The organism is Gemmatimonadaceae bacterium (genome assembly GCA_019637445.1).
Taxonomy (GTDB): domain Bacteria; phylum Gemmatimonadota; class Gemmatimonadetes; order Gemmatimonadales; family Gemmatimonadaceae; genus Pseudogemmatithrix.
In genome coordinates this window covers 1,671,050-1,728,720 of the sequence record JAHBVS010000001.1, presented here as the reverse complement: position 1 = coordinate 1,728,720, position 57,671 = coordinate 1,671,050, and the positions used below count along the sequence as shown (strand labels likewise).

Below are 57,671 nucleotides of genomic sequence, written 5' to 3'. Positions count from 1 at the left end.
CGAGACGGGCTTCGATGCCGCCGAACGGACGGGAATGCCCTTCGTGCAGTCACGTCTGTCAATGGGTTGGGGCGAGCAGGACGCCGGCGGTGAGTTCGGTGTCGGCTACCACATGGGTTCGATGCAGGACAGCGCGCAGACGAACCACCCGAGCAACGCCATCACGGTGGACTTCCTGGTCCCGCTGCCCCTGAACCTCGAGATCCGCGGCGAGGCCTTCGGTGGCCAGATGCTGCACGGACTCGGCGGCGGTGGCATCGGGCAGAACTTCGGCGTGGACTCGATCACGCCGGTGCGCAGCGTGGGCGGCTGGGTGCAGATCAACCACCGCCTCTCGCAGCGCCTGCTCTGGGGCATCGGCTACGGCTTCGACGACCCGAACGACGATGACCTGCCGGCGGTGAACGTGAAGTTCAAGAACGTGACGCAGGAGGCGCACGTCCATTGGCGTCCGGCGGGCCCGCTGCTCTTCGGCCTTGAGTACCGCAGCGTCAAGACTTCATATGATGCGAGTAACTACGGCAACACGCATATCAATCTTGCGTTTGGGTTTGAGTTCTAGGACTTAACTGCAACGGCAATTCACCACGGAGACACGGAGAACTACAGCGCACGCGATGTGTTCCGAGTCTTCTTCCAGCCGATTTCAAAGGGGGCTCGGCGGACAGATCTGTCCGCCGAGCCCCCTTTGAAGTTGCAGTGAGGAGCATACCCCGAGACTGGAACCGCGTCCCGACAACCTCCGTGTCTCCGTGTCTCCGTGGTAAACGGCAGTTATCGAACTGAGCCTCGGGCCGAAGCAATGACAAGCCGCACTGGAATCCCCCCGTTGCTGGTCTTCAACGCCTCGGTGAACCGCAGCCCCGTGTGACCCTCGAGCGCCCGGTCCGCCGAGAGCAGGGCCACGCGCCAGCCGGCGCCGCGCGCGCGGACGACTTGGCCGAGTCGCGAGTAGAGATCGCGCAGCGGAGCCTTTTCGCCCACACGCAGCCCGTATGGCGGATTCGAGACGAGCAGGCCCCGCTCGGTCGGCAGCTCAAGGTCAGAGAGCGCGCGGCGCGTGAAACGCACATCGTCAGCCACGCCCGCGCGGACAGCGTTTGACTCGGCGGCGGTGATCGCGCCTTCGTCGCGGTCGCTACCCTCAATTGGCGCCGGCGCGCGCGGCAGGATCCGCGACTCGGCCTCGGCGCGTTCGCTCAGCCACACGGACGCATCGCCTTCGGGCCACGCCTCGGCCGCGAACGGACGCCCAAGGCCGGGCGCGATTCGCCGCGCCAGCATCGCCGCCTCGATTGGCAGCGTGCCCGATCCACAGAATGGATCGACCAAGGCCTGCGACGCGTCGTAGCGCGCCCCCGCGAGCATTGCAGCGGCCAGTGTCTCGCGAAGCGGCGCACGCGCCACCGCCTGTCGGTAGCCGCGCCGATGCAGTAGCGGCCCTGAACTATCCGCGCTGATCGTGCAGCGGTCGTGCTCGAAGCGCACAAGGAATCGCTGCGACACTGTCTGCGCCGCGGCCTCGGCAGGCGGCGCATCCATCTCGACCGGAAGCACCGACTCCGCATCGCCGTCATCGTCCACGCCTTCGGATGCACGCGCGCCCTTCACCCCTCGCGTGATGGCGTCGGCAACACGCTCGGCGATCGCGTCCGTGTGGTAGAGCCGCGACTTGCGCGCCGTCACGCGGAGGTCAAATGCCGCGCCCTCAGGCAGCATCCGTGCCCACTCCACCTTGCGCGCCGCGCGCTCGAGCTCGTGAAAGGCCGTCGCCTTGAATGCGGCCAAGCGCACCACGATGCGCGAGGCCAGCCGCGTGTTGAGATTCGCGCGTGCGAGGCCGCCCAGATCGCAGCGAAAGGCCACACCACCCGGATTGGCCTCGGCGTCGACGAATCCAAGCGCCTGTAGTTCGGCGGCCAGCAACGACTCGAGGCCCGGAGCGACAATCGCCCAGGCCTCGTAGGTCAGCGTCTTGGAAGCAGCGGGTCTCGGCACCCCGCAAATCTATGCCGCCGCGACCTCGCCACCGGCCGCTGCCGCGCGCCTCCGACTATCGCGCCAGCGCCAGCCCATCAGCACGAGATAGATAAGGATGTAGATCGCCGGCTCACGGATATCGAGCTTCACCGCCATCCAGAAGTGCACCAGTCCGAGTGCGGCCACCACATACACCAGGCGATGCAGCTTGCGCCACGACTTGCCGAGCCGCGCAATCATCTTCTTGGTGCTGGTCAGTGCCAGCGGGAGCATCAGCAACAACGCCGTCATGCCAATCGTGATGAACGGCCGCTTCAGCAGGTCCTCCACCACCGTGTCCCAGCCCACGAGGTCATCGATGATCAACTGCACGTCGATGATGGCCCAGACCGAGAGATGCAGCACGCCGTACGTGAAGGCGTAGAGTCCAAGTGTGCGGCGATGCTTGGCGAGCCAGTTCCAGTGCGTCACCCGCCGCAGCGGCGTGATGGCCAGCGTGAGCAAGAGGAAGCGCAGCGTCCACTCCCCATATGCGTGCTCGGCGGCCTTGATCGGATCCGAGCCCAGGAAGCGCGTGCCGCGCGCGAAGTCGGAGTAGATCGCCCAGGCGAACCACAGCGCGGGAACGGCGGCCGCGACAATCAGCAGCGCGCCAAAGCCACGCGGTTGGCGCTCAATCCCGCCGAGTGCGGCCATCGCTGGCTAGTAGTTGCGGCGGAGATCCATCCCCGCGTACAGCGACGCCACCTGATCGGCGTAGCCGTTGAACATCAGCGTGGGCCGGCGGCGGAACTCGCCGATGCGGCGCTCTGTGGCCTGGCTCCAGCGCGGATGGTCGACCTCGGGATTCACGTTGGCGTAGAAGCCGTACTCGCTGGCGATCGCCTTCATCCAGGCCGAGCGCGGCATCTCTTCCACGAAGCGCATCCGCACGATGCTCTTGATGCCCTTGAAGCCATACTTCCACGGCACGACGAGACGCAGCGGTGCGCCATTCTGGTTCGGCAGGTTGCGTCCGTACACGCCCGTGGCAAGCAGCGTGAGCGGGTGCCGCGCTTCATCGAGGCGCAGGCCTTCCTTGTACGGCCAGTCGAGGATTGGATAGCGCTGACCCGGCATCTGCGCCGGATCCATCAGTGTCGTGAACTCCACGAACTTCGCGGACGCCCGCGGCTGCGCGCGATCGATCACGTCCTTGAGTGGAATCCCGCGCCACGGGATCACCATCGACCAGGCCTCGACGCAGCGCATCCGATAGATGCGGTCCTCCATCTTGGACGGCTTGAGGAAGTCCTCGAGCGCGTAGTCGCCAGGCTTCTCGCAGAGTCCGTCCACCTTCACGGTCCAGGGGCGGGCGCGGAAGGCCTGCGCGTTGGCCGCCGGATCTTCCTTGCCAGTCCCGAACTCGTAGAAGTTGTTGTAGCCCGTAACGTCCGCGAAGGGCGTGGGCTCGTCGTTGGGTTGCAGTCCGTACGGCGTGCCCAACGAGCCCTGGCCCTGCTGGCCCGCCTGGCGGGCGTCGAGACCGCCTGTGCCGGCCGCCGGCGGCATGGGTTCGCCATCCGCGCTGAGCACCTTGGCACCCGCAAGCCCGACCCCGACGACGCCGGCGGCCACGAGAAACTTGCGACGATTCAAGTACGCCGATTCCGGCGTCATCTCGCTGGAAGTAATCTTGGGATCGGCCATACTAGAATGTAGGCAGGGAGCCGAAGTGAGGTTCCCGAGTGGCTTGCCTCGCAGGACCCCCACCTCCACACAGGCTCCCCATGGCTGCCCAGCCGCAGAGCTACAGGACCCACGCCCGCTGGTTCCCGATGTACCACTTCTTCGCCAGCCCCGTCACGGGCCTGTACGCGCTGCACTCGCTGCTCTACCTCACGCAGCACTTCAGCTGGTGGCATCTCGCCGAGTCGCTGTTTGCCTGCGCGCTCTTCGCCGGCGTGCTGTCGTCGCGGATCATGGCGGTCACGGTGCAAAACCGACTGGTCCGCCTCGAGATGCGACTGCGCCTGAAGGAAGTCCTGCCCGCTGCGATGCACGCACGCATCCCCGAGCTTCGCGTGAAGCAGCTGATCGCGCTCCGCTTCGCGTCGGATGCCGAGCTGCCGGGACTGGTCGAGCGCACGCTGAAGGGCGAGTTCGCCACGCACCGCGACATCAAGCGCGCCATCACGGACTGGCAGCCGGACTACCTGCGCGTCTGACGCGCATCCACGCTCAACCCAACAGGCTCTTGTGCCAGGTGTCAGCCGCGCGCGCCTCGAAGCGTGCGCGGTAGTCGCCCACGTTTGTGACGGTGAGGTCGAACACCGACGTCTCCGCGCCGACGTCGCCGTCCTGCGCCATCACAGCGAAGTCGGCTCGCGCCACGCAGTGGACCATTCCACCGGCGTCGCGGAAGTGCACGAGCCCGCCACCAACCATCGTGGTGCCAATCCCCTTCTCCACGTCCTGCAGCACCCGGAACAACCCGTCGATCGAACAGCCCGACGCGTCGGAAGCGCGTTCGTCCACACCGATCACGAGAAAGTGTTCGTCGCGGAACTCACGGGCGCAGACCAAGGGATTCCCGTGCGCCTTCCACTGCTTGAGGTAGCGGTCCACGGCGCTGAGCAGGCGCGGGCCGTCCACGTCATCGAGCGGCGCGCGGGCGCCGAAGACCCAGCAGCGGGCGTCGTCGGGGAGGGAGGAGAATTCGGTCAGGGGCATGGCTGCAATCTATCGCCGCGTGCGGGCCTGCCCGGTTCAGGCATCCTCGGGGCGGCCGAACAATAGCTGCACGAAGGGGCGGTCCTCAGCCGTCGTCACCACGTACACGTGGTCGCCAGCCGCGAGCGAGGTGTGGCCCTTGGGCACGATGATGTTCTCGCCGCGCAAGACCAGGGTTACCGCGCTGTTGGCTGGAAACGGGATCTCGCTCAGAGGCACTCCAGTCACGTCCAAGGCATCATCGACGAAGAAGCTCACCAGCTGGCCGTTCAGCCTCTGCGTCGAGGAAATCTCGAGGACCGCTGGCGGTGCGGGCGGGTCGTCGCCCTCAAGCCGCAGGCGGCGCAGGGCTATCGGGACCGTTCCGCCCGTGATGAGCACACTCACCACCACGACGAAGAACACGATGTCGAACAACCGCTCGCCTTCGGGCATCCCGTTCAGCACGGGATAGGTGGCAAGGATGATCGGCACCGCGCCGCGCAAGCCGCCCCAGCCGATGAACAACTGCTCGTTCCACGGAAACCTGAACGGCAGCAGGGAGACGCCGACGGCCACGGGTCGCGCGACGAACATCAACACCAAGGCGAGCGCGAGGCCGATCGGCGCGACGTCCACCAGCCGGGAGGGAAACACGAGCAGCCCGAGCAGCAGGAACATCCCAATCTGGCTGAGCCAAGCCAGCGCGTCGTGTACGCGACTAACGCTGGCTCGGTAGGGAAGATCGGCGTTCCCCACCACCAGGGCCGCGACATACGCCGCAAGGAATCCACTGCCGCCCAGCAAGGTTGTGATGCCAAAGGCCAGAAATGCCGTGGCCACCGTGAGCGCGGGATACAGTCCACTCGCGCGCAGGTGCACGCGCGAGAGGACAAGCACGCCGAGCTGGCCACCAATCCATCCGCCCACGGCGCCGACCAGGAGCTGCAGCACGACTTGGCCAACGAGCGCGCCCCACGCTGGTGCCTGCGACGGCGCCGTGATGGCGGTCGTCAGCGAAAGCGTCAGCAGTACGGCCAGCGGATCGTTGAGGCCGGACTCCAGCTCGAGTGTTGCCCCGAGACGGCGTTTGAGGGCGAGTCCGCTGCCGCGCAGGACGCTGAACACGGCGGCGGCGTCCGTGGACGAGACGATGGCGCCGACGAGCAACGCTGCCAGCAGCGGCATGCCCATCAGGTGCGCTGCGAGTCCCACCACTCCAGCGGTGACGACGATGCCTAGCGTGGCGAGGACGACTGCCGGGCCCCAGTACTGCCGGACGGCCCGCAGTGGCGTGTTGAGCCCGCCGTCAAAGAGGATGAGTACCAGCGCAATCGTGCCCGCCCGGAAGGCCAGCGCGTAGTCGTCGAACGCGATGCCGAGCACGCCCTCGGAACCAGCCAGCATGCCGACCAGCAGGAAGACCAAGGCGGCCGGAATGCCGGTGTACTCGCTCGCGCGACTGGAGACCACGCTGGCGCCAAGCAGCAGCCCCAGCAGGGCAAGCACGAGGGCCGTCGCGTTGGGTTCCGGCAGCATCGCTGCAATATGGACGCGCGCAGCGCCGGCGCGCGCCGGGCGCGGTCAGAGCAGACCGAGCTCGAACCGCAAGGCGCTCGACAGCGTCGGATGCTCAAATGCGAACCCTGCCCGCGTGAGCACGGTCGGCTGCGCTCGCTGACTCGCCAGGATCGTCCCACGGGCCATCTCGCCGAAGACGGCTCCAAGCGCGAACTCCGGCACCGGGATCAACGCCGGCCGGCCCAGCACCCGCGCCAGTGTCGAGGTGAAAGTCGCATTCGTGGCCGCTTCTGGCGCCACAAGGTTCACCGGTCCCGACAGTGAGTCGTGCATCAACGCAAACTGCACCGCGCCCACCCAGTCCTCGCGGCTGATCCAACTCATCCACTGCTTGCCGCTGCCGAGCTTGCCGCCTACGCCGGCCTGGAACGGCAGCAACATCTTGCCCAGCGCGCCACCGCCGGGGTTCAGCACCACGCCAGTGCGCAGGAACACGGTGCGGATGCCCGCGTCCCGCGCCCGTGCCGCCGCGGCCTCCCACTCCCGCCCAACGCCCGCGAGGAAGTCGTCGCCGAACGCGCTCGACTCGTCCAGCACTTCGTCCCCGCGGTCACCGTACACACCAACCGCGGATGCGCTGAGCAGCACCGATGGCCGCGGTGAGGCCTTGGCCATAGCCTCGGCGATCAAGCGCGTGCCCTGCACCCGACTCTCGCGAATCGCACGCCGCCGCTCCGGTGTCCAGCGCTCGGCGATACTCGCCCCGGCCAGATGAATCACGGCGTCCACACCGTCGAGCGCACGCGGGTCCAGTTCGCCGCGCGCCGGATCCCAAAGGAAATCGCTATCCGCCCTGCGACCGATGCGCCGCACCTCGTGTCCGCCGGTCGTGAGGAAGGGCACGAGCGCATCGCCGAGAAACCCGCTGGCCCCGGTGATCGCGATTCGCAGCGGCCCGCGCGACGCGAACGCGGCGTGGCGCTCAAGGTCCATTCGCGTGAGCGCGTGCCGCCAACGCAGCAACCGCTCGAGCCGATCGCGCGTGAAGTGACCGGCCACGATCTCTCCGAAGGGCGGCGCCGGCAGCGCAAACTCAATCCGGTCGTCCAGCACGCTCGTGCCATCCGGTTGCGCGTCCATCAGATGCCGATGCTGCCAGCGCGCGAACGGGCCTGATCGCTGCACATCGCTGAACTCGCGCCCGGCGACGTAGCCGACGTGCTCGACCTCCCAGGTCGTGCTCAGCGGACCAACCGGCACTGACAGCGTCACACGCGAGCCGTCCTCAATGCCGCCCGTTCGCGAGCGCACGGTCGCCGGCATGAACGCTGGCGTGAGCCGCTCGAAGGCGCCCGGCCGCTCGTGCCAGGCAAACAAGTCGGCCGCCGACACCGGCATCGCCGAACGCAGCTGCACTGCAGTGCCGCCATCCGGCGACGCCGCGACTACCACTCCTGTGTGTCCACCACCTTCCACAGATACCACGACGCCACCGTGCGATAGGGCGCCCAACGGGCACCGATCTTGGCCAGTCGTTCCGGTGTGGGATGTTTGCGCAGCCCGTACAGCCGCTTCACCGCCGTCTGCACGCCGAGGTCCAGCGTCGGCAATACATCGGGCCGTCCCAACCGGAACATCAAGAACATCTGCGCGGTCCACTCGCCCACCCCGCGCACCTTCGTCAAAACTTCGATCGCTTCTGCATCGTCGAGCCGCTCAATATCAGCCAGCGGCACACGGCCCTCGCGCACGTCGGAGGCGAGCCCGCGCAGATACTCCGCCTTGCGGTCCGACAACCCGACACCACGCAACGCACGATGTTTCGTCGCCAACACCTCGTCGGGCGACGGCTCGCGGCCGCCAAAGAGCGCGAGATAGCGCCCGTGGATCGTCGCCGCGGCCTTGCCGCTGAGTTGCTGGTACACAATGGAACGCGAGACGTGGGAAAAATGTGTCCCAGTGCGGCTGCGGCTCAGCGTGCAGGGACCGGAGCGGCGAATCCAGTCGCCGAGCACGGGATCGACGTCCGTGAGATGCGCGATGGCGCGCGCGTGGCGTGGCGGCATTGCCCGAAGTTACCTTCGTCCTCGCCATGGCCACCATCCTCTACGTGGACGACGAGCCCGCCGTCGGCACGCTCCTCGACCACGCCATCCGACGCGCCGGACACGAGGCCGTCGGCGCGACATCGGTGGCCGAGGCGCTCCAGGTCATCGCACGTGGTGGGGTGGACCTTATCCTCTCCGACCACCAGATGCCGGGCCTCACCGGCCTCGACCTGCTCGACGTGCTGCAGCAGGACGGCTACGACATCCCGCTGATCATCCTCACGGGCTACGCGAGCATCGAGCAGGCGGTCTCGGCCATCAAGAAGGGCGCGCTCGACTACATCACCAAGCCGGTAGACGCGCAGCAGCTGGAGCTGGCCATCGACCAGGCACTGGCCGTCGTCAAGCTCCAGCGCGAGAACGCCACGCTGCGCGAGGAGGTCAGCGCGCTCCGGCAGCGTCACGCCATCGTAGGAGAGAGCCCGAGCATCCAGCGCGCACTCAACGAAGTCGCGATGGCTGCGCCCACCCGCGCGTCGGTGTTGCTGCTGGGCGAGAGCGGCACGGGCAAGGAACTCTTCGCGCGCGCCATCCACGAGCAAAGCGATCGCCGCAGCCGTCCGTTCATCCAGATCAACTGCGCGGCGATGCCCGAGAACCTGATCGAGAGCGCGCTGTTCGGGCACGAGAAGGGCGCCTTCACGGGCGCCATCAAGCGCGTGGAGGGCGCCTTCGAACGCGCGCACCACGGCACGCTGCTGCTCGACGAGATCTCCGAGATGCGCCTCGACCTGCAGGCCAAGCTGTTGCGCGTGCTGCAGGAGATGGAGTTCGAACGCGTCGGCGGCACCGCCAAGGTGCGTGTGGACGTGCGGATCATTGCGACCAGCAATCGCGACCTCGCGGTGGAAGCCGCCGAGGGACGGTTTCGGCAGGACCTGTTCTTCCGTCTCAGTGTCATTCCCATCCAGATCCCGCCGCTGCGCGATCGCGCCGATGACATCCCACGCCTCGCCACGCGCTTCGCGATGCACGCAGCCGAGGAGTATCAGCGCCCCGTCACCGGCATCGCGCAGGACGCGATGGACTGGCTGCGCGCGCAGCCCTGGCCCGGGAACGTCCGCGAACTGCAGCACACGGTGGAGCGAGCAGTAATTCTTGCGCACGAGCCGATACTGCCCTTGCACCGCTTCCTCGGCGGCGCCCGCGCGACACCGGCCGTCTCGATGCCGCGCGTGGAAATGGACGATGGTGCGGTGGTCCTCCACTCGCTGCGCATTGCCGACGCCGAGGACGCGCTGATCCAGACAGCCCTGGCCCGCACCGAGGGAAACCGCACGCACGCTGCCGAACTGCTCGGCATCTCGCTGCGGACCCTTCGGAGCCGGCTCAACGCACCCAGCAAGTAGCGGAAATTCATTCCGCTGCGGCCGCGGCATTTCTTGCCGATAGGCAAGCTTGACCGAGCTAGCGCGAGACAGACGGATTTGTAAGTTGTTGTCTGTCAACGTGTTAAAGCTGACGCTGCGGCGGCACGATTCCTGACTAGGCCTAGGACGGAAACCTCACCCCGTCCGAACGCCTCAATGCCGACTGCTACCGCACCCTCTCGGGCCTCGCGCGCCATCGATGCGCGGAACGAACTCGTCCAGGCCCACGTCGGCCTCGTGCATTTCCTGGCCCGCCGACTTCATAGTTCGCTCGCGGACGAGGCGGAGCTCGATGAACTCGTCAGCGCCGGTCTCGTGGGCCTTATGCGCGCGGCGGAGTCGTTCGACCGCAGCCGTGGGCTCGCCTTCACGACCTACGCCACCCCGCGCGTGCGCGGCGCGATGCTCGATGAACTGCGTCGCCTCGATCGCGTCCCCCGCAGCGTGCGTGCGCGTGCCCGGCAGATGCAGGCGGTGCACAACATGCTGGCCCACCGACTCGGCCGCCAACCCGATAGCGAGGAGATGGCAGCAGCGCTCGGCGTCGACGTGGAGACCTACTTCGGGTGGGAAGACGATGTGCGCGGCGGCACTATGCTCACGCTCGACGACCACGGCAGTGAGGCATCCAGCGCCGGCTCGGCGCTGCGCGATCGCATCCCGGTTCCTGATTTCGACCTCGACGTCGAACTCGACCGCGAAATCGAACGCGAGCGCGTGCGCGATGCGCTGGAGTCGCTGAGCGTCGACGAGCAGCGCGTGCTGGCGCTTTCGTACTTCGAGGAACTCACGCTGCAGGAGATCGCGCCCCTGCTCGGCATCACGGAGTCCGGTGCCAGCCGGATGCGCACACGCGCGCTGCGCCGCCTCCGCGAAGCGCTTGGCGCCCGCCTGGCCGCATAACGCGTCGACCGGCAGCTCCAGCTCGGCAGTATTCGCCGCCCGGCAACAATTGCCGGGCGGCGCTGTTTTGCAAGTGCTTACAGCATAATGTCTTAGCGAGAACTAAAGCGGGACCGCTGAATGCCGATATGGAGACTCGAGACAGTATCCGAGCCCCGTATCCGCACTCGACTCCCGCTCCTCGCCATCGCGGCCATCAGTGGCCTCGTACTCGCGCCCGCCTCGGCACACGCCCAAGGCAACGCGCAGCACACGGTGCGCGTGAACGCCCGCGTCGAGATTCCGACGCTGCTACTGATGAAGCCCGTCACGGCGGCGGTCGCCAGTTGGGAAGGCTCGAGCTACACCGAGTATCAGATCCGTGTGCAGGTCGCCACGAACGCACACTGGGAACTGTTCGCCGAGAGCCTGCCCGAAGGCGTGACCCTGCTCGCAGAGGACGGCTATTACCGGGACGGCGCTGGTGTCGTCTCCGAGCGCGGTGCGCCGACCAACTGGAGCGAGCGGCTGGTGCGCGTGCGGGTCGCCTACGGCGCGCCCGACAGCTGGGAGATGCAGCTGCGATTGTCGCTACGCGAGGCCAGGTAGCGAGAGCACCAAATCCGCGTGCGTGTCGGAGACGCGCTCGCAGCGCAGGGCCCCGCCTTCGCTGGTCGCCGCGCGCGACAGTGCCTCGAACTCCGCGGAAGCTGAAATCACCTCCGCCGAGTTCTGCGCCGTCACCGTCACCTCGGCACTGGCAGCCGGCGCCGCGAAGGTGACGAAATATTCGCCCTTGGCCGTGCCCGCGCCCGCCGCCAACAGCAACAACACGCCGAAGCGCAGGTGATCCGCCGCCCAGAGATTCACCGGCGGGACATCGCCGGCCTCTTCCGTCAGCGTGATCGTCCAGTTCCGCGCGACCGCGTGATGGGCCAGCACGTCCACCGTTCCTTGCAGCACGTCGCCCAACCGCACCGGCTCGCGTGAAGGGGCACGCCGCACGGTCATCGCGCGGAACTTGAGCATCAGCGCGCGGAGCCGCGCGACCTCATCGCGCAGCTGCGTCAGCGCCTCGTCGGCTTCCATCAGGTCGTTCTCCTGCAACTGCACGATGCCACCCAGCGCCGCGATCCGGTTGTTTGCCGTGTGGACCAGGCCGTGTAGCAGTTCGTCGTGCACGTTGGCCCAGTCCTCGGCGCGCACGGCCGACTGCAGCGGAAACTCGGAGATGCTCACGCGACCTCCGAGTCGGCACGCCCGTTCTCCGTCGCACGGCGCACAATGCCCGCCGCGTCCGGCCCGCCGACGAACAGCCACTCGGTATTGGTCAGGTGTCCGACCTCACCAACCAGCACACCCTTGAGGTCGTGGATACCGATCTTGGCCCCGACGTAGCGCGCCGATGGCACCGCGAGCGCCGCGACCTCGCCGCAGCGCTCGGCCAGCAGGTCGCGAATCGCCTCGACCGTGAAGAAGCCCTCATCGGAGAACGACAGCACGACGTGTCGCGCGCGCAGGCCAAGCACGACCTCGCGCAGCGCCTGCCAAGCCTCGCCGCGCAGGTTGAACGCCGAGCGCGTGGTCCGCGCGTCGGCGCGCTTCCGGGCGATGCCATAGGTCGACGGCTCGTCACCGCGGACCAGGGTCTCCCAGACGTGGTAGTTCCGGTAGTAACTGTGCTGGTTGTACGGCGGATCGAGGTAGGCCACATCGTAAGTGTCGACACCTCGAATCGCCTCCCGAGCGTCGGCACGCATCGCGCGACCGGGCCCCTCGATCAATTGCGGCACACGCAGCGTGAGCGGGCTGTGGCTGCGCGCCGACCACTGCTTGAGGTAAGCCATCTGGATGCCGGTGGTCGAATCCACGCGGTCCGCCGCTTCAAGCAACGCCGTGAGCAGGATGGCGCGCGTGCCGGCGTTCACCTGCATCGCCTCGATGCGCGCGCGGATGGCATCGACGCGCATCCCGTTCTGCGGCTGCAGGTAGCGCGCCTCCTCGCAGAAGGTGCGCGTGAAGTAGCCGCGCTGGCCCGGCAGTGCATTCAGTTCGGCGATCATTCCCGCGAGCGCCAATTCGTCCACCGCCGCCGCGTCGGTGGCGATGTAGGTGGTCGCCAGCAGCTCGGAGTAGCTGGCCAGGTCATTGGCCGTGACGAAGTACCCGGCGCGCTTGAGGCCCTGCGCCACGCGCGTCGTCCCCGTGAAGAGGTCGAGCACCGTGTGCGCGCGGGGAATGGCCTGCACCAGCCGCAGGATCTGCGGCACCAGCCGGCGCTTGGACCCGATGTACTTGATCACGCAGCCAAGCTAGGGTGGCGGACCGCCGCCAGCCAGCACAGCCAGTAGATTCTCCAGTGGCCCGAGCCCTGCGACGGCCTGCGCGCTCACCCGCGCACCCCGCATCACCCCTTTTTGCTTCTCGGAGCACGCATGCGGATCACCAAAGTGGGCGTCGTCGGAGCCGGCGCGATGGGAGCGGGTATCGCCGCCCTCGCCGCCTCCGCAGGACTCCCTGTCGTCCTGCTCGACATCCCCGGGCACGACGACCCCCAGCACCCGGACCGTTCCAGACCCGCACGCGACGGACTCGAACGCGCCCGCAAGGCCAAGCCCGCCGCGTTCATGGACGCGAAGGCTGCCGCCCGCATCATCACGGGCAACACGGCCGACCACCTCGAACTCCTCGCCGACTGCAGCTGGGTCTGCGAGGCCATCATCGAGAAACCCGCGCCCAAGCAGGAGCTCTTTGCCAAGCTCGAGCGCATCGCGCCCAACGCGGTGGTCACCAGCAACACCTCGGGCATCCCGATGAACATCCTGCTCGAGGGACGCAGCGCGAAGTTCCGACAGCAGTTCCTCGGCACGCACTATTTCAATCCGCCGCGCTACATGCACCTGCTCGAGCTCATCCCGACGCCGGAGACGGCGCCGGCAGTGCTCGACGGCGTGCGTCACTTCCAGGAACGCATCCTCGGCAAGGGCATCGTGCTCGCCAAGGACGTGCCCGGCTTCGTGGCCAACCGACTCGGCGTGCATGGGATGGTCGTCGCCGGTCGATTGATGATGAAGCACGATCTCACGATTCCCGAGGTCGACACTCTCACGGGCGCGCTGATTGGCCGCGCGAAGACCGCCACGTTCCGCACCGGTGACCTCTCCGGCCTCGACGTGCTCGTGCACGTCACCGCCGGTCTCTCGCAGACCACGGGCGAGGACCTCGCGCTGGTGCCCTTCGTCCACGAGCTCGTGAAGCAGGGCCGGCTCGGCGACAAGACCAAGCAGGGCTTCTATAAGAAGGACGGCAAGAGCATCCTCGCGCTCGACTGGAAGACGCTCGAGTACCGGGACATGGGCCGCTTCTCCACGCCCGAGATCGACAAGGCCACCAAGCTGCCGCTCGACAAGCGACTCGCCGCCGCACGCGATCTTCCCGGCAAGTACGGCGACTTCCTGCGCGAGCTGCTGGTGGAGCAGTTCCTCTACGCCTGCTCGCTCGCGCCGTCGCTGTCGTACTCGATTGCCGCCGTGGACCGCGCGATGGAGTGGGGCTACGGCTGGGAGATCGGCCCCTTCAAGGCGATGGATGCCGTGGGACTCGACTGGCTGCGCAAGGAGATGGGTGCCCGCGGCCACAGCGTGCCCGCGTTGCTCGACCGCGCCGGCGACGGCTTCTACGGCGACGACGACACCATTCTCGCCATCGATAGCGCTGCGCGCATCGAGACGCCGCCTGTGCCGGGACAGATCTCACTCGCCGCGCGCCGACGCGCCGGCAAGGTCGTGCGCGAGAACGCCGAGGCGCGGCTCGTGGATCTGGGCGATGGGGTGATGTGCCTTGAGTTCTGCGGCAAGATGAACACCTTAGGCCCCGGCGTGATGGACCTGACCGCCGAGTCGCTGGAGCTGGTGGCCAAGCACGGCAATGCGGGGCTGGTGATCGGGAACGACGACCCGCGCACATTCACTGCGGGCGCGAACCTCGCAGGTGTGGGCCAGCTCGTGCAGGCCGGTGATTGGAAGACGCTTGAGGTCATCACCAGGCGCTTCCAAGACACGGTGATGTCGTTCCGCTTCGCGCCGTTTCCTGTCGTGGCCGCACCCTTCGGCCTCACGCTCGGCGGTGGCGCGGAGATCTCGCTGCACTGCGATCGCATCCAGGCGCACGCCGAGTTGTATATGGGACTCGTCGAAGTTGGTGTGGGATTGATCCCCGGCGGTGGCGGCACCAAGGAGCTCGCGTTCCGTTTCTCGAAGGCGCTGGAGGCCTTTGAGGAAGCCGACGCCTTCGAGGCACTCAAGCGCGCCTTCAAGCTCATCGCCCTCGCGCAGACCAGCACCAGCGCACACGAGGCCCGCGCGATGGGCTTCCTGCGCCCGCAGGCAGACCGCATCACGATGAACCGCGATGTGCTCATCGCCGACGCCAAGGCTCGGGTGATCGACCTCGCGCCCGACTACGTGGCGCCGCTCCCGAAGCGGATGACCGCACTCGGCCGCGCCGCCGTGGCCAACCTCGACTACGCGCTCTGGGCCTTCAAGGAAGCCGGCCAGGCCAGCGACCACGACCTGCGTATTGGCCACGAAGTCGCCGTCATCCTCGCCGGCGGCGACGGCCCCGCGCGCGAAGTCAGCGAACAGGACCTGCTCGACCTCGAGCGCGACGCCTTCCTCCGCCTCCTCGGCACCAAGGAGACGCAGGAGCGCATCGCGCACACACTGACCACCGGCAAGCCGCTGCGGAACTGAGCGGCTCACATCACGGAGAGACCAATGACGCAGGAAGTCGTGATCGTGAGCGCCGCCCGCAGCGCGGTGGCGCGTGGCAAGAAGGATGGCGCGCTCGCGAGCGTGCATCCCGTGGACCTTTCGGCGACTGTGATGAAGGCCGTCGCCGAGCGTGCCAAGCTCGACCCCAAGTTGATCGATGACGTGATCTGGGGCTGCGCGATGCCCGAGGCCGGCCAGGGTCTCAACGTCGCGCGCCTCGCCGTGCTGCGCGCGGGATTCCCCGTGGACGTCAGCGCGATGACCGTGAACCGATTCTGCTCCAGCGGCCTGCAGACCATCGCGCTTGGTGCGCAGGCGATCCTGAGCGGCATGAACGACATCATCCTCGCCGGCGGCGTGGAGATGATGAGCGCCGTGCCGATGAGCGGATTCCACACGCGGCTGCACCCGGAGCTCACCGAGGAGAACATCGGGATGGGCTTTACTGCCGAGCGGGTGGCGAAGCGCTGGGGCATCACGCGCGAGCAGCAGGACGAGTTCGCGATGCAGAGCCAGCAGAAGGCGGGCGCCGCCTGGCAGCGCGGCGACTTCGTGCACGAGATCGTGCCGATGCCGGTGGAGCGGGTGAAGTGGAACGGCGCCAAGAAGGAATCCGAGACGGTGATGTTCACCACCGACGAATTGGTGCGCCCCAAGACGACAATGGAGACGTTGGCGAAACTGCCACCGGCGTTCAAACCCGGTGGCACGGTGACGGCGGGCAACGCGTCGCCGCTGAGCGACGGCGCGGCTGGCGTGCTGATGATGACCGCCGCGAAGGCCAAGGCGCTGGGCCTCAGGCCCATGGCGCGCTTCGTGACTTTCGCAACAGCTGGCGTGGAGCCCGACGTGATGGGCATTGGCCCGGTGAAGGCGGTGCCGAAGGCGTTGGCCCGCGCTGGAGTGTCCCTCAAGGACGTGAAGCTGATCGAGTTCAATGAGGCCTTCGCCGCGCAGGCCTTGGCCGTGATCAAGGACCTGGAGATGGACACGTCGATCACGAACGTGAACGGCGGCGCGATCGCACTCGGCCACCCACTCGGCGCAACGGGCGCAAAGCTCACGGTGCAACTGCTGCACGAGGGGGCACGTCGCGGCGGCGGCCTCGGAATGGTGACGATGTGCATCGGCGGCGGGATGGGTGCGGCAGGCCTGTTCGAGGTGTACCCGGCCTGAATCTTGCACCTCCTTCATCAGTGACCGTGCGCACACTGCGCCCGCACCGGAACTCTCCACCCACACTCACGCGTTGGTGGCCACTATGAGCTCACAAATGCACCCCGACAGCGACGCCGGCCGCGCCACGGCCATGGCCCGCGCCGAGAAGCTGGACCGACTCGAACTCGAGATCCGCGCGCGCACGCCACGCCCTGGTGCGCGCATGCACGTCTCGCTGACCGCGGTCCCGATGGGTTCCTCGCCGCAAAGCCGCACACGCATTGCCGGCGCGCGCGATGACGTCCTGGACTTTGTCGCCGCGCTTTACGACGAGATCAAGGGAATGCTGCGGCCCGATGGCACGCTGCCGCTTTCCGTGCAGGCCATCGAGTCAGAGAGCACTGAGCACATCCAGTTGCTGCTCACTCGAGATCTTCTCGAGGGCTGACGAACGGCAACTGCTATTACCACGGAGACACAGAGACACGGAGAACAACAACTGCTTTGTAGTTCTCCGTGTCTCCGTGTCTCCGTGGTAAATTGCAGTTAGCCAAGCTTCCGCGACTCCGAAATCGCAATCAAGTTGCCTTCAGGGTCCTTGCAGAAGGAAACCCATATCTCGAAAGCCTCGGTCCGCCCGACCACGTGAGGCTTGTCCTCGAACGTCACGCCTCGAGATGAGAGCGAGGCATAGGCATCGTCAATCGACGCCACGTCGAAGTAGAGGATCGAGTTCTTGTGGTCCACCTCCGGCGATGACGGCTTGGTGAGCATCAGCCGAACGCCGCCCGCGTCGAAAAACGCCATCCCCGCCATCGCGAACTGCAGCGTCAGCCCCAGCCCATCTCTATAGAAGGGGACCGCGCGGTCCACATCGTGTTGAACCAGCGCGATCTGCTGGATTCTCCCCAGTCGAACGTCCATCCCTCACTCCGTTTGCGAGATGGCTGTAATGTGGGCGAGATTCCCTGTATGAGCGAGCGTCGATTCTCCGATGACGAAGTGGCCGCGATCTTCGCGCGGGCCACCGAGGTGCGCGACCACCAACCCAAGGCGCTGGTCCGCAGCGAAGGGATGAGCCTCGGCGAGCTGCAGGCCATCGGCGTGGAAGCAGGGATCTCCGCGGAGCTCATTGCCCGGGCCGCCCGCGAGATCGACCAACCCTCGGCGCCGCCGGTGCCGACGCTGCTTGGGCTGCCCATCGGCGCTGCGCACACGGTCGAACTGCCGCGGGCCCTCACGGACCGCGAGTGGGAACTCTTCGTGGTCCAGCTGCGCGAGACCTTCGACGCCCAGGGCAAGGTCTCGAGCCACGGTTCGTTTCGGCAGTGGCAGAACGGCCACCTACAGGTGCTCGTCGAGCCCAGCGGCAACGGCCAGCGTGTGCGCTTCAAGACGGACAAGCGCGACACCAAGGCCTTCGTCGCCATCGGCGCGAGCATGGCCGGCTTCTTCGGCTTGATGGCCTTCGGCGTCTCCTTCGTGAACCCCGAGAAGGCCGTGCGCCTGGCCAGCGTGCTCACCCCAATGGTCATCGCCGGCGCTGCCTACACGGGCTTCAACCTCTCCCGCATCCCCGGCTGGCGGCGCCTCCGTTCCTCCCAGATGCAGCGGCTCGGCGACTCACTGCTCGCGCTCACGTCCGGTTCTGATAGTTCTCAACAAGGCTAGGAACTGATTGCCACAGAGGCACAGAGACACAGAGGGCATCCGCGGCGAGCGAACCCTCTGTGTCTCTGTGCCTCTGTGGCAAAGTCGTTCCTTCCTAGGTGCCAGCGCCGGCTACACCGCCGCCAAACTCTCCTAGCAACCGCACCGCATCCCCCAGCGAGGCGAATCGGGGATCAGGCGCGTGGCCGGCGAGATGGCGTGCATAGATCTGTTGGGCAATCACCGCGATCTTGAAGACACCATACGCGTGGTACCAAGTCGCCGAGCGTGACGCGCGGCCGCTCTTCTTGAGGTAGCGCTCCCAGAGTTGGGCCCGGCTGTGATTGCCGGGGAGCGCCGTCATTCCAAGGCCCAGTGCCTTGAACGCGGGGTGGTCGCCGGCTTCGATCCAGTAGCCGAGTGACGTGCCCACGTCGAGCAACGGATCGCCGAGTGTCGCCATCTCCCAGTCCAGCACCGCGACGATCTTGCCGGGTTGCTTCGGGTCCAGGACCAGGTTGTCGTACTTGAAGTCGTTGTGAATCAAGCAGGCCCCGCTCTCGCTCGGCTGGTTCGCGTCCAGCCACTTGGCGAGTGAGTCCACCGACGGCACCTCGCTCGACTTCGACTTCTCCCAGCGCGCCGTCCAGCCTTCGACCTGTCGCTGTACGTAGCCCATCGGCTTCCCGAGCCCGCCGACCACTGGATCGCTTGGCGTGGCACCGTGGATCGCGACCATCGTGTCGAGAAATCGCTCGCTGAGCTTGGCGAAAGTGTCGGCGTCGTATCCGGCGGGCAGCTTGGGGCCGCGCAGCACCACGCCGTCGACGAACTCCATTACATAGAACGGCGCGCCAATCACGGACTCGTCCGTGGACACGCCGAGCGCCTTCGGCGCCGGGATGCCACGCAGTTCGCAGACCGAGAGGATGCCGGCTTCGCGAGGCATGTCGTGGGCAGTGCCGGAGCGCTCGCCCGCGGGTGGGCGACGCAGCACGAATGTGCCCGTGCTCGTTGTGAGCTTGTATGTGAGGTTCGAGAAGCCGCCGGGGAATCGCTCCACCGACTTCACGGCACCGACAGCGGGCGCGTGCTCGGCGAGCCAGGCGTTCAGCAGCTTGAGGGGGAGCGTGTCGGTCATCGCGCCAACGAGTTGTCCGTGGCACGCACGCTCACGACGCGCCCCGCTTCATCCCCGCCGCCTGAAGGATCCGCCGCGCCACCGATGACTTGTGCACTTCGTCGGGTCCGTCATAGATCCGCGCGCCGCGCTCGTGCCGGTACCAGTACGCCAGCGGCGTCTCATCCGTCATTCCGTAGGCTCCGTGCACCTGGATCGCGCGATCCAACACACGCTGCAACACGCCCGCCACGTGGAACTTGATCAGCGAGATCCCATCGCGCGCCGCCTGCGCGCCCTCGGCGTCGATTTGTCGCGCCACGTCGAGCACCAGCAGGCGCGATGCATCGATTTCCGCGCGACACTCGGCGATCCAATGCTGCACCACCTGCTGCTGCCCGAGCACCTCGCCGGGCGCGAGCTCGCGCGTGGCCGCGCGCTGCACCATCAGCCGGAACGCACGTTCACAGATGCCGATCCAGCGCATGCAGTGATGGATGCGGCCAGGGCCGAGTCGCTCCTGCGCCAGCGCGAACCCCGCGCCTTCGTCACCAATGCGATTCGTGACCGGCACGCGCACGCCACGGAAGGCCAGCTCCGAGTGGCTCGCGTAGTCCGAGCCGCCTTCGCCCATCACCGGGATGTTGCGCACCAAGGTGACGCCCGGCGTGTCCATCGGCACGATGATCTGGCTCGCGCGCCTGTGCGCCGGCGCGGCGGGATCCGTCACGGCCATCACGATGGTGAACGCCGCACCGTCCGCGCTCGAGGTGAACCACTTGTCACCTGTGATGACGTACTCCTCGCCCTCGCGCACGGCCGTCGTGTCCATCCACACGGGATTGGACCCGGCGCGCGCGGGCTCCGTCATCGCGAAGCAGCTGCGGATCTCGCCGCGCACCAGCGGCGCCAGCCAGCGCTCCTGCTGTGCTGGCGAGCCGTGTGCGTGCAGCAACTCCTGGTTGCCGATGTCCGGCGCGTTGCAGTTGAAGAGGTAGTGGCCGATCGGGCTCTCCCCGAGCGCCGCACTCACCTCGGCGAACTGAGGCAGCGTGAGGCCAAGGCCGCCCATCGACACCGGAAGATGCGGCGTCCACAGCTTGAGGCGCTTCACCTCCTCACGCAGCGCGGCGAGTTCTGGCACCAGCTCGGCGAAGGGCTCCGAGAGGAAGCGCGGCTCCATCGGCTGCGCGCGCTCCAGCAGGAATGCGCGGATCTCGCCGACAAGCGTCGGCAACGAGCGCGTCGTCACGTCACGCGCCTCACAAGCAGGGCAACGTCGCCGTTTGAACGACCGCCTGCCGACACAAGCCTCACGACTGCTTCTCCTTGTCCTTCGCCGTCGCGCCGCGCGCCGAGGCCTCGAGCGCCGCCCACTGCTCCGGTGCCAGCGACGACATCCACGAGAACTGCCCCGCCCCCTTCAACTTCTCGCCGCCGTCAATGCCGATGCACTCGCCATTGATGTACGACGCCGCGTCCGACACCAAGAACGCCGCGAGGTTCGAGAGCTCGATCAACTCACCCGGGCGCCGCATCGGAATCCGATCCAATGCTTCGTGCAGCAGCGACGGATCCGGCAACAACCGATCCCAAGCGCCCTTGGTGGGAAACGGCCCCGGCGCAATCGCGTTGCAGGTGATGCCCTTCGGTCCCCACTCCACCGCCAGCGATTGCGTCATCGCCAACACACCCGCCTTCGCCGCCGCACTCGGTACGACGTACGCACTGCCGCCCACCGAGTAGGTCGTGACGATGCTCAGCACACGACCCTTCCTGCCCTCGGCGATCCACTTCTTGCCCAGCGCGAGCGTGCAGTAAAAAGACCCGTGCAACACGATGCCCAGCACCGCATCCACTGCGCGGTGCGAGAGCCGCTCCGTCGGCGAGGCAATGTTGCCGGCGGCGTTGTTCACCAGGATGTCCACGTGCCCGAAGTGCTCCCAGGCGCGCGCGATCATCGCGTCCACCGCGTCCGGATCACGGATATCGCAGGGAATCGCCAGCACCTCACCCGGTTCCTCGGCCATCATCTGCTCGGCGGCCTCGGTGAGCACCGCCTCGCGACGCCCACAGATCACGACGTTCGCGCCGAGTTGCAGGAATCTCTCGGCCATCGCGCGACCGAGTCCGGTGCCGCCGCCCGTGACGAGCGCGATCTTGCCGGTCAGCAATCCATCGTTGAAGGTCGCGTCGCGCACGCCTAGCGCCCGCCAGCAGCGCGCCGCGCACGCGCGGCGGACACCATCTCCTTGATCTCCGCCATCAGTGTCGGCCCGTGGTACGGCAGCCCGCCGACCAGCGTCCACTCCACACCAAGCGTGCGCTGCTCGGCGCCGTCCACGATCCGCGTCGTGCCGCCGGGATACAGCACCTTCATGTCCTCGAGCGGGTTGCCGTCCACGACAATGAGATCCGCCTTCCAGCCCGCGCGCACGCGGCCGAGCCGCGAGGACTCGCCGAGCACGCGCGCACCGTTGCCGGTGCAGTGCTCGATGACCTTGAGCGGATGGAAGCCCGCTTCCTGGTGCAGTTCCATCTCGCGGATAAGGCCGAAGCCATACATCTGATAGATGAAGCCCGCGTCGTCGCCGCAGGCAATCGTGCCGCCCTTCTGTTCGTAGCTGCGCAGCGCGGCCATCCAGATGCGGTAGTTCTCCTTCCAGAAGATCTCGTCCGTGGAGCTCCAACCGATGAAGTACGAGCCGTGGTTGGCAGGATCCGGCTTGAAGTACTCCTCCAGCGCCGGATGCAGGTAGTCGCGGAACCAGGGCTGGTTCTGCGCGCGCTGCAGGTCGCGCGAGGCTTCATAGATGTCCAGCGTCGGCACCCAGGACACATTCGCGCGCACCATCGAGGTCAGCACGCTGTCGAGCAGCATTGAGTCCGCCTCGCGCCACAGCCGGCCGGCCCAGCGGAAGCGGTCTGTTTCGTCGTTGTAGTTGTAGTCCGAGGGGAAGTGCTGCCGCTTGTCCTTGATCGCCGCGTCGGGAATGCCGTACCAGTGCTCGATGGTCGTCGTGCCGCCGGCGATGTCGTCCCAGACGTTCGTCTCCTCGACGCCCACGTGGTGCGCGACCGGCAGGCCCTGCTTCTTGGCCTCGTCGAGCATCGCCATCAGGATGTCGCGGTCCAGGCCCGTGATCTTGATGCCATCGGCGCCCTGCGCCTTCAGTGCGCGTACGCGTGCGCGCGCGAGCTCAGGCGTGCGCGCGTTGCCGAATCGCAGATACGCGAAGGCGCGCGGCGAGGCCATCGAGCCGTTGCGCTGCGCGGCGCGCACGGCGAGCAGGCCCGGATTCGAGTCCGTACCGACTTCGCGGAAGCTCGTGATGCCCGAGGCGAGCCACAGCTTGAGTGTGTACTCGTATGGCTGCGGGTAGTTGGAGCGCTCGTGCTGCAGGTGGGCGTGGGCGTTGATCAAGCCCGGCAGCACGAACTTGCCCGTCGCGTCGATCTCGGCGTCCGCCTGCGGGCGCCGTGCACGGCCGGCGCGCACGGCGACCGGATCCAGCCAGGTGACCGAGGCGATCGTGTCGTTAACGATGAGGATGTCGGCAGGGCCGCGCGCCGGGGTGCCGTTGCCGTCCACGATCGTCGCGTTGCGGATGGCGAGCGAGGTGGTGCGGGCGTTGTGGCGGGCGGGGGCACTGCCGGTGCCTTGGGCCTCGGCGACGAAGGGCGCGAGGGTGGCGGCCGCGAGGGCCACCGCGAAGCGGGCGTGAAGCGGGCGGGTGGGACGCACGACGCAGGTTCTCCGAGGGAGCGAGGGTCTCGAAGGTTACGCGCCGAGTGCACGGGCCGCTACGCCGCAGCACACCGCCGCTGTGCCGAGGGCGGGTGTTCGCTAGTTTCGAGGGAACCCCAGCTGCTGAGGGATCTGTCGAGATGCGCAGTGTTCGCCGCCTCGCCGTCGCCATCGCGGTTTCCGCCACCGCGTGGTCATCGGTCGCCGCCCAGGATGGCGTGCCGCCGAACGCCGCCGCCGACTCCGTCCTCGGCCGGCTGCTCGGCGATTGGACGATGATCGGCCAGGTTGCGGGGGACTCCGTGCGCTACACGCTGCGCGTGACTCGCACACTGCAGGGTCGTTACGTGAGTCTGCATATGCTCGAGGACGCCACGCCGCCCACCTACGAAGCGCGTGTGGTCATCGGTGCGGACACGGTGGCGCCACGGGTGATCGCGCACTGGATGGATTCCTTTGGCGCGGCGTACTCCGTGCCCGCTGGCTACGGCACGGCGCGGGGCGACAGCATCCAGTTCACGATTGCGTATTCCCGCAGCACGTTCCGCGATGTGTTCAGCGCGAATGCCGACGGGACCTGGCGCCTCGCGGTAGACGCGCAGACGCCCAACGGCTGGCGTTCCTTCGCCGAGTATCGCATCGTGCCCGTGCGGACTGTCAGGCCTGATCCCTGACGGCAGCAGGAGCCGCAGCCAACGCACGAGGGCCAGGCCGCTAGCGCGACCTGGCCCTCAATGCATCCCGAATGAGTGGGAGGCAGCGGCCTTACGCCGCCGCCGACTCCTTCTGCTCGGGCTTGGCGGCAACCGCCTGCGCCTCGATCTCCAGCTTCACCTCGTCGGAGACCAGCACTCCGCCCATCTCAAGCGCCTGGTTCCAGGTGAGGCCGAACTCCGAGCGCTTGATCTTGCCGGTGACGGCGATCGAGCGGCGCTGCAGGCCCCAGGGATCCTTCACGACGCTGGACAGCTCGCCCTTGAGCGTGATGGGCTTGGTGACGCCGCGGATCGTGAGGTTGCCCTCGATCGTGAGCGCGTCGGCATCGCCCGAGACTTTCGTGGACTCGAAGCTGAGCTTCGGGTAGTTGGCGACGTCGAAGAAGTCGGCCGACTTCAGGTGCCCATCGCGCTGTTCGTTGTTGGTCGAGACCGAGGCCGCATCGAGCTCCATCGAGAGCTTGGTGGGCAGGTCGGTGGTGTCGTCCGTCTCGCCGGAAGCCGAGAAGAGCTTGAACGAGCCGCGGACGGTGGAGATCGCCATGTGCTTCACGGTGAAGTCGACGTTGGCGTGGGTGGTATCGAGATTCCAGAGCATGGTAGGGGTGTCCTATTTGAGTGGTCCGAGTGCTGCTGCGATTTCTTCCTTCTCCTTCTGCAACCACGGCGGGAGCTGCAGCTCCTCGCCGAGTGCCTCGGGCTTCTCGTCGATCGAGAACCCAGGCCCATCAGTGGCGATCTCCAGCAGCTGCCCATCGGGCGCCTGGAAGTAGATCGACTTGAAGTACTGCCTATCCATCACGGGCGAGACCTGCAGCCCGATTGACATGAGGTGATCGCGCCAGCTGAGCTGTTCGTCGTCGTCCTTGGCGCGGAAGGCGACGTGGTGCGTTTGGCCGATGCCGTGGCGCGCGTGCGGATGCCGCGGCGACCAGCCGAAGAGGGTCCACGACGAGCCCGGCAGCACGCGCGAGCCGTCGTAGTTGGCCCAGAACCAATGCGGGGTGTCCGGGTCGTCCTGATTGATGGTCTTCTTCACCAGCCGCAGGCCCAGCGCCTCTTCATAGAAGTCGCTGCTGCGTGCGATGTCGTCCGTCATCCCCGTGATGTGGTGCAGGCCGGTGAGGGCCATGTCCTCGGTGATGTGCGGGACGGGGTCCGGGTGGGTGGTCGCAGCGATAGCGCGCTCATCGCGCGTGCCCGGTAGCTGGTGTGGCTGCTGGCCGAGCACGTGCTGGCCGAGTTCGGAAATGGGTTCGTCGATGTCGTAGCCGGGGCCGGCGGTCGCGATCTCGAGCACCTGGCCATCGGGATCGCGGAAGTAGAGCGAGTTGAAGTAGCCGCGCGGCATTGGCCCCGAGACCGGTAGCCCAAGGTCCTGGAGACGGCGCTTCCACTTGAGCAGCGTCTCGTAGGTGGGCGTCGAGAAGGCGAGATGGTGCACGCCGCCGACGCCGTAGCGACCGCGGGGCGCCGTGGGCCACTCGAAGAACGTGACCAGCGTGCCAGGCGCGCCGGTGGCGTTGCCGAAGTAGAGGTGGTACGACGACGGGTCGTCGAAGTTGACCGTCTGCTTGACCAGCTTGAGCCCCAGCACCTCGTGGTAGAACGCGAGCGTGCGGCGCGCGTCCGAGGCGACGAGTGTGATGTGGTGGAATCCGAGAGTTGTGGGGCCTGGCATAATAACCTACCGGTGAATGTCTTACCACTAAGATACTAATACCGCGAAAGGTTCTGTCAAGAGTTGTCCAGGTTTTCTCGGTTTGTCCAGCTGGTGAAGGCCTGGACGGGCGGGGTCAGTTCCCGGCCTTGGCGGTTCCGGAGGGTTCGACCGGGAGGGCGGCGGCGCTGAGGCCGAGCTTCTTGGCCAGGGCCGCGAGCTGCTCCTGCTCCTCGGGAGTCAGGCCGGAGACCACACGGCGAATGACCTCGGCGTGGCCGGGGAAGATCTCCTTCATGAGCTGCTCACCCTCGGCGGTGAGGGCGGCCCAGCGGGCTCGGCGATCGGACTCGCAGGGGCGGCGTTCGACCAGGCCGCGCTTCTCGAGCTTGTCTATAAGGAAGGTGATGCCGCCGGAGCTCACGAGGATCTTCTTTTGGACCTCGTTGAGGAGCATCGGGCCCTTGTGGTAGAGGGCCTCGAGGATGGCGAACTCGGTTTGGGTCAGGCCGTGGGATTCGATGTCGGCCTTGGTGTGGGCGTGCAGGGTTTCGGACGCCCGGGAGAGGACGATGTAGAGGTGGAGGGGGTCTGATCGGTGTGCAAGTGACATCTCAGGACAAAGCTAACATCGCTTCGAAATTTCCTTCGCTGCGCACTCGTTGCTTCGGTGTTTCGCCGGGGTTGATCTCGGGCCTATATTGAGCCGTCCACTTTGTGCACCACTGAGGTCGAATGCCGACGAAGGGAAAGAAGAAGCAGCTTCGTGTTGCCGAACTATTCGCGGGGGTCGGTGGGTTCCGCATCGGCTTGGAGCGGGTGTCGAAGGACTTCGTCACCGTGTTCAGCAGTCAGTGGGAGCCACCGGGAACGGACGCGAAGCAATTCGCGTCGCGATGCTATGTCGAGCGTTTTGGTCCCAACGGCCACAGCAACGAAGACATTGCCAAGGTTCTCGATGCTGTCGAGCGCGGCGAACGGAAGCTGCCCCTCATCGACATGGTTGTCGGTGGCTTCCCCTGTCAGGACTACTCTGTCGCGAAGCCGCTGAACCAGTCAGCCGGTCTCATCGGCAAGAAGGGCGTGCTTTGGTGGGAGATTCACCGGCTGCTCCGCCTGCTTAAGGACAAGAAGCGTCCGGCCGAGTGGGTGTTCCTCGAGAACGTTGACCGACTGATCAAGTCTCCCGCGAATCAGCGCGGGCGCGACTTCGCCATCATGCTCGCGAGTCTCTGCGATCTCGGATACGAGGTTGAGTGGCGCGTCGTGAATGCCGCGGACTACGGATTTCCGCAGCGACGTCGGCGCGTGTTCATCGTTGCGCGGCGGCAGTCGAAGGGAAAGGCAAATGGCGCGAGCGTCGCCTACGAGAATGGTGTATTCGCGCGCGCACTGCCTGTGCAGGCGGAAAACCGGCTCGACCTATCGGAGCCTGAGCACTTTGAGCTGACGGGGGAAGTACACGAGATCTCTGCCGAGTTCGGGCGCGGTGTGGAGCGGACTCGGTTTGGCCAGGCGGGTTTCGTGCGCACGGTCGGCGTCGGAAAGCACCGGAAGCGGGTCGTGTGGACTTACAACCCGAAGCCGAAGTTCAACGGGCGCTACCAGACGTTGCGCGACGTGCTGGAGCGTGGAGACGTGCCGGAGCAGTTCCTTGTCGATGACGCGGCGTTACCGAAGTGGAAAAAGGCGAAGGGTGCAAAGGCCGAACACCGCGTCCACAAGGCTAGTGGCTTCACGTACTTCTATACGGAAGGGGCGCTGCCCTTTCCGGATCCGGCGGACAAAGCATCTCGGACCATCCTCACATCTGAAGGTGGCGCGTCGCCTAGCCGGTCAAAGCACATAGTCCCCGCGAAAGGCGGAGGATACCGGCGACTGACGCCGGTTGAGCTCGAAAGGTTGAGCGGATTTCCAGACAACCACACTGCCACGGGCATGAGTGACGGCCAGCGGGCGTTCTGCATGGGTAACGCGCTCGTTATTGGGCTTGTCGAAGCCATCGCGGCTGAGGTTGCGGTGCGCGCGCATCTTAGTTGTTCCGGGCGGTCCGGTGCGCTTGCTGGCTGATCCACGTTCTCCCGATTGCCCAGATGAAGCCGCGAGTATCGACATCCTCCAAGCTGCTTGGTGACGCCGGCGAGCACTACGCGCTCAGCCAGTTCAGCTTTTCGGGCAAATCGGCCGCGAAGATGCCAGACAACTGGGAGGGCTATGACCTAGCAGTCGAGGGAGGGTCAGGCCTTCTTCGGATTAGCGTCAAGACTCGAAGCGACACCAAGAGCTGGGATGCGAACAGTTGGTTCAACTTCGATGACCGTCAGACCGTCGAATGGATTGTGCTCATCTTCAAGGCGCGCAAGGAGAAGCCACGCGCATGGGTGGTGCCCTTCGACGTCGCGTTGGCGAATGCAAACGTTCCCGGTCCGCGCCGTAAGGACGCGTGGTACCGCGAAATATCCTGGCGGAAACTCCAGCAGGAGCCACTCTTGCAGTATGAAGACAACTGGGACCTGAGGCGCTTCTAGGTTGGCCCTCAGCAGAAGCATACGTTGTGCGATCTCTATCCTAAGAGCGCACAAACTCGTAGAGCTCTGCATACTCGTTCGCGTCCGCCCGAACCAAAGCCTTGAGATAGCGAGCTCGCGTTATCGCCGGCTCCGTATCTTCGCTCATTGCACCCCAACTGAACGGGGCGCGCTTCCACATCTTTAGCAGAAGATCTGTCGCCATCCGCCCGTGCCTACCATTGCCGTTAGGCCACGGATGGATTCTTACAAGTTCGTGGTGGAATCGCGCTGCAGTACGGTCGAGCTCGTCGCCATCGCCGTTGCAAGCTTCGTACTGGGCCTTCGTGTTATTGATGAGGTCCACCATAAGCCGTGGAACTTCCGGTGCGGAGAACGGCGAGACGGTTTTCATTGTCTTCCTGTATTTCCCCGCCCACTCCCACGTCTGCCCAAACATCCGGCGGTGCAACTCCTTCAGTATCGCAATATCCAAGACGTCGAGTGTTCGACCAGCAATCCAGTCTATAGCGAGTTCAATGTTCTTCCCCTCCCACTGATTGAGTTCTGCGCGAGTCTGCAGATGTGCTGGAATGAGCCCGTCGACCTCGTCTTCATCTAGCGTTGTGTTGCCATCGCCCGAGTGCGATTCACCGAGAGCCTCGCGTTCCATAGGTCAATCCCACAGCCGGCTTGCTCGCTTGGTTTTCCACAGGTCGACGGCACGCTCCTCCTCCAACACCTCGCTTACCCCTTCCGCTTGCGACTCCAAATGCATCGTGTGGAGCAGGCGATTCCGCTGCTGCCTTGCCTTGCGTACAGCCTGCTGGTGCACCGTCTCTTCGAGTGAGGTTTTCGGTGCGAGAACAAGCTTGAGTTCACAGTCCATCGCTTCCGCAGCTTTAATCAACTTCGAAATCGAGATTGTGCCTGCCCGTTCTCGTTCCTCGAGGCTCCTGAGCGACTGAGGGGATATCCCCATGCGCTTTGCAAGCTGCGTCATCGTCATCCCCAGGGCTTCGCGAATCGTACGAATCCAGCCGTCCCTTGGCGCTTCCATATTTGGCAGCCGCTTTAGCCGACCATCAAGCTGCCGTCTTTGTAGGGCGAGCATCTCTGGAGACTTTCGTGGGGATCTCATAGCTCTTTTCACGGTTTTCTCTTCAGAAGCCAGTTAACAGCTTACGAACTGTAATCATTTGCTATATTTACAGCTTATAGACTGTTAATACAAGTCAACGCAACAGTGTATACACTACGAAATGGTAATTCCCTATTACGCAAGCACTTACGATGGAACCTGGTGACTGGCGGAAACGGGCTGCTGGAGCGGATGGTCAGAGTTCTACCGCGACTCATGCAACAAGAAGGACCGGAAGTTCGGTGCGTAGAAGGAGAGGAACGAGAGGAGCGAGAAGAAGGAGGGTAAGAAGAAGAGGAAGAAGAAGAGAATCATGACGGTGATGACGATGCCGCGCGCTCACTCTGGCAGGCCAGCAACACGAACAGCTGTGAATCCAGCCGACGTCATGATCTTCATCCGAGACGGCGCAGGCATGCACCGAGATGCCGAGTAACGAAGCTTGCAGCTGACGGGCCGCGGTAGGAAAGCGAGAGCGCGGCGCGCGCCGACTGCCCTCGGTTGGCCTGGCGCGCGCCTCGCTCCCGCATTTTGTTGAAGCGTCCGCAGCTAAAGCAAAGCTTATGCGCACAGAAGCAGGCCCGTGCCCTCAGTCCTATCTATCTCTTGAGTGCGATGACAAGACTGGATACTCGACTTGAGTCAGAGGGAGCTGAGTTCCTGGTGCTCGGGCAGCTCCTACTGCATCGCGTCGTCGCATACAAGACGTACACGAATATGCCGGGGTACGACCTAGTCGCGACCAACCCGGCAGCCGGCAAGTCGGTCAAGATTCAGGTTAAGAGCCGCTGGAGCACGACGGCTCGCGGGTTCGCAATCCGCAATCTTGACTGTGACTTCGTCGTTTACGTGCGACTCAACCGCGGGAACAAGCAGGGAACGGGAGTGGTGAAGCCGCCCGACTATCACGTTCTGCCTATACGAGTCATCAAGCGAGCCTTAAGCACGGACAAGGTGTGGGGGACGCGCGTGATGAACCGTGATGTCAAGAACCTCGATCAGTACCGCGAGCGCTGGGACCTAATCGACGCTGCGCTCGGCAAGGCGAAGAAGAAGCGTCGCGGAGCGGGCGCATGACGACGAATGCCGCGGACGGCGGGTCTTGATCCAGTATTTCGAGAACCGCCACTCGACGAACCGCGAGGAGGCGTCAGATCAACAGAGCGAACTGCACCGCTCAGCGGCTGAAGATCTTAAGACTTAAGCAATCGCTTCTTGAGCGCTGCAACAACCGCAACTCTCGCATCACGCTGAGTAGCGTACAGACCGAGCTCGACATCCTCGACCTGACCGGGCAGATGCCGTTCGCAGTAGGCTCTCCACCCGTCGGCGGCTTGCCACACACATCCGTAGACCCGTGTAGGCGGCCAATACCAGTAGGCCGCCCGAATCGCCACGGAGGTCCGGAACCCCGGCTTCTCAATCCGAAACCCACTATAAGGGCGCCACCGCATCCTTCACTCTCCTTGGTACAGGCTGGAGAGTCGCAGGGCCCGGAATCGCGCGGAATATACAACTCAACTCGCGAAAGATCAAGATCTCCGCGGCGAGACCCCCGCGCCGTGATTCTCCTGTACGAGCCGCGCGACGAAGTCGGTATTCAGCCAGAAGCACTTCTTCACGACGTGCCCCACTCGCGGAGCTTCCTCGGTGTCGCTTCCGTCCCTGCCATGCGGCCTTACGTGAATGAACCGAGTCTCTCCGCTCCCCGGCAGGTCATTTGCTTTGCCATCCTCAATCAGCTTGGCGTACATGCGCCACTCATCCTCTATGCCGGCAAGCTCCGTGGGCGATGGTGACCAGAAGAATGCAGAGCCCCACAGTTGAGTCTCTTTCGGAGAAGACCGCTTCTCCCGAATCAAGGGCACTATGAGCAGACGGCTGAGGTGCTGAAGGAACTCGCTTTCGTCCCACTCCTCCTTCCATACCTCCATATGATTGAACTTCGGAAATGACATCGCCTCATACGGACGCCCAGCCGGCGAGATCGGAACAATCTTGACTTGAATACCGCGCTCCTTGAACTCGCGAATCGCAGCGCGGTCGTCGAGCACACCGATGGCGCGTCGAACAAGAACCGCGGCGCCAGACTTCGCTCTGCTGAGCGGTACACCCAGCGCCTCTGATATTCCTGCCAGTGTCCTGCCACGGTATCCGTCGAGGCGTTGAATCACCACTTCTTCGAAGCTCTGCTTGGCGGTGAGCTTCAAGGCGCTCCGAAGGTCAACCACCTCGCGATTGCCGAGCCGCTCCCGCTCCCAGAGCCATGTGGTCAGCGAAGGCTTGAGAGCCCAGACACGAGGCCTCGCCCGCACGGAGCTCTTTGGCTGGCGCACGAGCTGGCCACGCCCCGCTCCCTTCGTGGCTGCACCGAGCACCCGACCGTCGCCCTCCGAGATTTCATGTGCGAGACCATCGAGCACCTTCTGCTGAACCGCCGACCAATCCGTCTCAAGCTGCGGAACGAGGTCTTGCGGTGGCGTCCAAAGCACGACCTCTTCAATCACAGTGTCCAGCGGATGCCCGGCATCCAAGTGAAAGAAGAACACGAAGAGAATCTTGTGCAGCTTCTGTCGGACTTTCGCCTTCTGCCACGTCTCATCCACCAGCGCGTCGTAGTCAATCATCGTCACGCTGGTGCGCTCCTTCGCTCGCACTGACCGGGAGCTGCGCTTGAGCGGAACGGCTTTCAGTTCGATGCCCGAATGCGTGAAGTCCGGCCCTTGTTCGCTGCTTCGGGGAAGGCCGAACGCGCGCTCGACAAGCTGGCCGACTCGTCCCTTGTCGCCGGCCGACGATTCCATCATGCGACCGCTGGCTGGCAGCACCTCGCGCAGCGACTTACCGCGCAACTTGCGCGCGAACGCGAGAATCTCCTCCTCGCTCGCGGTTCTACCGTTAAATGCGCCGTAACGAAGCTCCGCCAATCGAGCTCACCTAGTTGGGACGTCCTCAAATCACTCGAGCGACGTCGCGTGAAGTGCTTGAGAGCCGCGCATCGTGTTCCACAGAGTGCGACTCGCGCTGTTGAATTCTTCGGTTCGGACCGTCTGCTCGCAACTCGCTTGACCTAGGCGGGCGATTTCGGAACTGCGTCCTTGATGTGGGCCGCCTGTGGGACCGGGTCCCAGGGTCAGTGGCGAACCCAACGTCCCTTCGCGACCTTCTCCCAGTGCCAATCCCCATCCGCCTCACCACCGCCCTAGCCGACCGCTACCGCATCGAGCGCGAACTCGGCGCCGGCGGCATGGCCACCGTCTACCTCGCCGAGGACCTCAAGCACTCCCGCAAAGTCGCCCTCAAGGTCCTCAAGCCTGAGCTGGCAGCAGTCCTCGGCGCCGAGCGGTTCGTGGTGGAGATCAAGACCACAGCAGCGCTTCAACACCCCCACATCCTCCCCCTCTTCGACTCCGGCGAAGCCGACGGCTTCCTCTACTACGTCATGCCGTTCATCGACGGCGAGACGCTCCGCGACAAGCTCAACCGCGAATCCCAACTGGGAGTAGACGAGGCAGTCAGAATCACCAGGGAGATCGCCGACGCCCTCCACTACGCCCACGGCAACGGCGTCATCCACCGCGACATCAAGCCGGAGAACATCCTCCTCCACAACGGCCGCCCCATGGTGGCCGACTTCGGCATCGCGCTGGCGGTGAGCGCCGCCGCCGGCGGACGGATGACCGAAACTGGCTTAAGCCTCGGCACCCCGCACTACATGTCGCCGGAGCAGGCCACGGCCGAGAAGGAGATCACCGGCCGCAGCGACGTCTACTCGCTCGCCAGCGTCTGCTACGAGATGCTCGCCGGCCAGCCCCCGCACCTCGGCGGCAGCGCGCAACAGATCATCATGAAGATCATCGCCGAGCCGGTGGAGCCGGTGACGCGGTATCGCAAGAACGTGCCGCCGCACGTGGCCGCCGCCCTGGCGCAGGCGCTCGAGAAGCTGCCCGCCGACCGCTTCAACAGTGCCGACGCCTTCGCACACGCGCTGCGGGACCCAGGCTTCACCAGCTCGACAACCCTGAGCCCGGCAGGCAAAGCCGCGCCGCGCGGTCCGAGCCGCGCCGTGATGGTCGCCGGAACCGCGCTGGTGCTGCTGGCCGGCGTTGCCGCGGGCTTCGCGCTCAAACCTGCATCGCCCACCACACCGGTCGTGGCACGCTTCGCGGTCCCGCTGCCGTTCGACAGCAACCTCGTCAGCCTGATGGCGCGCGCCGGCAGCGACCTTGCCGAACCCGTGGTGTCGCCGGACGCGCGATATCTCGCCTTCGGTGCGGCTGCTTGGAACGGCGCGCGTCTCTACGTCCGACCAATGGCCGGCACCGAGGTCCGCGAGATTCCCGGCGGAGGGTTCTGGCCCGTCTTCTCGCCGGACTCGAGGGCCCTCGCCTTCTTCCGGGAATCGGAGATCTGGCGGTTCGAGCTCGACGCCGAGCAACCGACGCGCATCGGCGCGATCGACGAGCGCCCTTGGGACCTGACGGCGGCGGTGTGGCATCCCGATGGACGGATCCTGGTGACGGGCGCACTCGGCGTGTGGGCGTTGCCGGCCGGGGGAGGCGAGCCGAGCCTGCTGATTGCCGCGGACTCGGGACTGCGCGAGCGGCTCGACGGCATCAACGTGCTGCCGGACGGCCGTCTGTTGCTCGAGGGGGAATCGCCCGCGGGCGTGCGGGTCCGCGTCTTTGATGCCGACGGCAGGGGCGAGCGCAGCGTGCTGGCAGGACTGTCACGGGTGCGCGTCGTCGACGATATCCTCTTCTTCGAGCAGGCTGGCCAACAGCGTGCCTCGCGCTACGACGCGCGCAGCCTGCAGCTGCGTGGCGAGCCGCTGGGGCTCGTGCTGCCGTCGGTCCTGCGCGTGGGCCGATCCATTGCCTGGACGGACTCCAGCACCGCCGTGCCGCTGGAGATGGTGTGGGTGTCGCCGTCCGGTGTGGCCACGTCGCTCGGACTGCCGAGACACCCGTTCCGCTGGCCGCGCGTGTCGCCGAGCGGCGCGCGTATCGTGGCGAGTCCCCACCGCGAGTCCGGCATGGTGGTCTACAACCTGCGCAACGGCACGCAGGTGTCGATTGCCGGATACACCGAGCCGGTGTGGCTGCCGGACGAGCGGGCCATCATCACCTCGCTCGGCAATCGACCCTTCGGAGGCTTGGGCGTGGTGCGCGCCGATGGCACGCAGGACCTCGACACGCTGATGACCACCAGCAATGGTGACGCCTGGCCCACCGACGTGTCCCGCGACGGCAAGTGGTTGGCCTGGTACGGTGCGACGTTCGGCGATGGAGGCTCGGGTGTGTCCAAGGACGCGAACGATCTCTTCGTGATGGACCTCGCGACCCGTGAGTCACGCCGCATCCCGATCCAGGGCGAACAACGCGCTGCGCGATTCTCGCCCGACGGGCGATGGCTCGCGTATCAGTCCACCGAGAGCGGACGGCAGGGCATCCACGTGCGCCCCTTCCCTGCCCTCGACGACAATTGGGTGATTAGCACGGATGGTGGCGAGGAACCCACGTGGTCGAACGACGGCCGCACGCTCTACTACCGCCGGAGCGGCGTCGTCTACGCGGTGGGCATTTCCGTGCAAGGCAATACGCTGGAGCGCACCCCGCCGCGTGAACTGTTCCGTGGCACGTATCTCCGCGACCACTTCGGCGACATCAGCTGGGACATTGCACGCGACGGGCGCTTCCTGATGTTGCGGCCCGTGCGCGGCGCGCAGCTGCAGGTCGAGGTGATGCTGCATTGGATCGAGGATGTGCGGGCGCGGCTTGCGCAGCGCTCTCGCTAGTCAGGCGTCGAGCAACTCCTCAAGCGCCAGCCGCGTCTTCACCGGGATGGCGTCCTCGCCGACGTAGCGGGCGACGATCTCCAAAGCCTCGCGCGACGACGTGAGATTGAGATAGCGCAGCAGGTAGCGCACGTCGTCGAGATCACTGAACTCCTCGCCGAGCCGCATCGCGGCGCACTTGAGGGCGAGCAGATACTCCGGGCGCGCGGTGAATACGCGTAGCTGTGGGAGTTCGAGGAACGGATCGAACTCGCCGCGGTCGCCGAGGAAGGACTTCACCGCATCGTTGAGCCAGGTCTCGGGCACCCCGGCCTGGGCCGCGACGCGTGCTGCTGCGCTGCGGACCTCGCGCGTGGGCACGAACATCGCATCGACGTCCCGCGTCGACTCGCGCGCACCGAAGGCCAGGCACATCACCGCGCCGCCAACCAAGTAGAGCTCGGCCTGCGTGTCTGTCGTGGCGAGTTCGTCGTTGAGCAGCGCGAACAGCCGATGGATCTCGGCGGCCGTGAAGGCGTGACGCGCCACGGCTCAGACCCGATCGCCGATGCTGGCGTCCACGAAGATGTTGCGACGCTTGAAGGGCACCGGGGCGTTGCGGAGCAGGTGGGGGCGAAGACTCACGAGCGAGCTGGCGAAGTGCGGCGACTCGAGCGGTTCGACGCGTCGCGTCCACGCCGGTGGCATCACGCGCTTGCGGTCGGCGGCCTTCTCCACCATCGCCGCCAGGTAGTTGGCGAGGTACAGCGAGAGACCGCGCAGCTCGGCCTGCTCGACGGCTGCTGCCAACTCACTGGCCGACAGTCCGGTCAACATTTCGTTCAACTCGGCTAGCACCGCACGCGCGTCCGCGGTGTTGGCGAGGGCGGCGACCAGCGCGCGGAAGCGATCGCGCGACTCCGGCAGCACACGCGCCAATACGTACTCCGACATGCCGACGCCGGCGGCGCGGGCGCGGGCGCGCAACGCGGCCTTCTGCTGGGGGGTCACGCGGATCTGCAGCTGAAGGGTCCGGGCGGGCATGCTGGAGCGTACAAATCAAAGATCCCTTTGTCAATACATATGTACTGACATTGTATCGGGCTTCGAGCCGCGCGGGTCGGCTGCGCCCGCTGGTCGCGGCCCGCCCGAAGGCGCTGCATCTTTTTCCGCGATGCCTGAAATTCCCAGCCGTCTCGTGGCCGCGCTGGCCGACCGCTACCGCATCGAGCGCGAACTCGGCGCCGGCGGCATGGCCACCGTGTACCTGGCCGAGGACCTCAAGCACGACCGCAAGGTTGCCCTCAAGGTCCTCAAGCCGGAGCTGGCCGCCGTGCTGGGCGCCGAACGCTTCGTGGTCGAGATCAAGACCACCGCGGCGCTGTCGCATCCGCACATCCTGCCGCTCTTCGACTCCGGCGAGGCCGACGGCTTCCTGTTCTATGTGATGCCGTTCATCGACGGCGAGACGCTCCGCGACCGGCTCAACCGCGAGACGCAACTCGGGGTGGACGAGGCCATCCGCATCACGCGAGAGATCGCCGACGCCCTCCACTACGCGCACAGCCGCGGCGTCATCCACCGCGACATCAAGCCGGAGAACATTCTTCTGCAGGGCGGACGCCCGATGGTCGCGGACTTCGGCATCGCGCTCGCGGTCAGCGCGGCGGCCGGCGGGCGCATGACGGAGACCGGGCTCAGTCTCGGCACGCCGCACTACATGTCGCCGGAGCAGGCGACCGCTGACAAGTCGATTACCGCGCGCAGCGACGTGTACTCGCTGGCCAGCGTGTGCTACGAGATGCTCGCCGGCGAGCCGCCGCACACGGGCGGCAGCGCGCAGCAGATCATCATGAAGATCATCGCCGAGCGGGCGCAGCCGGTGACGGAACTGCGGAGTGCTGTACCCGAGAATGTCGCAGCGGCGTTGGAGAAGGCGCTGGCCAAGCTGCCGGCGGACCGCTTTGCCTCGGCGCAAGCATTCGCCGAGGCACTCGGGAACACGACGTTCACTGTTGCGACTCGCACAGCTGCTGGAATGCGTTCCGCCGCGCCCTGGCAGTTGAATCGTCTCGCGACCAGCCTGGCTGCCGCCCTGGTGTTGGTCGGAGGAGTTGCCGCCTGGTTGCTGACTCGCCCCGCGCCTTCGCAGCCGGTCTCTCGGTACAGCATCCGACTGCCAGATGACGGCCGCATCACCGGCCTATGGCTGCGCCTGGCACTGTCGCCGGACGGATCGCGGATCGTCTACACCGGTGGCGTGCCGCCGCAGGTCAACCTGTGGGTGCGCGAGCGGAACGCGCTGGAGAGCCGCGCACTCGCCGGCACCGAGAATCCGGTGGCGCCGTTCTTCTCCCCGGACGGAAGCAGGATTGGGTTTGAGCGGAGTAGCGGGCTGCATCTCATGACGCTCAGTGGCGGCCCGCCGATGGTGCTGGACGACGCCCGGGTCGGAGCGGCGGGCGCGACGTGGAGCCCCGATGGGTTCATCTACGCCGACGGGCTCGGCCCGGTCTCGCTCGTCCGCGTGTCAGTCGCGGAGGGTGGCAAGACGGAATGGTTCACGCAGCTGGATTCGGCGCGCGGGGAACGCGACCACATCGCGCCGTCCGCGCTGCCAAATGGCGAAGGGGTGCTCTTTACGGTGATCCAGGGCGAGGGTGGTGTCGCGTCGCGAGTGATTGCCGTTGCCTCCACGGCGACCGGAGCCCACAAGGTGCTGGTCCGCGGCGTCTACGCGCGCTACGCGGAGACTGGCCACCTGCTCTACGTGACGGCGGACCGCGCATTGATGGCAGTCGCGTTCGACCAGGACGAGATGACGGTCTCCGGCGAACCGGTGGTGCTCGCCCGTGACGTCGAGCTACGCGGCAACCTCGCCGTGCCTGACCTCGCCATCTCCTCGGATGGAACGCTGGTGTACACGACAGGCGCCGGCGCCTCCGACGGCGGCGCACCCGTCTGGGTAGACCGCGATGGCAAGGCATCGCCCATCGCCGAGGGATGGGCACCGCGCGCCAGTCATGTGTCCGTCTCGCCGGACGGTTCACAACTCGCCATCGCAATTCAGGACGCCGGCGTGACCAATCTTTGGGTGCGGCGCCTGAACCAGTCCGGCAACGCCTCGAAACTCACGTTCGAGGGCGGCCTCGATATCCGACCCTCATGGTCGCCGGACGGACGCCGCATCCTGTTCATCAGCCAGACCGACGGCATCCGATCTGCGTTCGCGCGACGGGCCGACGGCACAGGGAACAGCGAGCCGATCCTGCGCTTCCCACCCTCGATGGGCGAGGAGCAGGCGGTGCAGGAGGCGCTCCTCACCAACGACGGCGCCTGGCTCGTGTACCGCGCGGGAGGGGGGACCGCCGCCAATCTCTATGCGCGCCGCACGGTGGGCGACACGACGCCGGTCATCCTCGCCAACAGCATCCACCCCGAGAACTCGGTGACGGTCTCGCCCGACGGGCGTTGGGTCGCCTATGCGTCTTCCGAAACTGGCCGCTACGAGGTCTATGTCCGCCCGTTCCCTGACGTCTCGACCGGCAAGTGGCTGATCTCCGTCGATGGCGGCACCGAACCGCTCTGGGCCCCGAACGGACGCGAGCTCTTCTATAGGAACGGCAAGGGCGAGATGGTGGCGGTGGCGGTGTCCGCGGGCGGCGGCGCCCCGCCGACGGGGCTGCAGCGCGTGCTGTTCGACGCGACGGCGTACGCGACGGACCAGCAGCAGCGCGCGTATGGCGTGTCGCCGGACGGCAGGCGCTTCGTGATGCTGGCGCAGGACAACGTTGCCGGGAACACGCCGCTGGAGCTGATCGTCGTGGAGAACTTCTTTGAGGAGCTCAAGCGGCTGGTGCCGCGCCGCTGAGCTGGGTTCGGCCCTACCCGTCGGCCCGAACCCCAATCCGGCGCCGAAGCACCTCGCGCTCCTCCAAGGCGTGCACGGGCATCACGAGCAGGTCCCCCGGCGCGCTCCACGCCAACAGCGCCTCCGCGGCCTCCACCTCGCTTCCGCCGAGCAGCACCTGCTCCTCACGCGCCCCACTGCGCAGCAGCTCATCGCGCAGGATCGCGGGCACCTCGCCGGGCGCGCGCCCGCGTAGGTAGTGCGTCATCTCCTGCAGCATTACGCAGTCGGGCGCGGCTGCCCAGGCCGTTCGCGCCAGCGCACGCAGGGATTCGTCCGGTCGGTCGCCCGCCTGACCAAGGAGCAGCCCCAGCCGTCCGCTTCCGCGCGCCTCCTGCGCCAGCGCCAGCAGCGCCGCGAGCCCGTGCGGATTGTGCGCGTAGTCCAGCCAGATGCGGCGGCCGTCGAGTTCGTAGCGCTCCAGCCGGCCCGGGTTGTCGCGGTTGTCGCGGCCGAACTGCCGCAGGGTCTCGGTGATCACCGCATCCGGCAGGCCAAGCGCTCGCGCCGCACGTGCGGCCGCCTCGGCGTTGGCGATGTTGTACGCGGCCTGACCGGCCATCGCGATCGGCATTTCCTCGAGCGTCGGCAACAGTCCCGAGGCGTGCTCGCCACTTCCGAACCACTCCACCTTCGCGTCCGTGTGCGGCGGATGCGCGCGCAGCGTGGGATCGTCGGCGCCGAGTATGAGCGTGCCGCGCGCCGAGAGCGTGTGCGCCACGACACCCTTGGCGGTGGCGATATCGGCCAGTGAGTCGATGCCGTATTCGCCGAAGTGATCGGCGGCAACGTTGGTGATCACCGCGACGTCGGCCCGCGGTGCCACGAGGCCGCGCCGGAGCAGGCCGCCGCGCGCGCTTTCCAACACCGCCGCCGTCACGCTCGCGTCCTCGAGCACACGCCGCGCCCCGGCGGGTCCGCTCCAGTCGCCACGCTCGACCGCCTCGCCATCAATGAACACGCCGTCGGTGCACGTGAAGCCCGCGCGGTGTCCCGCCGCACGCAGCATGGCGGCGATCAATCGTACGGTGGTGGTCTTGCCGTTGGAGCCGGTGACGAGGGCAACTGGGATGTCGCGCGCTTCAATCGCCGCGGCGTCATCCGGCGGTGTCTCGCGCTCGGCATCGAGTAGCTCCCGCAGACGCGCAAGCGCCGCCGTCTGCTCCAACGGCAGCCGCTCTTCCTCCAGCGACGCGGGATCGTATGTCACGTCGCAGGCCTCGGCCGCGCGCTCCAGCGCCCATTCATTGAGACTGGTGGCGCTCATCAATGCTTCACGAGGCGCAGTGAATGCGAGACTGCTCCCCGCTGCGTGCGTGCGCACGGTGAGCGCGGTGTCGGTCCAGCCGAGTGCGGCGCACATCCACGTGACCTCGGCGCCCCAGCCGCGCAGCAGCGCGGCGTCGCTGCCGTGCGGGCGCGGCGCCTCGAGGATCACACCGGGTGCATCGAGCCAGAGACTCGGGCCGAGCAGGCGCCTGGAGTCGGTGAAGAGCGGCGGCGCGCTGGCGGAGGGCGCGCCGGTGGGTGGCGCGCTCAGTCGTCGCTCTCGCGCGCGAGGCGCACGCCGCGCTCGTCGCGCACCAACGACGAGAGGTCGGTGAGCGTCGGCTCGGGCGGCGGCGCGGGTTCGACCACGCGCGGGATGGCGTGCTCGGCCGTCACGGGCCGCTGCGCGCCGTCCGGACGGAAGTGGATGATCTGCTTCCACGTGCGCGTGATCTCGTCGCCGAAGACGAGCAGCAGGTCGCCGGCGCGCGCCATCCGCAGGCCGGCATCAACGGCCTCCTGCTCGTCAGGGATGATCGTGATCTGCGCGTCCGGCACGCCGGCATCGCGCAGCGCCTGCGCCATGATGCGCGGGACTTCGTCGCCCGCGCGGCCGCGCAGCCCGTCATCGCGGCGGCAGATGTAGTGGTCGAACTTGCCGGCGGCCACTCGGGCGATCTCCCGCAGGTCCTCGTCACGGCGATCACCGGGACCGGCGAGCACGACCAAGCGGCGGCCATTCACGTCCAGGCGCTGCGCGAGTTGGCACATCGCCTCGATGGCGTGCGCGTTGTGGCCGTAGTCGAGGATGACCTTGAACGGATGCTCGCTGAAGACGTTCGCGCGCCCCGGCGCCTGGAAGAACGTGGTGTCGAAGGTGCGCAGGCCCTGTCGGATGGTCTCGAGCTTGAGGCCCATCGAGAAGGCCATCGCGGCGGCGACCATCGCGTTCTGCACGTTGTGCATCGCGCGGCCTTCGATCGTCGCCGGGATCAAGTGCGTCCACAGCAGCGGGATGTGCGCGCCCTTGTCGTAGATGGTGATCATCTGCCCGTTGACGCCGCTCTCCAACGACACGGCGCGACCGCCCGCACGAATGTGTTCGCGCACCAGCGCGTGGCCGGGGTTGGTGGTCACGTAGCAGAGATGCTTGGCGTCGGTGTAATCGGCCATGCGCAGCACCAGCGGATCATCGGCATTGAGCACCGCCGTGTCGCGGGCCACCTCGACGATGATGCGCTTGACCTCGGCCAGGGCCTCGAGCGTGTCGATGCCCTTCATCCCCAAATGGTCGGAGCGCACGTTGAGCACGGCGCCCACGTCCACGTAGGGCGTGCCCATCCCCGCGCGCAACAAGCCGCCGCGCGCAATCTCGAGCACGGCGACATCGATGGTCGGGTCGGCGAGCACCAGCCGCGTCGCGACGGGGCCGGTCATGTCGCCCTCGACGGTGCGTTGGCCGTCGATGTACACACCGTCGGTGGTGGTGAGGCCCGGTGTGAGGCCGGCCATCTTGCAGATGTGCGCGAGCATCCGCGACGTCGTCGTCTTGCCGTTGGTGCCGGTGACGGCGGCGATGGGCACGGTGGCCGGCGTGCCCGGCGGGAAAAGCATGTCGATCACCGGTCCGGCGACATCGCGCGGCTTCCCGTCACTGGGCGCGCTGTGCATCCGGAAGCCAGGCGCGGCGTTCACCTCGCAGATGGCACCGCCGTGCTTGCGGTACGATTCCGTGATGTCGGGCGTGAGGAAGTCCACGCCGCCCACATCGAGCCCGATGGCCTTGATGGCGCGCTCGGCCATCTCGCGGTTGTCGGGATGGATGATGTCGGTGACATCGGTGGCGGTGCCGCCGGTGGAGAGATTGGCGGTGGAGCGCAGGTACACCGTCTCGCCGGCGGGCGGCACGGTCTCGGGCGTGTAGCCCTTCCGCTCGAGCAAGCCCAGGGCCTGCTCGTCGAGCGCGAGCCGAGTGAGGACCTTCTCGTGGCCGACGCCGCGTCGCGGATCGGCGTTCACGATGTCCACCAACTGCGCAATGCTCTGGCTGCCATCGCCGACGACGTGGCCCGGCGTGCGGCGCGTGGCAGCGATGAGCGTACCGTTCACCACGAGGAGTCGGTGGTCGTCGCCCACCTGGAAGCTCTCGACGATCACCGAGCGCGAGACCTCTTGCGCAGCGTGGAAAGCCGCGCGCACCTGCTCGTCGGTGGTGAGGTGGATGGCCACCGCGCGGCCGTGATTGCCGTTGTAGGGCTTCACCACCACAGGGAAGCCGATGCGCCGCGCCGCGCGCAGCGCCCCCGCCTCGCTCTGCACCAGCTCCTGCTTGGGCACCGGCAACCCGATGCGCCCGAGGATTCTGTTGGTCTCCTCTTTGTCACCCGCCAATTCCACGGCGATGTGCGGCGTGCGGCCGGTGACCGTGGCATGGATGCGTTGCTGGAACTTCCCGTGCCCGAGCTGCACCAACGACTGGTTGTTGAGGCGCATGAACGGGATGCCGCGCGCCTCGGCGGCGTGCACCAACGCGGCGGTGCTCGGACCCAGCGCGCGGCGCTGTTCGTAGCGGATGAACTGATCGCGCTCGGCCGTCCAGCTCCAGTCCGCAGGCACAAGGCCCTCCGGCCGGATCTCCTCGGGCAGCAGCGAGCCGAGCAGCTTCATCGCCATCTCGCCGGCCTCGAGACCTTGGTCGCGCTCCTCGTACTCGTAGACGACGTGATACTGGCCTTCGACGCCGGTGCCGCGGGTCTTGCCGAAGGTCACCGGAACGCCGGCGATGTTCTGCACCTCGATGGCGACGTGCTCCAGCACGTGGCCTAGCCAGGTGCCCTCGTCCTCCGTCATGCGGCGGACGAATCCGCCAGGCTCACCATACGAGCAGCCGTGCTCGCGCAGCCCGGGCAGCACCTCGAGCAGTCCCTCGATGAACGGGGCCCCGAGCCGGCTGGTGGGCCACTGCTCCAGCGCGCCGAGGTCCAGCGTGAGCCGGATTACCGGGAAGTGCGCGTACAGCGACGGACCGACGTAGACGGAGCGTTCGAGGATTCGCATCGTGGGAACCTGCCGCTAACCCTTGCTCACCGCGAGCGATCCTGCCGAGGCGATGCGGGTGTGGAGGTTGAAAGTGGTGCCGCGGACGAGGACGTGCATGATGAGGCTGAGCATCGCTACGGAGTCGTCGGCGTCGGCGCGGTCCATCGACGAGAAGGTGAGCTTGGACGAGTCCACGATGGTGATCGTGCCGCTGCCCTCCACCTCGACGGTCTGGTCAGGGCCGATGAACGCCGCGGTGTCCTCGTCGATCCCCATCCCAATGAGGAAGGGATTGAACGCCAGCGCGGTGATGAGCCGGCCGAGCCGGCCCCGCTGCGTGAAGTGCTGGTCGATCACCACGCGATTGGTGAGGCCGAGTCCGGGCGCAAGGGTGACGGACCCAGCGTGCGGCGTCCGGTTGTCGTCGCCGAAGGCGATCATGTGCTCACTGAGAAAGCTCGCGCCGGCGCTGGTGCCCGCGACGTGTCCGCCGTTGGCATTGTGTTCGCGCAGCGCCTTGGCCACCGCGGTGCCGCCGATGGTGGTCGCAAGGCGCATCTGGTTTCCACCGGTGAGGAAGACGCCGTCGCAGGCCTTGATGGCGGCCACGCGTCCGAGCTCGTTGCCGTCGCGGCGCGTGTCGAAGTCCATCACCTCGACTTCGGCGGCACCGAGTTCGCGGAAGATGCTGCGGTAGCGGTCGCCGGTGTCGGCGAGCTTGGAGGCCGTGGGAATTACGACGAGCTTGGCGTCGCGCCCACCGCAGAGCTGCACGAAGCGCTCGAGGATGTGCGGGTTGTTCTCCTTCTCCTCACCGCCGCCGATGGGGATGATCCAGCCGCGGGTCGCGCCGTCCGGTGTTTGTGAGGGCGTCACGCGCGCTCCGCGGGCTGCGGTTCAAAGGTGCCGCGCTGTGTGGGCTGGCCATCGCGTAGCATCCAAGTTCCCATCGCCATCACGTCCCGAATTCCTCCGTTGGGGTCGAGTACCACGAGGTCGGCATCGGCATCCGCGGTGAGCTGTCCCTTGCGAGGCAGGCGGAGCAACGTCGCCGTGTTGCTGGTGAAGGCCGGCAGCGCCCGCGCGAGCGGCACGCCGGCGTCGAGCAGGCGGCGCAGCGTGTAGGCCAGCGCGCCGGGCGATCCCACATCCATAGAAGCCACGCGGCCGTCGGCATCGAAGGTCGGCAGGCAGCCGCCACCGTCGGAGCTGATGGTGATGCGCTCCGGCGGGGCGCCGGCATCGAGGTATCGCTGCAGCGCGTCCTCGGCGCTCCACGCGTCCTCGCCCTCCGCCACGGGGAACGCCGTGAGGTCCACGGCTACACCGCTGCGTGCGATGGCGATGGCTTCTTCGAAGAGTGCGCGTCGCCGGTTCACGTGCGTGGGGTGGAACACGCGCGGCGGCAGCTCCGAGTGCGCGAGCGCGTCGCGGATGGGTTCGAGCCCGCGGGGGCCGTCGCCGACGTGCAGGTGCAGGATGCCCGCCTTGCCCGTCATCAGGCCGCCGACGTGCACCTCGCTGGCGAGGCGCAGCAGATCGTCGCGGGTTGGCTGGCTGCTGCGGTGGTCACTGATGGCGGTCTTGCAGCCGATGATGCAGTCGATCATCGCCAGGTCGCCACGCACGCTGCCGGTGATGGTCACTGGGGGCAGGTGGTAGCCGGCGGTCCAGCTCCAGGCCGAGAGTCCCTCGGTGCGGAGGCCGTGCACGGCGGCAACGAGTTCGCGTGGATGGCGGGTGGCGTCGTCGGTGCCGAGCACGGCAACGACGGTAGTGACTCCGCCGCGAGTGAACTGCGAAAGCGGCAGCGGCGGGACCTTGGTATGCGCGCCGGCCTCACCGCCGCCGCCCGTGAGGTGCACGTGCGGGTCGATCAGGCCGGGGACGAGGCGCAGGCCCTCAAGGTCGACGACCTCGGCGCCGAGTGATGCGTCCAAGCTCGGGCGCTCGTGGCCGATCCAGGCGATGCGCCCGCCAGCGACGAGGACGTGGCAGATGCCGCGTGGCTCTGGGGCGTGGAGATCGGCGTTGAGGAGGAGACGGAGCACGCCGAAATCTACGCCAGAGCCGCGCGACGTACCCGTCGTGGCGCGCGAGCCGCCTACCGCGGCAGCTTCCGCTCCAGCTCCTCGATCCAGTTCGTGATCACCACGTTCGGTGCCGCACCTGGCCGCTCGACGGGGGTCACCAGCAGGAACCGTTGCCCGTCCGGCGACACGTCGTACCCGCGCGTGCGACCGCCCGCGAGCCGCCCGCCGTCCTTCACGCGGAACAACTGCATGGGGGTGCCGATCTCGCCGGTCCCAGGATTGAACGACGCCGCGTACATCGCGTCGCCCTTGCGGTACACGATCTCCCGCCCTGCGCGCGTGAAGCGCGGCTGGTCGCCGCCGTCGGACGAGACCTGTCGACGGCCGCCCGTGCCATCCGCCAGTCGCACGTAGACCGCCGAGTTCCCCGCGCGATCGGATTCGTCATGCACGATCCAGCGGCCGTCCGGCGTCAGGTCGGCGTTGAAGGCATCGCTGCCGGTGTTGAACCTGCGCGAAGCCGTGTCGCCGACGGTGGCCACCGTCAGCCGCGCATCGGCGATGACCTCGTAGTAGAACACCTGCCGCCCGTCCCGTGAGATGGCCGTCGGCACCTTGTCGTACTTCGTGTTCACCAACTCTTCGTCCGGGCGCCCATCGATCGGCTGGCGGTGGATGTTGTACTGCGGGACCTCGCGCGCGATGATCAGCGACTTCGAGTCCCAGGCCCACACCGGCGAGAACGCCACACCGTCGGTGAAACGCGTCAGCTGCGTCAGCACCGCGCGGCCGTTGTCGTAGAGCCAGATCTGTCGCGTCGGCGCGGTACGCGTCAGGGCGATCCAGCGGCCATCTGGCGAAAGCCGCGGCTCGGACCAGCTCCCGGCCTCCGGAAGCAATGGCGTGGTTCGCCCGCTCCGATCGGACCAGACTACCTGTCGCGCGACGCTAGCTTCGGAGCCTTTGACGTAGACCAGCGTGCCGTTCGCCGAGACATCATACGCCGCAACACCGTCCGTCTGCGTCCACGCCACGTCCTCGACCACAGGCACGGCCTCGCCAAGAGTGCGGAGCGTTTTGGGATCGAATCGCTGCGCAAAGACCGCCGCCGAACGCGCGAACAATAGGATGTCCGGCGCGACGAACTTTCCATGGATGGCGTTGGTGGCCAGCACGCTACGCGCGCCGGTCTTGAGGTTCAATGCCTCAATCCGCGAGGCGTCCACCGGACTGCGGTAGCTGGTATAGATCAGCGCATCGCCACCCGGCAGGACCTGCGGATACCAGTGCGCGAACTCTCGCTCGGCCGCACTAATCGACGTCAGCGTATCCGCCGTGAGTCCACCGGGAGACAGGCGCACTAGTCCCGTGGTCAGCGACGAGTAGATCAGACTCCCGTCCGGATGCTCGATGAAGCCGGCGTTGACGCCGGCTTCCATGACGACGCTGGCCGGCCCGCCGCCCACCGGCACCCGCTTCATCTTGCCTTCCGACTGGAACAGGATCCACTGGCCGTCGAGGCTGAACCTCGGGTCGCGCGCGCCGGCGGTGCCTTGCACCGGCTGCATCGTCGCGGAGCCCAGCGACCGCGTGGCGACGAGATCCAAGCCGTTCGAGTCACGGACTACTTCCAAGATCTGACGGCCGTCGCGCGAGATGCTGACGAAGGGACGGTCGTTGCGCGACAGGATCGGCCGATACGTGAACTCCACACGCTCGGCGGGCTGCTCGCGCTGCAACGCCCACAGCGCCGCAGCGGTCGCAACGACAGCTACGGCGGCAGCCGCAATCGCGATGGCGCGCCAACGCGTGGAGCCCTGCGCAGCCACTGCCCTGCGCGCCGTCGTGCGATTGCCGGCCTGCGCACGCGTGCCGCCGCCACCTTGCAACGCCGCCGCGAACTCCGCCGCCGAGCCAAAACGGTCCGCCGGCAGCTTCTCCAACGCCTGCGCCACTGCGTCAGCCACGTGTGGCGGCACCGTTTTGCGCAGGCTGGTCACATCCTGCGCTTGCTCGGTGATGATCTTCATGATGATCTGCTGCGCGGTCGATCCCGTGTGCGGCGGGTTGCCGGTCAGCATCTCGTACAGCACGCTCGCCAACGAATAGACATCGCTGCGCGCGGTGATCTCCTTCTCTGCCGTGGCCTGCTCGGGCGACATGTAATGCGGCGTGCCGAGACTGAGACCGGTCTCCGTCATCCGCCCACCGGCGGCCGCTGATACCGCCAGGGCAATTCCAAAGTCGGCCACCATCGGCCGGCCGTTCTGCAACAGGATGTTCTCGGGCTTGATGTCGCGGTGGATGACCCCGTGCTGGTGCGCGTAGTGCAGCGCGTCGGCAATGTCGCAGGTCATCCGAATGGCCTCGTCCACGCCGAGCTGGGACTCGCGATTCAAGCGGTCGCGCAACGTCTCGCCATCGATGAACGGCATCACATAGTAGAGGAAGCCGTCCGCCTCGCCCGAATCGAACAGCGGCAGGATGTGCGGATGCTGCAGTGCCGCCGTCGTCTTGATCTCGACCACGAAGCGCTCGGCGCCGAGCACCGCGGCCAACTCCGGCTTGAGCACCTTCACCGCGACTTTACGGTCGTGCTTGATGTCGTGCGCCAGGTAAACGGTCGCCATGCCGCCCGCGCCCAACTGGCGTTCGATGCGATAGCGTCCGTCGAGCGCGGCGGTGAGGCGTTCGGTCGAGTGGGACATCCCGGGGAAACCTACGCCTAGCCCACTAGGCGGAAAGAGGCCAGAATATCGGAATGCCCGTTCCGGACCGCCTCGTGCAGGCCCTCGCCGACCGCTACCGCATCGAGCGTGAACTTGGGCAGGGCGGCATGGCCACGGTCTATCTCGCTACCGACCTCAAGCACGGCCGCGAAGTCGCCATCAAGGTCCTGCAGCCGGACCTCGCACAGTCGCTCACCAGCGAGCGTTTCCTCCGCGAGATCGCCATTACGGCGCGGCTCAACCATCCGCACATTCTCGCACTGCTCGACTCGGGCGCCGCGCTCGACGGCGCCCTGCTCTACTACGTGATGCCCGTGGCCACCGGCGAGTCGGTGCAGGACCGACTCACGCGCACCGGCGCGCTGCCGGTGGACGAGGCGCTGCGCGTATCTGTAGATGTGGCCGAGGCGCTGGTGCACGCGCACGCGCAGGGCGTGGTGCACCGCGACATCAAGCCCTCGAACGTGCTGCTCTCAGCGGGCCACGCGATCGTGGCGGATTTCGGCATCGCCAAGGCACTGGGTGATGCGCGCGACGTGGCCGCACTCACCAGTGAAGGCATGTCGCTGGGCACACCGGGCTACATGGCGCCGGAGCAAGCCGCTGGCGAGGCGAACGTGGACCACCGCGCCGACATCTATGCACTGGGGGCAATGCTGTTCGAGATGGTGAGCGGCGAGCCGCCCTTCTCGGGCTCGTGGCAAAAGGTGGTGGCCCGGAAGATCGTCGAGGACGCGCCGTCGCTTGCTGACAAGGCACCGAATGCTTCACCAGCGCTGGTGTCTCTCGTCGCACGTTGCCTGGCACGCAGTCCAGACGGACGGCCGCAGACCGCCGAGGCACTGCTCGGCGAGCTGCGTGAGCTAGCGGCCCCGAAGAGCGCGCCCGTGGCGGCGAAGTCGCGCGTCCCCATCATCGCCGCAGCAGCGGCGGTGCTGGTGATTGCCGTCGCGTCGTACCTCGTGGTGAAGGACCGCCGGGCGCGATGGCTGCACGAGGAGGTCTTCCCGGAGTTCGTCCGGATGTTCGAAGCCGATCAGCTCGACTCGGCATTCTCCCTTGCAGAGTTGGCGGAACGACGCGTGCCCGGCGACTCGGTGCTGGCGCTGCGCGTGCGGGGGATCTCCACGCTGCGCGAGTTCCGCAGCGAGCCCGCCGGTGCAGTCGTCACGCGTGCCCCGCTCACCGATACAACGACCTGGGTCCCGGTCGGCACGACACCCACCGCAGCGACGCGAGTCCCCAACACGCCGTGGCTGTATCGCTACTCGCTGCCTGGGTATCGCAGCGAGACCGTGCTGTCTGGGCGCATGGGTGGCGAGAACGTGGATCTGCCGAATCCCGTACGGTTGCAGCGCATCACGGATCCCGATACCGGGATGGTGCTCCTGCCGGGCGGCGAGTTGCGCAGCGCGCTCTTCGGGGCGTCGACCGAACCGGCGGAGTTGTCAGAGTACCTGATGGACCGCCTCGAGGTGACGAATCGCGAGTTCAAGGCCTTCGTGGACGCTGGCGGCTACACGCGCCGCGAGTTGTGGGACTCGACCATCACGCTCAATGGACGCGCCCTCGCATGGGAGGCCGCGGTCGCACGCTTCACCGATCGCACGGGGCGGCGCGGGCCATCCACCTGGGAAGGCAGCGCACCGCCACAGGGACAGGAGGACTTCCCCGTAGGCGGCGTGAGCTGGTACGAGGCGCGCGCGTACGCGCGCTTCGCCGGCAAGGAGCTGCCGACGCTGCCGGAGTGGAGCAACGCGGCAGTGCCTGAGGCGGCGCGCTGGATTGCGTTCACCGGACGCCTCGAGTCCTCGGGCCCCGTGCGCGGCGGCAGCAGCATCGGCCCGCGCGGCGTGTTCGACGTGGCCGGCAACGTGCGCGAGTGGCTCGTGAATCCGCGCGAACCCGGCACGCGTTTCATCGTCGGCGGCGGCTGGAGCGATCCGCGCTACTTCTTCACCGAGGCCGTGGCGCAACCGGAATTCGATCGCAGCGCCATCAACGGCATTCGCCTCGTCCGGCGACTGCGCGAGATGCCGGGCCTCGCCGTCGCGAGTGCGCAGGTCATCGGCCAGCGCCGCGACTATCGCGGGGCGCGACCCGTGGACGATGCCACCTTCCGCGCGCTGCTGGCGCTCTACGAGTACGACCGCACGCCGATCGAGCCGACGCTGATTTCGCGCGACACGAGTGCCGCGGACTGGATCCGCGAGGATGTCAGCTTCCCGATCGAGGGGGAAAGCGGTCCGATGCAGGTCGCCGTGTTCCTGCCGAAGCGCGGCACGCCGCCCTACCAGACGGCGATACTCTGGCCGGCCTCCGAGGCGTTCAGCGGGAGCAGTCCGCAGCACATCACGATGACCTTCGTGGACTATCTCGTGCGCAGCGGCCGTGCGGTGGTACACCCGATCCTCGAGCACACCTACGGCCGCGGGACGCCGATGGAACGGCACGTCCCCACAAACTCAGTGGCCAGCCGCGACCAGACCATCCGATGGATGTACGAGTTCCGTCGCAGCGTCGACTATGTGGTGACGCGCCCCGACGTCGACACGACGCGCCTCGCGCATATGGGCGTCAGCTGGGGCGGGCGGATGGCCGGCATCGCGCTGGCGTTGGAGTCGCGCTTCAAGGTGTCGTCGCTGTTGGTGGCGGGGCTGCCCGCGCAGGAACAGCGGCCGGAGACGGATCCCGTGAATTTCCTGCCGCGGATTCGCATCCCGGTGCTGATGCTGAGCGGCCGGCTCGACAGCACCTTCCCGCTCGAGACCTCGGCGCGGCCGTTCTTCGAGTTCCTTGGCAGCCCGGCATCGCAGAAGATGCAGGTGATCTGGGACGGCGGGCACTACTTCCCGCGGAATCGCTGGGTGGCGGAGACGTTGGAGTGGTATGACCGATACTTGGGGCCGGTGGGGCGTTAGCGGCGCCCCAGCGCGGCGTCCCCGGCGCGGCTAGCCAAGAACCGCCTCCGTCGCGAGAATAGCCGCATGTCGACTCGCCGCCGCTCGCTCGTCCCGACCCTGCTCTTCCTCGCCGCCTCGCTCGGCATATCGCCGAACGCCAGCGCCCAGGGCCCGCGCTTCACCGTCACCTTCCCCGCCGCGCGCTCCGCAGCGCCGATCGACGGACGCGTACTGCTGTTCATCTCCGCGGACACGACAGGCGAGCCGCGCTTCGCCTCGAGCTTCAACGTCGGCACGGCACAGGTGACCGGCGTGGACGTGGACGGCTGGCGACCGGGTGCGCCAACGGTGGTCGACGCGATTGCCTTCGGCTATCCCGTGGCGTCGCTGCGCGACCTGCCGCCGGGCCGCTACCGCGTGCAGGCGCTGGTGAACCGCTACCAGACCTTCCGTCGCAGCGACGGCTTCACCGTCAAGCTGCCGCCGGACCACTGGGAAGGGCAGCAGTTCGCGCGCAAGCCGGGCAACCTGTACTCGAAGCCCGTGACGGTGAGCCTCGACGCGCGCAGTCGCATCAGCCTCGAACTCAGCGAGGAGATCCCGCCGGTCGCGGACTTCGCGCTCAAGGAAACCAAGTACGTGAAGTACGTCCGCATCCGCTCGGAGCGGCTGTCGCAGTTCTGGGGCACCGACATGTACCTCGGCGCCTGGGTGTTGCTGCCCGAAGGGTTCGATTCGCATCCGGATGCGCGGTATCCGCTGGTGCTGAATCACGGGCATTTCCCCTCGGGTGTGGACGGCTGGCGCGAGACGCCGCCGGACACGACGCTCGCGCCCGACTACTCCACGCGCTTCAGCCTCGCCGGCTACAACCGCATCCAGCAGCAGTTGGCGCATCAGCTCTACAAGGATTGGACCGGCCCCGGTTTCCCTCGCATGCTCGTCGTGCAGGTGCAGCACGCCACGCCGTTCTACGACGATTCGTACGCGGTGAACTCCGCGAACAACGGCCCGTATGGCGACGCCATCAACTATGAGCTGATCCCCGAGATCGAGCGCCGCTTCCGCGGCATCGGCCAGGGCTGGGCCCGCTTCACGTACGGCGGGTCCACCGGCGGTTGGGAAGCGATGGCCGTGCAGATGTTCTATCCGGACTTCTTCAATGGTGCGTGGATCGCCTGCCCGGATCCGATCGACTTCCGCCACTACACGTCGATCAACATCTATGAGGATCGCAACGCGTACTACACGGAGGGGCCGTTCCGTCGAACGCGACGGCCGGCGTACCGCAACTATCTCGGACACATCCTCGCCACGGTCGAGGATATGAACCTCCGCGAGCTCGCACTCGGCACACGCACGCGCTCGGGCGACCAGTTCGATGTCTGGGAGAGCGTCTACTCGCCGGTCGGCCCCGATGGCTACCCAAAGCCGATCTGGGACAAGCGTACGGGCGTGATCGACACCGCGGTCGCGCGGCACTGGCGCGACAACTGGGACCTCAACCACATCCTGCAACGCGACTGGGCAACGCTCGGTCCCAAGCTGCGCGGCAAGCTGCGCATCTATGTGGGCGACATGGACAACTACTATCTCAACAACGCGGTCTACGAGACCGAGAAGTTCCTGCGCACGGCCAGCCCGCCGGCGGATGCCGTGGTGGACTATGGTGATCGCGACGAGCACTGCTGGAACGGCGACCACACGCGCAGCAATGCGTACTCGCGGCTGCGGTATCCGCAGATGGTGCTGCCCTGGGCGTTGGAGCGGATCCTGTTGACGGCGCCGCCGGGGGCGGATGTGCGGAGCTGGCGGTACTAGCGATGTCGTCAGACATCGCCTGACAGAGCTGCGGGTCGCCGGGAGAACCCGCGACCACGCCTGCGTATTGCTCAAGTACACAGAATCTCGAGACCGCCATGACGACTCCCAGCTACGGCTTCGCCAAGACCCTCCCCACCACCGCCTTCGCCGACGCCGTCACCAAGGTGACCGACGCGCTCGCCGCCGAGGGCTTCGGCATCCTCTCCACCATCGACGTGTCCGCGACGCTCAAGAAGAAGCTCGACGTCGACGTGCGCCCTTACACAATCCTCGGCGCCTGCAACCCGACACTGGCCAACAAGGCGCTGGCCGCCGAGCCGCACATCGGATTGCTCCTGCCGTGCAACGTGCTCGTGCAGGGCGCCGAGGACGGCAAGGGCAGCACGGTGTCCATTCTCGATCCGCGCGCGATGATGCTGATGACCAACAACGCCGCGCTGAACGAGGTGGCGGCGGACGCCGAGGCACGGCTCAAGCGGGTGATGGCCGCGCTCTAGCGAGGGCGCTAGGTTCGGGCATGACCTCCCGCCGCGCATTCCTTCGCCACGCCGCCGCTGCCTCGGCGGCCTCCGTCCTCGTCCCGACCGGCCTCGCTGCGACAGCACCGTCGCGTGAAGTGCTCGAGAGCGCGCGTGCGCGACGCCCCATGCCCGCCCCTCCGCTCGGCACGCCCGAGCAGGTCGCCCAGGACGAGGCCTACTGGCGCGAGATCGCCGCCCAGTTCGCCGTCACCGACGCCGCCACGAATCTCGAAGCCGGTTACTGGGGCATGATGCCGGCGCCCACGCTCGCGGCCTACCACCGCAACGTGGACCGTGTGAACCGCGAGAGCTCCTACTTCGCGCGGCGCTCGTTCCCGGCCATCACGGCCGACGCACGACAGAAGACCGCCACCGCACTCGGCGTCGACGCCGGTGAGATCGCCTTCGCGCGCAACGCCACCGAGGCGCTGCAACACATCATCGGGCAGTACAATCGCCTGCAGCCGGGTGACACGATCATCTACGCCGACCTGGACTATCCGGCGATGCAGATGGCGATGAACGCACTGGCCGAACGGCGCGGGGCCAGGGTCGTGACCATTGACCTGCCGGAGCCACCGACACGCGAGTCGCTGGTCGAGACCTACACGCGTGCGCTCGATGCCAATCCGCGCACGCGGCTGTTGCTGCTCACGCACCCGAGCAACAAGAGCGGGCTGATGCTGCCGCTGCGCGACATCACCGCGCTGGCGACGGCGCGCGGCGTGGACACGGTGGTGGATGCGGCGCACGCCTTCGGTCAGGTGCCGCTGTCGCTCAGCGAGTCAGGTGCGACCTTCGCCGGCGTGAACCTGCACAAGTGGGTGGCCGCGCCGATCGGCGTGGCGGCACTCTACATCCGGCGTGACGCGCTGGATCGCATCGACCGCGCGCACGGTGATGACGGGCCGCTGGATCGCATCGACAGTCGTATCCATACGGGAACCACGGACTTCGCCGCTGTCATGACCGTACCCGACGCGCTGGCCTTCCAGGACCGGATCGGTGTTCCACGCAAGGCGGCACGTTTGCGCTACCTGCGCGACTCCTGGGTGAAGCCCGCGCGGGAGATCGCCGGCGTTGACCTGCTGTTGAACGATGACCCCGTGACCGCAGGCGCCATCACGAGTTTCCGCATCCGCGGCAACGGCGACCGGGCGTTCAATGCAAACCTCGCACGACGGCTGCTTGATGAGTTCGGGATCTTCACCGTGGCGCGCTCGGGACTGGCCAAGGGTGACTGCGTGCGTGTGACGCCGGCACTGTACAACTCGCCGGCGGACACGGCGAAGCTGGTGGCGGCGCTGCGGGTGATCGCACGCGCCTAGTGGCGCGGCCACGCGCCACCGTCTCGGCGCGGCGGCAGCGCGGCGGCTACATCCGCCCTTTCCGCGGCAACGCCTCGCCGCACTCCTTGCAGAACTTCGCGTCGGCATCGTGCCGCTCGCGCCCGCACTTGCCGCAACTCACCCCGCGCGGCACCAGCGAGGCCTTCTGCATCTCCATCGTCACGATGCCCGTCGGCACGGCGATGATGGCGTAGCCGAGGATCATCAGGAAGCTGGCGAGCATCTGGCCGAGGGGTGTCGCCGGCGCGATGTCGCCGTACCCCACCGTCGTCAGCGTCACGATCGCCCAGTACATGGCCACGGGGATGTTCGTGAACCCGTGCTCCGGTCCCTCGATCAGATACATGAGTGAGCCGACCACGCTCACCGACGTGACCACGGTGAACATGAATACCGTGATCTTCGCACGGCTGGCGCTCAGCGCCGCCAGGATCGTGTTAGCCTCGCTCACGTATTCCGTGAGCTTGAGGATCCGGAACACCCGCAGTACGCGGAGGATGCGCACCAGCGCGAGGAAGCGCCCTTCGGGGAAGAGCAGCGAGATGTACGTCGGCAGCGTCGCCGCCAGGTCCACCACGCCATAGAAGCTCCTGGCGTAGCGCAGCCGGTCGGCCGCGCACCAGAGCCGCATCGCGTATTCGATGGTGAACAGGAGAGTGAACACCCACTCGAACAGCATCAGCACTTGGTGTGCCCGCGCCGACAGGCCGCTCATCGAATCGAGAATCACCACCGCCACGCTGCCGACGATGGCGATGATCAGGATGACGTCGAAGAGGTTGCCGGCGCGCGTGTCGTGGTCGAAGATCACGCGGCGCCAGTACTCGCGCGCGCTTGGCGATGCAGCGGTCTTGGTCACGCCCCGAAGCTAGCCTGGCGTCCGCGGCTTCGCCGCCCTCTCGCAATCATTAGATTCTGGCGATGCGCCTCCGTCTGGTTGCCCTCGTCTCCGCCGCGGCCGCAGCGTTGGCCGCCAGTGCCGCCGCGCCGCTCGCCGCCCAGGCCACGAACGGCCCGCGTCTCATCCCCGCCCCGCGCGAGCTGGTCCGGTCCGCACCGGCCGCGCTCTTCCGCGCCGAGATCACCATCGCGCCCGGCGCCGACGAACAGGACCGCTGGGCCGCCGGCGAGTTCGCCGAGTCGATGCGTGCGCGAGGCTTGAGCGCCGCTGTCACCTCGAACAGCCGCGGCTGGCACGTCACGCTGCTCCGCCGCGAGTCCGACGCCGCCCGCCAGATCCTCGAGCGCGAACGCCTGCGCTTTGACCGCGCGATGCACGACGAGGGCTACATCCTCCTCGCCAGCACCGACGGCGCCACGGTCATCGCCGACAACGCCACCGGCATCTTCTACGGGCTGCAGACGCTCAAGCAGCTCTTCACCGGCGCCGGCGACCGCACGCAACTGCACCCCGTTACCATCCGCGACTGGCCCGCCATGCGCTGGCGCGGCGCGCAGGACGATGTCTCGCGCGGACCGCTGCCCACGCTCGAGTACCAGAAGAGCCAGGTGCGACGCCTCGCGGCCGTGAAGCTCAACACGTTCACGCTGCAGTTCGAGCATACGCTGGCCTACGCCTCACAGCCGGTCATTGCCCCGCCGGGCGGCGCGATGTCGCGCGAGGACGTGCGCGCGCTCGTCGCCTACGCCAAGCAGTACCACATCACGATCATCCCGCACCAGCAGACCTTCGGCCACCTGCACCACGCGCTCAAGCTCGAGCTCTACGCCGATCTGTCGGAGACGCCGCACGGCCACGTCCTCGCACCCGGCCAGCCGGGCACGCTGGCCTTCACCAAGGGTGTCTTCGCCGAGATCGACTCGATGTTCCCGTCGCCCTTCGTGCACCTCGGCGCGGACGAGACCTTCGAACTCGGCAAGGGCCGCACCAAGCCGGACGTGGACACGCGCGGCATCGGCCCCGTGTACGTGGACTACCTCAAGCAGATCGTCGAGACGGTGCGCGTGCCCGGCAAGCGCTACCTGTTCTGGGGCGATATCGCGATGAACCACCCCGACCTCGTGAAGGGGCTGCCCAAGGATCTCATCGCGGTGGGTTGGGACTACTGGTCGCGCTCGAACTTCGACCGCTACCTCAAGCCCTTCCGCGATGCCGGCATGGAGACCTGGGTCGCACCCGGCGTGAACTCCTGGCTTCGCGTCTACCCGAACAACATTTCGGCGCTCTCGAACATCCAAGGCTTCGTGCGCGACGGGCAACGCGGCGGTGCGACCGGCATGATCAACACCAGCTGGGACGACGACGGCGACGCGATCTTCGAGCAGGTGTGGTACGGCATCTACTTTGGCGCGGCCGCCGCCTGGCAACCGGGCGAGGCCAGCATCCCGCAGTTCCAGGCAGCGTATGGCACAGTGTTCCACGGCGATACGCTTGGTGCGATCGACGCCGCACAGCGCCATCTAATGGAAGCGCACCGCGCCATCGACGCCGGTACCTGGCTCTTCTTCGTGGACCCCTGGTCCGAGGAAGGCGCCATCGAGACCGTGCGCCTGCGTCCGAAGCTCGCGCAGATGCGCATTCACGCCGAGAGCGCCTTGGTACAGATCGCGCGCGCACGGACGCAGCGGCACATCCGCGAACAGGCAGCAATCGATGCGATGGAGCTCGGCGCGCGCCGCATGGACTGGCTGGCAATGAAGTTCCAGATCGCCGATGAGATCGCGCAGGGTATCTACGCGCTGGCGTCGCTCGACACCGTGACCTGGAAGGAACTCGCCGAGTTCACGGGCATCAACGGCAAGCTGCAGGACATGCGCGATGGCTACGTGCTCACGCGCGAGTTGTTCGAACGCAGCTGGCGCCAGGAGAACCGGCCCTACTGGCTGCAGAACAACCTGGCGCGCTACGACGTGGAGATCGCCACCTGGGTGGGCCGCATCAACCAGATGGATGCGGCGCGTCGGCGCTTCACGCGCGAGCGAAAGCTGCCGACGCCCGAGGAGTTCCGATTGCCCCCGACGCTACGCGCGCCGCGAATTTGACTTGCTGCGCTCGAGCGCGCGGCGTACGGCGCGCTCCAGGGCGTCGATGGCGTGATCGAACGCAGCACGATGGTCGTAGTCGACGACTTCGACCACCACGCTCTCGTGCCGGGTCAGCGTCGCCTTGATGGCGCAGCGTCGGGCCGGCGCACCCTTGGGACCGCTGATGTCCTCGAGCCGTACGCTGGTGCGCTCGATGCGCGGTGCGAACTTGCCGAGCTTGAAGCCGCAGCGCTTGGCGATGTAGTCGCGCAGCTGGTCGTCCACCTCGACGCCACGCGCGCGGACGGC

The 57,671-nt window shown here is 66.9% G+C and carries 49 protein-coding genes (2 of these 49 running past the window's edge); 20 read left to right on the top strand and 29 right to left on the bottom strand.

Annotation, left to right across the window (positions count from 1 at the left end):
- Positions 1–562, top strand: the end of a protein-coding gene (locus tag KF709_07795) for a hypothetical protein (GenBank protein MBX3174300.1). Its footprint begins 728 nt before the window's first position; 562 of the gene's 1,290 nt are visible here — the last part of the coding sequence; the start codon falls outside the window, past its left edge; its stop codon occupies positions 560–562.
- 212 nt (positions 563–774) lie between these two features.
- Here the strand turns inward: KF709_07795 and KF709_07790 are convergent, their stop codons facing one another.
- Genes KF709_07790 through msrP form a run of 3 tightly spaced genes read right to left on the bottom strand, consistent with a single transcriptional unit; the run spans position 775 to position 3,669 of the window.
- Positions 775–1,998, bottom strand: coding sequence for a hypothetical protein (locus KF709_07790; protein MBX3174299.1), 1,224 nt, complete (start codon positions 1,996–1,998; stop codon positions 775–777).
- Positions 1,999–2,007: 9 nt separating this feature from the next.
- Positions 2,008–2,676: a sulfoxide reductase heme-binding subunit YedZ gene (locus KF709_07785; GenBank protein ID MBX3174298.1), complete on the bottom strand. Its 669-nt coding sequence runs from the start codon at positions 2,674–2,676 to the stop codon at positions 2,008–2,010.
- A 6-nt stretch (positions 2,677–2,682) separates the two neighbouring features.
- Complete coding sequence (gene msrP / locus KF709_07780) at positions 2,683–3,669, bottom strand: protein-methionine-sulfoxide reductase catalytic subunit MsrP (protein MBX3174297.1); 987 nt, start codon at positions 3,667–3,669, stop codon at positions 2,683–2,685.
- Between the two features lie 80 nt (positions 3,670–3,749).
- Here msrP and KF709_07775 point away from each other — a divergent pair, with 80 nt between their 5' ends.
- Positions 3,750–4,187, top strand: a complete 438-nt coding sequence (locus KF709_07775; protein MBX3174296.1) for a hypothetical protein — start codon at positions 3,750–3,752, stop codon at positions 4,185–4,187.
- Positions 4,188–4,200: 13 nt separating this feature from the next.
- Here KF709_07775 and KF709_07770 read toward each other — a convergent pair whose 3' ends face one another.
- The 4 genes from KF709_07770 to KF709_07755 are packed head-to-tail and all read right to left on the bottom strand — an operon-like array spanning position 4,201 to position 8,258.
- On the bottom strand, positions 4,201–4,692 hold the full coding sequence (locus KF709_07770; protein MBX3174295.1) for a hypothetical protein: 492 nt from the start codon (positions 4,690–4,692) through the stop codon (positions 4,201–4,203).
- A gap of 36 nt (positions 4,693–4,728) precedes the next feature.
- Positions 4,729–6,210: a potassium/proton antiporter gene (locus KF709_07765; GenBank protein MBX3174294.1), complete on the bottom strand. Its 1,482-nt coding sequence runs from the start codon at positions 6,208–6,210 to the stop codon at positions 4,729–4,731.
- A 45-nt stretch (positions 6,211–6,255) separates the two neighbouring features.
- Positions 6,256–7,608 carry a TIGR01777 family oxidoreductase gene (locus tag KF709_07760; protein ID MBX3174293.1) on the bottom strand — a complete coding sequence of 451 codons (1,353 nt, stop codon included), beginning with the start codon at positions 7,606–7,608 and terminating at the stop codon, positions 6,256–6,258.
- Positions 7,609–7,637: 29 nt separating this feature from the next.
- Positions 7,638–8,258: a DNA-3-methyladenine glycosylase 2 family protein gene (locus KF709_07755; GenBank protein MBX3174292.1), complete on the bottom strand. Its 621-nt coding sequence runs from the start codon at positions 8,256–8,258 to the stop codon at positions 7,638–7,640.
- Positions 8,259–8,284: 26 nt separating this feature from the next.
- Here KF709_07755 and KF709_07750 point away from each other — a divergent pair, with 26 nt between their 5' ends.
- The 3 genes from KF709_07750 to KF709_07740 all read left to right on the top strand — a co-directional run bounded on the left by KF709_07750 (position 8,285) and on the right by KF709_07740 (position 11,161).
- A complete protein-coding gene (locus KF709_07750; GenBank protein MBX3174291.1) occupies positions 8,285–9,649 on the top strand; it encodes a sigma-54-dependent Fis family transcriptional regulator in 1,365 nt (454 codons plus the stop codon).
- A 177-nt stretch (positions 9,650–9,826) separates the two neighbouring features.
- A complete protein-coding gene (locus tag KF709_07745) occupies positions 9,827–10,573 on the top strand; it encodes a FliA/WhiG family RNA polymerase sigma factor (protein MBX3174290.1) in 747 nt (248 codons plus the stop codon).
- Between the two features lie 120 nt (positions 10,574–10,693).
- Positions 10,694–11,161, top strand: a complete 468-nt coding sequence (locus KF709_07740; GenBank protein MBX3174289.1) for a hypothetical protein — start codon at positions 10,694–10,696, stop codon at positions 11,159–11,161.
- Here KF709_07740 and KF709_07735 read toward each other — a convergent pair.
- Both KF709_07735 and KF709_07730 read right to left on the bottom strand, forming a co-directional pair.
- Positions 11,144–11,791: a HAMP domain-containing histidine kinase gene (locus tag KF709_07735; protein ID MBX3174288.1), complete on the bottom strand. Its 648-nt coding sequence runs from the start codon at positions 11,789–11,791 to the stop codon at positions 11,144–11,146. The two genes, KF709_07740 and KF709_07735, sit on opposite strands and share 18 nt — an antisense overlap.
- Positions 11,788–12,855, bottom strand: a complete 1,068-nt coding sequence (locus KF709_07730; GenBank protein MBX3174287.1) for a DNA adenine methylase — start codon at positions 12,853–12,855, stop codon at positions 11,788–11,790. Before KF709_07730 ends, KF709_07735 begins: the two co-directional genes overlap by 4 nt.
- Before the next feature lie 132 nt (positions 12,856–12,987).
- On the opposite strand from KF709_07730, the gene KF709_07725 reads away from it, so the two are divergent.
- From KF709_07725 to KF709_07715, 3 genes are all read left to right on the top strand, one after another.
- On the top strand, positions 12,988–15,303 hold the full coding sequence (locus KF709_07725; GenBank protein ID MBX3174286.1) for an enoyl-CoA hydratase/isomerase family protein: 2,316 nt from the start codon (positions 12,988–12,990) through the stop codon (positions 15,301–15,303).
- Positions 15,304–15,327: 24 nt separating this feature from the next.
- A complete protein-coding gene (locus KF709_07720; GenBank protein MBX3174285.1) occupies positions 15,328–16,500 on the top strand; it encodes a thiolase family protein in 1,173 nt (390 codons plus the stop codon).
- Between the two features lie 97 nt (positions 16,501–16,597).
- On the top strand, positions 16,598–16,930 hold the full coding sequence (locus KF709_07715; protein MBX3174284.1) for a hypothetical protein: 333 nt from the start codon (positions 16,598–16,600) through the stop codon (positions 16,928–16,930).
- Between the two features lie 98 nt (positions 16,931–17,028).
- Here the strand turns inward: KF709_07715 and KF709_07710 are convergent, their stop codons facing one another.
- Positions 17,029–17,406: a VOC family protein gene (locus KF709_07710; protein MBX3174283.1), complete on the bottom strand. Its 378-nt coding sequence runs from the start codon at positions 17,404–17,406 to the stop codon at positions 17,029–17,031.
- A gap of 48 nt (positions 17,407–17,454) precedes the next feature.
- On the opposite strand from KF709_07710, the gene KF709_07705 reads away from it, so the two are divergent.
- On the top strand, positions 17,455–18,153 hold the full coding sequence (locus KF709_07705; protein ID MBX3174282.1) for a hypothetical protein: 699 nt from the start codon (positions 17,455–17,457) through the stop codon (positions 18,151–18,153).
- A 94-nt stretch (positions 18,154–18,247) separates the two neighbouring features.
- On the opposite strand, the gene KF709_07700 is transcribed toward KF709_07705, so the two are convergent.
- From KF709_07700 to KF709_07685, 4 genes are all read right to left on the bottom strand, one after another.
- A complete protein-coding gene (locus KF709_07700) occupies positions 18,248–19,273 on the bottom strand; it encodes a phosphotransferase family protein (protein MBX3174281.1) in 1,026 nt (341 codons plus the stop codon).
- Between the two features lie 31 nt (positions 19,274–19,304).
- Positions 19,305–20,504, bottom strand: a complete 1,200-nt coding sequence (locus tag KF709_07695; protein ID MBX3174280.1) for an acyl-CoA dehydrogenase family protein — start codon at positions 20,502–20,504, stop codon at positions 19,305–19,307.
- Between the two features lie 61 nt (positions 20,505–20,565).
- The gene (locus tag KF709_07690) at positions 20,566–21,453 is read right to left on the bottom strand and encodes an SDR family oxidoreductase (GenBank protein MBX3174279.1); all 888 of its coding nucleotides are present in this window, start codon (positions 21,451–21,453) and stop codon (positions 20,566–20,568) included.
- A 2-nt stretch (positions 21,454–21,455) separates the two neighbouring features.
- Positions 21,456–22,997 carry an amidohydrolase family protein gene (locus tag KF709_07685; protein ID MBX3174278.1) on the bottom strand — a complete coding sequence of 514 codons (1,542 nt, stop codon included), beginning with the start codon at positions 22,995–22,997 and terminating at the stop codon, positions 21,456–21,458.
- A 143-nt stretch (positions 22,998–23,140) separates the two neighbouring features.
- On the opposite strand from KF709_07685, the gene KF709_07680 reads away from it, so the two are divergent.
- Positions 23,141–23,674 carry a hypothetical protein gene (locus KF709_07680; protein ID MBX3174277.1) on the top strand — a complete coding sequence of 178 codons (534 nt, stop codon included), beginning with the start codon at positions 23,141–23,143 and terminating at the stop codon, positions 23,672–23,674.
- A 91-nt stretch (positions 23,675–23,765) separates the two neighbouring features.
- On the opposite strand, the gene KF709_07675 is transcribed toward KF709_07680, so the two are convergent.
- The 3 genes from KF709_07675 to KF709_07665 form a co-directional block, all read right to left on the bottom strand.
- Positions 23,766–24,314: a YceI family protein gene (locus KF709_07675; protein MBX3174276.1), complete on the bottom strand. Its 549-nt coding sequence runs from the start codon at positions 24,312–24,314 to the stop codon at positions 23,766–23,768.
- Positions 24,315–24,326: 12 nt separating this feature from the next.
- Positions 24,327–25,397: a VOC family protein gene (locus KF709_07670; protein MBX3174275.1), complete on the bottom strand. Its 1,071-nt coding sequence runs from the start codon at positions 25,395–25,397 to the stop codon at positions 24,327–24,329.
- A 115-nt stretch (positions 25,398–25,512) separates the two neighbouring features.
- Positions 25,513–25,989: a MarR family transcriptional regulator gene (locus KF709_07665; GenBank protein ID MBX3174274.1), complete on the bottom strand. Its 477-nt coding sequence runs from the start codon at positions 25,987–25,989 to the stop codon at positions 25,513–25,515.
- Between the two features lie 122 nt (positions 25,990–26,111).
- Here KF709_07665 and dcm point away from each other — a divergent pair, with 122 nt between their 5' ends.
- The gene (dcm, locus tag KF709_07660; GenBank protein MBX3174273.1) at positions 26,112–27,446 is read left to right on the top strand and encodes a DNA (cytosine-5-)-methyltransferase; all 1,335 of its coding nucleotides are present in this window, start codon (positions 26,112–26,114) and stop codon (positions 27,444–27,446) included.
- Positions 27,447–27,469: 23 nt separating this feature from the next.
- Positions 27,470–27,904, top strand: coding sequence for a hypothetical protein (locus tag KF709_07655; GenBank protein ID MBX3174272.1), 435 nt, complete (start codon positions 27,470–27,472; stop codon positions 27,902–27,904).
- Between the two features lie 40 nt (positions 27,905–27,944).
- On the opposite strand, the gene KF709_07650 is transcribed toward KF709_07655, so the two are convergent.
- Positions 27,945–28,556, bottom strand: a complete 612-nt coding sequence (locus KF709_07650; GenBank protein MBX3174271.1) for a mobile mystery protein B — start codon at positions 28,554–28,556, stop codon at positions 27,945–27,947.
- A gap of 3 nt (positions 28,557–28,559) precedes the next feature.
- The gene (locus KF709_07645) at positions 28,560–28,997 is read right to left on the bottom strand and encodes a mobile mystery protein A (GenBank protein ID MBX3174270.1); all 438 of its coding nucleotides are present in this window, start codon (positions 28,995–28,997) and stop codon (positions 28,560–28,562) included.
- Positions 28,998–29,687: 690 nt separating this feature from the next.
- Here KF709_07645 and KF709_07640 point away from each other — a divergent pair.
- Complete coding sequence (locus tag KF709_07640; protein ID MBX3174269.1) at positions 29,688–30,101, top strand: hypothetical protein; 414 nt, start codon at positions 29,688–29,690, stop codon at positions 30,099–30,101.
- Between the two features lie 455 nt (positions 30,102–30,556).
- Here the strand turns inward: KF709_07640 and KF709_07635 are convergent, their stop codons facing one another.
- Complete coding sequence (locus KF709_07635) at positions 30,557–31,951, bottom strand: hypothetical protein (protein MBX3174268.1); 1,395 nt, start codon at positions 31,949–31,951, stop codon at positions 30,557–30,559.
- Positions 31,952–32,196: 245 nt separating this feature from the next.
- On the opposite strand from KF709_07635, the gene KF709_07630 reads away from it, so the two are divergent.
- Positions 32,197–34,821, top strand: coding sequence for a serine/threonine-protein kinase (locus tag KF709_07630; GenBank protein MBX3174267.1), 2,625 nt, complete (start codon positions 32,197–32,199; stop codon positions 34,819–34,821).
- Here the strand turns inward: KF709_07630 and KF709_07625 are convergent, their stop codons facing one another.
- Together KF709_07625 and KF709_07620 are read right to left on the bottom strand one after the other, a co-directional pair.
- Positions 34,822–35,349 (bottom strand): hypothetical protein, encoded by a 528-nt coding sequence (locus tag KF709_07625; GenBank protein ID MBX3174266.1) that lies wholly within the window; start codon positions 35,347–35,349, stop codon positions 34,822–34,824. It abuts the gene before it with no gap.
- A gap of 3 nt (positions 35,350–35,352) precedes the next feature.
- Positions 35,353–35,844 carry a hypothetical protein gene (locus tag KF709_07620; GenBank protein MBX3174265.1) on the bottom strand — a complete coding sequence of 164 codons (492 nt, stop codon included), beginning with the start codon at positions 35,842–35,844 and terminating at the stop codon, positions 35,353–35,355.
- Positions 35,845–35,974: 130 nt separating this feature from the next.
- On the opposite strand from KF709_07620, the gene KF709_07615 reads away from it, so the two are divergent.
- Positions 35,975–38,671, top strand: a complete 2,697-nt coding sequence (locus KF709_07615; protein MBX3174264.1) for a protein kinase — start codon at positions 35,975–35,977, stop codon at positions 38,669–38,671.
- Positions 38,672–38,684: 13 nt separating this feature from the next.
- On the opposite strand, the gene KF709_07610 is transcribed toward KF709_07615, so the two are convergent.
- From KF709_07610 to KF709_07590, 5 genes are all read right to left on the bottom strand, one after another.
- Positions 38,685–40,148 carry a hypothetical protein gene (locus tag KF709_07610; protein ID MBX3174263.1) on the bottom strand — a complete coding sequence of 488 codons (1,464 nt, stop codon included), beginning with the start codon at positions 40,146–40,148 and terminating at the stop codon, positions 38,685–38,687.
- A 98-nt stretch (positions 40,149–40,246) separates the two neighbouring features.
- A complete protein-coding gene (gene cphA / locus KF709_07605; protein ID MBX3174262.1) occupies positions 40,247–43,036 on the bottom strand; it encodes a cyanophycin synthetase in 2,790 nt (929 codons plus the stop codon).
- 15 nt (positions 43,037–43,051) lie between these two features.
- Positions 43,052–43,894 (bottom strand): cyanophycinase, encoded by an 843-nt coding sequence (locus tag KF709_07600; GenBank protein MBX3174261.1) that lies wholly within the window; start codon positions 43,892–43,894, stop codon positions 43,052–43,054.
- A complete protein-coding gene (gene iadA / locus KF709_07595) occupies positions 43,891–45,069 on the bottom strand; it encodes a beta-aspartyl-peptidase (GenBank protein ID MBX3174260.1) in 1,179 nt (392 codons plus the stop codon). The genes KF709_07600 and iadA overlap by 4 nt, the downstream gene beginning before the upstream one ends.
- A 53-nt stretch (positions 45,070–45,122) precedes the next feature.
- Positions 45,123–47,759, bottom strand: coding sequence for a serine/threonine-protein kinase (locus KF709_07590; GenBank protein ID MBX3174259.1), 2,637 nt, complete (start codon positions 47,757–47,759; stop codon positions 45,123–45,125).
- 53 nt (positions 47,760–47,812) lie between these two features.
- Between KF709_07590 and KF709_07585 the strand changes: the two genes are divergently transcribed.
- The 4 genes from KF709_07585 to KF709_07570 all read left to right on the top strand — a co-directional run bounded on the left by KF709_07585 (position 47,813) and on the right by KF709_07570 (position 54,356).
- Entirely contained in the window at positions 47,813–50,701 is a 2,889-nt protein-coding gene (locus tag KF709_07585) for a protein kinase (protein MBX3174258.1), read from the top strand.
- Positions 50,702–50,767: 66 nt separating this feature from the next.
- Positions 50,768–52,504, top strand: a complete 1,737-nt coding sequence (locus KF709_07580) for a hypothetical protein (protein MBX3174257.1) — start codon at positions 50,768–50,770, stop codon at positions 52,502–52,504.
- A gap of 98 nt (positions 52,505–52,602) precedes the next feature.
- Positions 52,603–53,004, top strand: a complete 402-nt coding sequence (locus KF709_07575; GenBank protein MBX3174256.1) for a DUF302 domain-containing protein — start codon at positions 52,603–52,605, stop codon at positions 53,002–53,004.
- Between the two features lie 20 nt (positions 53,005–53,024).
- Positions 53,025–54,356 (top strand): aminotransferase class V-fold PLP-dependent enzyme, encoded by a 1,332-nt coding sequence (locus tag KF709_07570; protein ID MBX3174255.1) that lies wholly within the window; start codon positions 53,025–53,027, stop codon positions 54,354–54,356.
- A gap of 46 nt (positions 54,357–54,402) precedes the next feature.
- Here KF709_07570 and KF709_07565 read toward each other — a convergent pair whose 3' ends face one another.
- Positions 54,403–55,236 carry an ion transporter gene (locus KF709_07565; GenBank protein MBX3174254.1) on the bottom strand — a complete coding sequence of 278 codons (834 nt, stop codon included), beginning with the start codon at positions 55,234–55,236 and terminating at the stop codon, positions 54,403–54,405.
- A 62-nt stretch (positions 55,237–55,298) separates the two neighbouring features.
- Here KF709_07565 and KF709_07560 point away from each other — a divergent pair, with 62 nt between their 5' ends.
- Complete coding sequence (locus tag KF709_07560; protein ID MBX3174253.1) at positions 55,299–57,380, top strand: beta-N-acetylhexosaminidase; 2,082 nt, start codon at positions 55,299–55,301, stop codon at positions 57,378–57,380.
- On the opposite strand, the gene KF709_07555 is transcribed toward KF709_07560, so the two are convergent.
- Positions 57,360–57,671, bottom strand: the 3' portion of a protein-coding gene (locus tag KF709_07555; GenBank protein MBX3174252.1) for an HPF/RaiA family ribosome-associated protein. 108 nt of this gene lie beyond the right edge of the window; only the last 312 of its 420 coding nucleotides appear in the window; the start codon falls outside the window, past its right edge; it ends in the stop codon at positions 57,360–57,362. The two genes, KF709_07560 and KF709_07555, sit on opposite strands and share 21 nt — an antisense overlap.

Coding starts and splice junctions, on each gene's coding strand:
- KF709_07785 (MBX3174298.1), bottom strand. CDS start 2,676: ATGGCCGCACTCGGCGGGATTGAGCGCCAACCGCGTGGCTTTGGCGCG.
- msrP (MBX3174297.1), bottom strand. CDS start 3,669: ATGGCCGATCCCAAGATTACTTCCAGCGAGATGACGCCGGAATCGGCG.
- KF709_07775 (MBX3174296.1), top strand. CDS start 3,750: ATGGCTGCCCAGCCGCAGAGCTACAGGACCCACGCCCGCTGGTTCCCG.
- KF709_07770 (MBX3174295.1), bottom strand. CDS start 4,692: ATGCCCCTGACCGAATTCTCCTCCCTCCCCGACGACGCCCGCTGCTGG.
- KF709_07765 (MBX3174294.1), bottom strand. CDS start 6,210: ATGCTGCCGGAACCCAACGCGACGGCCCTCGTGCTTGCCCTGCTGGGG.
- KF709_07755 (MBX3174292.1), bottom strand. CDS start 8,258: ATGCCGCCACGCCACGCGCGCGCCATCGCGCATCTCACGGACGTCGAT.
- KF709_07750 (MBX3174291.1), top strand. CDS start 8,285: ATGGCCACCATCCTCTACGTGGACGACGAGCCCGCCGTCGGCACGCTC.
- KF709_07745 (MBX3174290.1), top strand. CDS start 9,827: ATGCCGACTGCTACCGCACCCTCTCGGGCCTCGCGCGCCATCGATGCG.
- KF709_07740 (MBX3174289.1), top strand. CDS start 10,694: ATGCCGATATGGAGACTCGAGACAGTATCCGAGCCCCGTATCCGCACT.
- KF709_07725 (MBX3174286.1), top strand. CDS start 12,988: ATGCGGATCACCAAAGTGGGCGTCGTCGGAGCCGGCGCGATGGGAGCG.
- KF709_07720 (MBX3174285.1), top strand. CDS start 15,328: ATGACGCAGGAAGTCGTGATCGTGAGCGCCGCCCGCAGCGCGGTGGCG.
- KF709_07715 (MBX3174284.1), top strand. CDS start 16,598: ATGCACCCCGACAGCGACGCCGGCCGCGCCACGGCCATGGCCCGCGCC.
- KF709_07710 (MBX3174283.1), bottom strand. CDS start 17,406: ATGGACGTTCGACTGGGGAGAATCCAGCAGATCGCGCTGGTTCAACAC.
- KF709_07705 (MBX3174282.1), top strand. CDS start 17,455: ATGAGCGAGCGTCGATTCTCCGATGACGAAGTGGCCGCGATCTTCGCG.
- KF709_07700 (MBX3174281.1), bottom strand. CDS start 19,273: ATGACCGACACGCTCCCCCTCAAGCTGCTGAACGCCTGGCTCGCCGAG.
- KF709_07680 (MBX3174277.1), top strand. CDS start 23,141: ATGCGCAGTGTTCGCCGCCTCGCCGTCGCCATCGCGGTTTCCGCCACC.
- KF709_07675 (MBX3174276.1), bottom strand. CDS start 24,314: ATGCTCTGGAATCTCGATACCACCCACGCCAACGTCGACTTCACCGTG.
- KF709_07670 (MBX3174275.1), bottom strand. CDS start 25,397: ATGCCAGGCCCCACAACTCTCGGATTCCACCACATCACACTCGTCGCC.
- KF709_07665 (MBX3174274.1), bottom strand. CDS start 25,989: ATGTCACTTGCACACCGATCAGACCCCCTCCACCTCTACATCGTCCTC.
- dcm (MBX3174273.1), top strand. CDS start 26,112: ATGCCGACGAAGGGAAAGAAGAAGCAGCTTCGTGTTGCCGAACTATTC.
- KF709_07655 (MBX3174272.1), top strand. CDS start 27,470: ATGAAGCCGCGAGTATCGACATCCTCCAAGCTGCTTGGTGACGCCGGC.
- KF709_07650 (MBX3174271.1), bottom strand. CDS start 28,556: ATGGAACGCGAGGCTCTCGGTGAATCGCACTCGGGCGATGGCAACACA.
- KF709_07645 (MBX3174270.1), bottom strand. CDS start 28,997: ATGCTCGCCCTACAAAGACGGCAGCTTGATGGTCGGCTAAAGCGGCTG.
- KF709_07620 (MBX3174265.1), bottom strand. CDS start 35,844: ATGCCCGCCCGGACCCTTCAGCTGCAGATCCGCGTGACCCCCCAGCAG.
- KF709_07615 (MBX3174264.1), top strand. CDS start 35,975: ATGCCTGAAATTCCCAGCCGTCTCGTGGCCGCGCTGGCCGACCGCTAC.
- cphA (MBX3174262.1), bottom strand. CDS start 43,036: ATGCGAATCCTCGAACGCTCCGTCTACGTCGGTCCGTCGCTGTACGCG.
- KF709_07590 (MBX3174259.1), bottom strand. CDS start 47,759: ATGTCCCACTCGACCGAACGCCTCACCGCCGCGCTCGACGGACGCTAT.
- KF709_07585 (MBX3174258.1), top strand. CDS start 47,813: ATGCCCGTTCCGGACCGCCTCGTGCAGGCCCTCGCCGACCGCTACCGC.
- KF709_07580 (MBX3174257.1), top strand. CDS start 50,768: ATGTCGACTCGCCGCCGCTCGCTCGTCCCGACCCTGCTCTTCCTCGCC.
- KF709_07575 (MBX3174256.1), top strand. CDS start 52,603: ATGACGACTCCCAGCTACGGCTTCGCCAAGACCCTCCCCACCACCGCC.
- KF709_07570 (MBX3174255.1), top strand. CDS start 53,025: ATGACCTCCCGCCGCGCATTCCTTCGCCACGCCGCCGCTGCCTCGGCG.
- KF709_07560 (MBX3174253.1), top strand. CDS start 55,299: ATGCGCCTCCGTCTGGTTGCCCTCGTCTCCGCCGCGGCCGCAGCGTTG.